The sequence below is a fragment of the Bacillus sp. D7-8 genome, from assembly GCF_052055895.1.
GTDB classification, from domain to species: Bacteria; Bacillota; Bacilli; order Bacillales; family Bacillaceae; genus Bacillus; species Bacillus velezensis.
The window spans coordinates 3,852,535-3,908,837 of sequence record NZ_CP179922.1 but is presented as its reverse complement, the minus strand read 5'-3'; the positions used below and the strand labels follow the sequence as shown (position 1 = coordinate 3,908,837).

At 43.6% G+C, this 56,303-nt stretch carries 62 protein-coding genes and 3 pseudogenes (2 of these 65 only partly in view); 43 read left to right on the top strand and 22 right to left on the bottom strand.

Annotation, left to right across the window (positions count from 1 at the left end; genetic code table 11):
- The 3 genes from noc to ACKTRM_RS19355 form a co-directional block, all read left to right on the top strand.
- Positions 1-49, top strand: partial view of a nucleoid occlusion protein gene (gene noc / locus ACKTRM_RS19365; protein WP_007409900.1) — the end only. It extends 803 nt beyond the left edge of the window; the window shows 49 of its 852 coding nt (coding positions 804-852); its start codon lies beyond the left edge, outside the window; the stop codon is at positions 47-49.
- Between the two features lie 298 nt (positions 50-347).
- The gene (gene soj / locus ACKTRM_RS19360) at positions 348-1,109 is read left to right on the top strand and encodes a sporulation initiation inhibitor protein Soj (RefSeq protein ID WP_007409899.1); all 762 of its coding nucleotides are present in this window, start codon (positions 348-350) and stop codon (positions 1,107-1,109) included.
- The gene (locus ACKTRM_RS19355) at positions 1,102-1,953 is read left to right on the top strand and encodes a ParB/RepB/Spo0J family partition protein (RefSeq protein ID WP_012118944.1); all 852 of its coding nucleotides are present in this window, start codon (positions 1,102-1,104) and stop codon (positions 1,951-1,953) included. Before soj ends, ACKTRM_RS19355 begins: the two co-directional genes overlap by 8 nt.
- Before the next feature lie 28 nt (positions 1,954-1,981).
- On the opposite strand, the gene yyaC is transcribed toward ACKTRM_RS19355, so the two are convergent.
- Together yyaC and ACKTRM_RS19345 are read right to left on the bottom strand one after the other, a co-directional pair.
- The gene (gene yyaC / locus ACKTRM_RS19350) at positions 1,982-2,596 is read right to left on the bottom strand and encodes a spore protease YyaC (protein WP_004392969.1); all 615 of its coding nucleotides are present in this window, start codon (positions 2,594-2,596) and stop codon (positions 1,982-1,984) included.
- A gap of 174 nt (positions 2,597-2,770) precedes the next feature.
- Positions 2,771-3,316 (bottom strand): GNAT family N-acetyltransferase, encoded by a 546-nt coding sequence (locus tag ACKTRM_RS19345; RefSeq protein WP_225367685.1) that lies wholly within the window; start codon positions 3,314-3,316, stop codon positions 2,771-2,773.
- Between the two features lie 101 nt (positions 3,317-3,417).
- On the opposite strand from ACKTRM_RS19345, the gene ACKTRM_RS19340 reads away from it, so the two are divergent.
- The 12 genes from ACKTRM_RS19340 to ACKTRM_RS19285 all read left to right on the top strand — a co-directional run bounded on the left by ACKTRM_RS19340 (position 3,418) and on the right by ACKTRM_RS19285 (position 12,769).
- Complete coding sequence (locus ACKTRM_RS19340; protein WP_088005468.1) at positions 3,418-4,443, top strand: YkvI family membrane protein; 1,026 nt, start codon at positions 3,418-3,420, stop codon at positions 4,441-4,443.
- A gap of 85 nt (positions 4,444-4,528) precedes the next feature.
- The gene (locus tag ACKTRM_RS19335; protein WP_012118942.1) at positions 4,529-4,735 is read left to right on the top strand and encodes a DUF951 domain-containing protein; all 207 of its coding nucleotides are present in this window, start codon (positions 4,529-4,531) and stop codon (positions 4,733-4,735) included.
- Positions 4,736-4,781: 46 nt separating this feature from the next.
- Complete coding sequence (locus ACKTRM_RS19330; protein ID WP_012118941.1) at positions 4,782-6,785, top strand: molybdopterin-dependent oxidoreductase; 2,004 nt, start codon at positions 4,782-4,784, stop codon at positions 6,783-6,785.
- Between the two features lie 125 nt (positions 6,786-6,910).
- Positions 6,911-8,011 (top strand): redox-regulated ATPase YchF, encoded by a 1,101-nt coding sequence (ychF, locus tag ACKTRM_RS19325; RefSeq protein WP_012118940.1) that lies wholly within the window; start codon positions 6,911-6,913, stop codon positions 8,009-8,011.
- A gap of 111 nt (positions 8,012-8,122) precedes the next feature.
- Positions 8,123-8,410, top strand: coding sequence for a 30S ribosomal protein S6 (gene rpsF / locus ACKTRM_RS19320; protein ID WP_004392977.1), 288 nt, complete (start codon positions 8,123-8,125; stop codon positions 8,408-8,410).
- A 39-nt stretch (positions 8,411-8,449) separates the two neighbouring features.
- Positions 8,450-8,968: a single-stranded DNA-binding protein SsbA gene (gene ssbA / locus ACKTRM_RS19315; protein ID WP_004392979.1), complete on the top strand. Its 519-nt coding sequence runs from the start codon at positions 8,450-8,452 to the stop codon at positions 8,966-8,968.
- A 43-nt stretch (positions 8,969-9,011) separates the two neighbouring features.
- A complete protein-coding gene (rpsR, locus tag ACKTRM_RS19310) occupies positions 9,012-9,251 on the top strand; it encodes a 30S ribosomal protein S18 (protein WP_004392983.1) in 240 nt (79 codons plus the stop codon).
- A 190-nt stretch (positions 9,252-9,441) separates the two neighbouring features.
- Positions 9,442-10,023 (top strand): bifunctional transcriptional activator/DNA repair enzyme AdaA, encoded by a 582-nt coding sequence (locus tag ACKTRM_RS19305; RefSeq protein WP_012118938.1) that lies wholly within the window; start codon positions 9,442-9,444, stop codon positions 10,021-10,023.
- Positions 10,020-10,577, top strand: coding sequence for a methylated-DNA--[protein]-cysteine S-methyltransferase (locus tag ACKTRM_RS19300; protein WP_012118937.1), 558 nt, complete (start codon positions 10,020-10,022; stop codon positions 10,575-10,577). The genes ACKTRM_RS19305 and ACKTRM_RS19300 overlap by 4 nt, the downstream gene beginning before the upstream one ends.
- Complete coding sequence (gene xth / locus ACKTRM_RS19295) at positions 10,574-11,332, top strand: exodeoxyribonuclease III (protein WP_012118936.1); 759 nt, start codon at positions 10,574-10,576, stop codon at positions 11,330-11,332. Before ACKTRM_RS19300 ends, xth begins: the two co-directional genes overlap by 4 nt.
- Before the next feature lie 62 nt (positions 11,333-11,394).
- The gene (locus tag ACKTRM_RS19290) at positions 11,395-12,333 is read left to right on the top strand and encodes a LacI family DNA-binding transcriptional regulator (RefSeq protein ID WP_012118935.1); all 939 of its coding nucleotides are present in this window, start codon (positions 11,395-11,397) and stop codon (positions 12,331-12,333) included.
- Positions 12,334-12,388: 55 nt separating this feature from the next.
- Positions 12,389-12,769, top strand: a complete 381-nt coding sequence (locus ACKTRM_RS19285; protein ID WP_012118934.1) for a VOC family protein — start codon at positions 12,389-12,391, stop codon at positions 12,767-12,769.
- Between the two features lie 32 nt (positions 12,770-12,801).
- Here ACKTRM_RS19285 and ACKTRM_RS19280 read toward each other — a convergent pair whose 3' ends face one another.
- Entirely contained in the window at positions 12,802-14,133 is a 1,332-nt protein-coding gene (locus tag ACKTRM_RS19280) for an MFS transporter (RefSeq protein ID WP_012118933.1), read from the bottom strand.
- A 214-nt stretch (positions 14,134-14,347) separates the two neighbouring features.
- On the opposite strand from ACKTRM_RS19280, the gene ACKTRM_RS19275 reads away from it, so the two are divergent.
- Positions 14,348-15,244, top strand: coding sequence for a CPBP family intramembrane glutamic endopeptidase (locus ACKTRM_RS19275; RefSeq protein ID WP_012118932.1), 897 nt, complete (start codon positions 14,348-14,350; stop codon positions 15,242-15,244).
- Here ACKTRM_RS19275 and ACKTRM_RS19270 read toward each other — a convergent pair.
- A complete protein-coding gene (locus ACKTRM_RS19270; protein WP_012118931.1) occupies positions 15,241-17,310 on the bottom strand; it encodes a thioredoxin domain-containing protein in 2,070 nt (689 codons plus the stop codon). The two genes, ACKTRM_RS19275 and ACKTRM_RS19270, sit on opposite strands and share 4 nt — an antisense overlap.
- Before the next feature lie 651 nt (positions 17,311-17,961).
- Positions 17,962-19,281 carry a serine/threonine-protein kinase gene (locus tag ACKTRM_RS19265; protein ID WP_012118930.1) on the bottom strand — a complete coding sequence of 440 codons (1,320 nt, stop codon included), beginning with the start codon at positions 19,279-19,281 and terminating at the stop codon, positions 17,962-17,964.
- Between the two features lie 255 nt (positions 19,282-19,536).
- On the opposite strand from ACKTRM_RS19265, the gene ACKTRM_RS19260 reads away from it, so the two are divergent.
- Positions 19,537-19,776: a RapH N-terminal domain-containing protein gene (locus ACKTRM_RS19260; RefSeq protein WP_041482234.1), complete on the top strand. Its 240-nt coding sequence runs from the start codon at positions 19,537-19,539 to the stop codon at positions 19,774-19,776.
- Between the two features lie 375 nt (positions 19,777-20,151).
- Here the strand turns inward: ACKTRM_RS19260 and ACKTRM_RS19255 are convergent, their stop codons facing one another.
- The 5 genes and pseudogenes from ACKTRM_RS19255 to ACKTRM_RS19235 form a co-directional block, all read right to left on the bottom strand.
- Positions 20,152-20,499, bottom strand: coding sequence for a hypothetical protein (locus ACKTRM_RS19255; RefSeq protein ID WP_041482283.1), 348 nt, complete (start codon positions 20,497-20,499; stop codon positions 20,152-20,154).
- 87 nt (positions 20,500-20,586) lie between these two features.
- The gene (locus tag ACKTRM_RS19250; protein ID WP_023357232.1) at positions 20,587-21,063 is read right to left on the bottom strand and encodes a hypothetical protein; all 477 of its coding nucleotides are present in this window, start codon (positions 21,061-21,063) and stop codon (positions 20,587-20,589) included.
- 170 nt (positions 21,064-21,233) lie between these two features.
- A pseudogene (locus tag ACKTRM_RS19245) lies at positions 21,234-21,401 on the bottom strand (DUF255 domain-containing protein); the annotation flags it as partial.
- Between the two features lie 243 nt (positions 21,402-21,644).
- Complete coding sequence (locus ACKTRM_RS19240) at positions 21,645-22,190, bottom strand: hypothetical protein (protein WP_012118926.1); 546 nt, start codon at positions 22,188-22,190, stop codon at positions 21,645-21,647.
- Between the two features lie 253 nt (positions 22,191-22,443).
- A complete protein-coding gene (locus ACKTRM_RS19235) occupies positions 22,444-23,229 on the bottom strand; it encodes a 3-hydroxybutyrate dehydrogenase (RefSeq protein ID WP_023357230.1) in 786 nt (261 codons plus the stop codon).
- A gap of 118 nt (positions 23,230-23,347) precedes the next feature.
- Here ACKTRM_RS19235 and ACKTRM_RS19230 point away from each other — a divergent pair, with 118 nt between their 5' ends.
- Together ACKTRM_RS19230 and ACKTRM_RS19225 are read left to right on the top strand one after the other, a co-directional pair.
- Positions 23,348-24,256 carry a LysR family transcriptional regulator gene (locus ACKTRM_RS19230; protein WP_007409883.1) on the top strand — a complete coding sequence of 303 codons (909 nt, stop codon included), beginning with the start codon at positions 23,348-23,350 and terminating at the stop codon, positions 24,254-24,256.
- A gap of 104 nt (positions 24,257-24,360) precedes the next feature.
- Entirely contained in the window at positions 24,361-24,762 is a 402-nt protein-coding gene (locus ACKTRM_RS19225) for a carboxymuconolactone decarboxylase family protein (protein ID WP_012118924.1), read from the top strand.
- Between the two features lie 181 nt (positions 24,763-24,943).
- Here ACKTRM_RS19225 and ACKTRM_RS19220 read toward each other — a convergent pair whose 3' ends face one another.
- Entirely contained in the window at positions 24,944-25,810 is an 867-nt protein-coding gene (locus ACKTRM_RS19220) for a DUF1259 domain-containing protein (protein ID WP_012118923.1), read from the bottom strand.
- 351 nt (positions 25,811-26,161) lie between these two features.
- On the bottom strand, positions 26,162-26,593 hold the full coding sequence (locus tag ACKTRM_RS19215) for a GNAT family N-acetyltransferase (protein WP_012118922.1): 432 nt from the start codon (positions 26,591-26,593) through the stop codon (positions 26,162-26,164).
- 120 nt (positions 26,594-26,713) lie between these two features.
- Between ACKTRM_RS19215 and ACKTRM_RS19210 the strand changes: the two genes are divergently transcribed.
- The 7 genes from ACKTRM_RS19210 (at position 26,714) to ACKTRM_RS19180 (ending at position 32,102) form a co-directional block, all read left to right on the top strand.
- Complete coding sequence (locus tag ACKTRM_RS19210) at positions 26,714-27,166, top strand: MarR family winged helix-turn-helix transcriptional regulator (protein WP_007409879.1); 453 nt, start codon at positions 26,714-26,716, stop codon at positions 27,164-27,166.
- 183 nt (positions 27,167-27,349) lie between these two features.
- On the top strand, positions 27,350-28,228 hold the full coding sequence (locus ACKTRM_RS19205; protein WP_012118921.1) for a YitT family protein: 879 nt from the start codon (positions 27,350-27,352) through the stop codon (positions 28,226-28,228).
- A gap of 138 nt (positions 28,229-28,366) precedes the next feature.
- Positions 28,367-28,801 (top strand): MarR family winged helix-turn-helix transcriptional regulator, encoded by a 435-nt coding sequence (locus tag ACKTRM_RS19200; protein WP_012118920.1) that lies wholly within the window; start codon positions 28,367-28,369, stop codon positions 28,799-28,801.
- 13 nt (positions 28,802-28,814) lie between these two features.
- A complete protein-coding gene (locus ACKTRM_RS19195; RefSeq protein ID WP_004393039.1) occupies positions 28,815-29,453 on the top strand; it encodes a nitroreductase family protein in 639 nt (212 codons plus the stop codon).
- Positions 29,454-29,483: 30 nt separating this feature from the next.
- Positions 29,484-29,852 (top strand): DUF1304 domain-containing protein, encoded by a 369-nt coding sequence (locus ACKTRM_RS19190; RefSeq protein WP_012118919.1) that lies wholly within the window; start codon positions 29,484-29,486, stop codon positions 29,850-29,852.
- Positions 29,853-30,008: 156 nt separating this feature from the next.
- Positions 30,009-30,899: a LysR family transcriptional regulator gene (locus ACKTRM_RS19185; RefSeq protein WP_012118918.1), complete on the top strand. Its 891-nt coding sequence runs from the start codon at positions 30,009-30,011 to the stop codon at positions 30,897-30,899.
- Positions 30,900-32,102 carry an MFS transporter gene (locus ACKTRM_RS19180; protein ID WP_012118917.1) on the top strand — a complete coding sequence of 401 codons (1,203 nt, stop codon included), beginning with the start codon at positions 30,900-30,902 and terminating at the stop codon, positions 32,100-32,102.
- 18 nt (positions 32,103-32,120) lie between these two features.
- On the opposite strand, the gene ACKTRM_RS19175 is transcribed toward ACKTRM_RS19180, so the two are convergent.
- On the bottom strand, positions 32,121-32,699 hold the full coding sequence (locus tag ACKTRM_RS19175; RefSeq protein WP_012118916.1) for a LysE family translocator: 579 nt from the start codon (positions 32,697-32,699) through the stop codon (positions 32,121-32,123).
- A 126-nt stretch (positions 32,700-32,825) separates the two neighbouring features.
- On the opposite strand from ACKTRM_RS19175, the gene ACKTRM_RS19170 reads away from it, so the two are divergent.
- The 3 genes and pseudogenes from ACKTRM_RS19170 (at position 32,826) to ACKTRM_RS19160 (ending at position 35,664) form a co-directional block, all read left to right on the top strand.
- Complete coding sequence (locus ACKTRM_RS19170; protein ID WP_012118915.1) at positions 32,826-33,704, top strand: LysR family transcriptional regulator; 879 nt, start codon at positions 32,826-32,828, stop codon at positions 33,702-33,704.
- 182 nt (positions 33,705-33,886) lie between these two features.
- A pseudogene (locus ACKTRM_RS19165) lies at positions 33,887-35,104 on the top strand (MFS transporter).
- Between the two features lie 50 nt (positions 35,105-35,154).
- The gene (locus ACKTRM_RS19160; RefSeq protein WP_012118912.1) at positions 35,155-35,664 is read left to right on the top strand and encodes a DinB family protein; all 510 of its coding nucleotides are present in this window, start codon (positions 35,155-35,157) and stop codon (positions 35,662-35,664) included.
- A gap of 77 nt (positions 35,665-35,741) precedes the next feature.
- On the opposite strand, the gene ACKTRM_RS19155 is transcribed toward ACKTRM_RS19160, so the two are convergent.
- The 5 genes from ACKTRM_RS19155 to ACKTRM_RS19135 form a co-directional block, all read right to left on the bottom strand.
- The gene (locus ACKTRM_RS19155) at positions 35,742-36,404 is read right to left on the bottom strand and encodes a GntR family transcriptional regulator (protein WP_012118911.1); all 663 of its coding nucleotides are present in this window, start codon (positions 36,402-36,404) and stop codon (positions 35,742-35,744) included.
- Between the two features lie 79 nt (positions 36,405-36,483).
- The gene (locus tag ACKTRM_RS19150) at positions 36,484-38,040 is read right to left on the bottom strand and encodes a glycoside hydrolase family 32 protein (RefSeq protein ID WP_123912822.1); all 1,557 of its coding nucleotides are present in this window, start codon (positions 38,038-38,040) and stop codon (positions 36,484-36,486) included.
- Between the two features lie 61 nt (positions 38,041-38,101).
- Positions 38,102-39,523, bottom strand: a complete 1,422-nt coding sequence (locus ACKTRM_RS19145) for a glycoside hydrolase family 68 protein (RefSeq protein ID WP_012118909.1) — start codon at positions 39,521-39,523, stop codon at positions 38,102-38,104.
- A gap of 347 nt (positions 39,524-39,870) precedes the next feature.
- Positions 39,871-40,788 carry a DMT family transporter gene (locus ACKTRM_RS19140; protein ID WP_012118908.1) on the bottom strand — a complete coding sequence of 306 codons (918 nt, stop codon included), beginning with the start codon at positions 40,786-40,788 and terminating at the stop codon, positions 39,871-39,873.
- A gap of 185 nt (positions 40,789-40,973) precedes the next feature.
- A complete protein-coding gene (locus ACKTRM_RS19135) occupies positions 40,974-41,903 on the bottom strand; it encodes a manganese-dependent inorganic pyrophosphatase (protein WP_004393053.1) in 930 nt (309 codons plus the stop codon).
- 206 nt (positions 41,904-42,109) lie between these two features.
- Between ACKTRM_RS19135 and ACKTRM_RS19130 the strand changes: the two genes are divergently transcribed.
- Positions 42,110-42,481 (top strand): winged helix-turn-helix transcriptional regulator, encoded by a 372-nt coding sequence (locus tag ACKTRM_RS19130; protein ID WP_007615010.1) that lies wholly within the window; start codon positions 42,110-42,112, stop codon positions 42,479-42,481.
- A gap of 36 nt (positions 42,482-42,517) precedes the next feature.
- Here ACKTRM_RS19130 and ACKTRM_RS19125 read toward each other — a convergent pair whose 3' ends face one another.
- Positions 42,518-43,003 carry a spore coat protein gene (locus ACKTRM_RS19125; RefSeq protein WP_007407913.1) on the bottom strand — a complete coding sequence of 162 codons (486 nt, stop codon included), beginning with the start codon at positions 43,001-43,003 and terminating at the stop codon, positions 42,518-42,520.
- A gap of 133 nt (positions 43,004-43,136) precedes the next feature.
- On the opposite strand from ACKTRM_RS19125, the gene ACKTRM_RS19120 reads away from it, so the two are divergent.
- The 10 genes from ACKTRM_RS19120 (at position 43,137) to ACKTRM_RS19075 (ending at position 53,246) form a co-directional block, all read left to right on the top strand.
- Positions 43,137-43,289 carry a hypothetical protein gene (locus tag ACKTRM_RS19120; RefSeq protein WP_004393059.1) on the top strand — a complete coding sequence of 51 codons (153 nt, stop codon included), beginning with the start codon at positions 43,137-43,139 and terminating at the stop codon, positions 43,287-43,289.
- 243 nt (positions 43,290-43,532) lie between these two features.
- Positions 43,533-44,468, top strand: coding sequence for a YybS family protein (locus ACKTRM_RS19115; RefSeq protein ID WP_012118907.1), 936 nt, complete (start codon positions 43,533-43,535; stop codon positions 44,466-44,468).
- Positions 44,469-44,498: 30 nt separating this feature from the next.
- Positions 44,499-46,478 (top strand): DHH family phosphoesterase, encoded by a 1,980-nt coding sequence (locus ACKTRM_RS19110; RefSeq protein ID WP_012118906.1) that lies wholly within the window; start codon positions 44,499-44,501, stop codon positions 46,476-46,478.
- A complete protein-coding gene (gene rplI, locus ACKTRM_RS19105) occupies positions 46,475-46,924 on the top strand; it encodes a 50S ribosomal protein L9 (protein ID WP_004393063.1) in 450 nt (149 codons plus the stop codon). Before ACKTRM_RS19110 ends, rplI begins: the two co-directional genes overlap by 4 nt.
- A gap of 143 nt (positions 46,925-47,067) precedes the next feature.
- Positions 47,068-47,631 carry a kinase gene (locus ACKTRM_RS19100; protein WP_041482281.1) on the top strand — a complete coding sequence of 188 codons (564 nt, stop codon included), beginning with the start codon at positions 47,068-47,070 and terminating at the stop codon, positions 47,629-47,631.
- Between the two features lie 87 nt (positions 47,632-47,718).
- The gene (locus tag ACKTRM_RS19095; protein ID WP_023357224.1) at positions 47,719-48,375 is read left to right on the top strand and encodes a PIG-L deacetylase family protein; all 657 of its coding nucleotides are present in this window, start codon (positions 47,719-47,721) and stop codon (positions 48,373-48,375) included.
- Positions 48,372-49,706: a glycosyltransferase family 4 protein gene (locus ACKTRM_RS19090; RefSeq protein WP_012118903.1), complete on the top strand. Its 1,335-nt coding sequence runs from the start codon at positions 48,372-48,374 to the stop codon at positions 49,704-49,706. The genes ACKTRM_RS19095 and ACKTRM_RS19090 overlap by 4 nt, the downstream gene beginning before the upstream one ends.
- Positions 49,696-50,883 (top strand): carboxylate--amine ligase, encoded by a 1,188-nt coding sequence (locus ACKTRM_RS19085; protein WP_012118902.1) that lies wholly within the window; start codon positions 49,696-49,698, stop codon positions 50,881-50,883. The genes ACKTRM_RS19090 and ACKTRM_RS19085 overlap by 11 nt, the downstream gene beginning before the upstream one ends.
- On the top strand, positions 50,876-51,931 hold the full coding sequence (locus ACKTRM_RS19080; protein WP_012118901.1) for a phosphotransferase: 1,056 nt from the start codon (positions 50,876-50,878) through the stop codon (positions 51,929-51,931). Before ACKTRM_RS19085 ends, ACKTRM_RS19080 begins: the two co-directional genes overlap by 8 nt.
- A 22-nt stretch (positions 51,932-51,953) precedes the next feature.
- A complete protein-coding gene (locus tag ACKTRM_RS19075; RefSeq protein ID WP_012118900.1) occupies positions 51,954-53,246 on the top strand; it encodes a glycosyltransferase family 4 protein in 1,293 nt (430 codons plus the stop codon).
- A 79-nt stretch (positions 53,247-53,325) separates the two neighbouring features.
- On the opposite strand, the pseudogene ACKTRM_RS19070 reads toward ACKTRM_RS19075, so the two are convergent.
- Both ACKTRM_RS19070 and ACKTRM_RS19065 read right to left on the bottom strand, forming a co-directional pair.
- Positions 53,326-53,577, bottom strand: a pseudogene (locus tag ACKTRM_RS19070) (hypothetical protein); the annotation flags it as partial.
- Positions 53,578-53,662: 85 nt separating this feature from the next.
- Complete coding sequence (locus ACKTRM_RS19065; RefSeq protein WP_007407902.1) at positions 53,663-53,806, bottom strand: YycC family protein; 144 nt, start codon at positions 53,804-53,806, stop codon at positions 53,663-53,665.
- A gap of 118 nt (positions 53,807-53,924) precedes the next feature.
- Between ACKTRM_RS19065 and ACKTRM_RS19060 the strand changes: the two genes are divergently transcribed.
- Positions 53,925-54,134: a hypothetical protein gene (locus ACKTRM_RS19060; RefSeq protein WP_012118898.1), complete on the top strand. Its 210-nt coding sequence runs from the start codon at positions 53,925-53,927 to the stop codon at positions 54,132-54,134.
- Between the two features lie 30 nt (positions 54,135-54,164).
- On the opposite strand, the gene ACKTRM_RS19055 is transcribed toward ACKTRM_RS19060, so the two are convergent.
- Positions 54,165-54,362 (bottom strand): DUF2188 domain-containing protein, encoded by a 198-nt coding sequence (locus ACKTRM_RS19055; protein ID WP_012118897.1) that lies wholly within the window; start codon positions 54,360-54,362, stop codon positions 54,165-54,167.
- 170 nt (positions 54,363-54,532) lie between these two features.
- On the opposite strand from ACKTRM_RS19055, the gene dnaB reads away from it, so the two are divergent.
- Both dnaB and ACKTRM_RS19045 read left to right on the top strand, forming a co-directional pair.
- Positions 54,533-55,897 carry a replicative DNA helicase gene (dnaB, locus tag ACKTRM_RS19050; RefSeq protein ID WP_004393100.1) on the top strand — a complete coding sequence of 455 codons (1,365 nt, stop codon included), beginning with the start codon at positions 54,533-54,535 and terminating at the stop codon, positions 55,895-55,897.
- Positions 55,898-56,013: 116 nt separating this feature from the next.
- On the top strand, positions 56,014-56,303 hold the 5' portion of the coding sequence (locus ACKTRM_RS19045) for a VOC family protein (RefSeq protein WP_041482233.1). The gene runs 124 nt beyond the window's last position; only the first 290 of its 414 coding nucleotides appear in the window; the start codon lies at positions 56,014-56,016; the stop codon falls past the right edge of the window.

The following is a 56,303-nucleotide window of genomic DNA, read 5'->3' as shown; positions in this document are numbered from 1 at the left end:
AGAAGAATTCGAAGAGTACATCCAGCTTACCATTCGGATACCTAAATAAAAACTCTCCTGATCAGCAGGGGAGTTTTTATTTTAATCAAAAAACTATTTTGAGATAATGATAGATTTATTGTGCACTATACATTATATATGTAAAATTTTATCTTTTTGTGTCGTGAATTGTCTTTTTACAGTCAAAAAAGTCACTTTATCGGAGAACTTATATTAGAAAGTGTCTTTTCCGTTTACATTTTTTTCACTTGCTGATAAACAAATTATGAAAAAAATAAAACGCTTTACTCTTTTTTTGATAAGATAGAAACAAGACAGTACATGTTCATGTGAAGGTAGGTGACATCGTGGGAAAAATCATAGCAATTACGAACCAAAAAGGCGGAGTCGGGAAGACGACGACTTCTGTTAATCTGGGGGCTTGCTTGGCTTACATAGGTAAAAGGGTTCTTCTTGTTGATATTGATCCGCAGGGCAATGCAACGAGCGGATTAGGGATTGAAAAAGCCGATGTGGATCATTGTGTGTACGACATTTTAGTAGATGATGCAGATGTTACAGATATTATTAAACCGACTTCAGTAGAGAACTTAGATGTCATTCCGGCCACGATCCAGCTTGCGGGAGCGGAAATCGAATTGGTTCCGACGATCTCACGGGAGGTCAGGCTGAAAAGAGCATTAGAATCAGTGAAACAAAATTACGATTACATGATTATTGATTGTCCTCCGTCTCTCGGGTTATTAACGATTAATGCGCTTACCGCTTCAGATTCAGTCGTTATCCCGGTTCAGTGCGAATACTACGCTCTTGAAGGATTGAGTCAATTATTAAATACAGTTCGGCTTGTGCAAAAACATTTAAATACCGACTTAATGATAGAAGGAGTGCTTCTGACGATGCTTGATGCCAGAACGAATCTCGGCATTCAAGTGATAGAAGAGGTAAAGAAATACTTTAGAGATAAAGTGTATCAAACCATTATCCCTCGAAATGTCCGTTTAAGTGAGGCGCCGAGTCACGGCAAGCCGATCATATTATACGATCCGCGTTCGAGAGGTGCGGAAGTATATTTAGATTTAGCAAAGGAAGTGGCAGCGAATGGCTAAAGGCGGGCTCGGAAAAGGGATTAACGCGTTGTTTAATCAGGTTGATTTGTCTGAAGAGACAGTGGAAGAGATTAAAATCAGTGATTTACGCCCCAATCCTTATCAGCCAAGAAAACAATTTGACGATGAGTCATTAGCTGAACTGAAGGAATCTATCATTCAGCATGGCATTCTTCAGCCCATTATCGTGAGAAAATCATTGAAGGGCTATGATATTGTAGCCGGCGAACGCCGTTACCGCGCCGCAAAACTTGCCGGTAAAGAGACAGTGCCGGCTATCGTGCGGGATTTATCTGAATCGCTGATGCGGGAAATCGCTCTTTTGGAAAACCTTCAGCGTGAAGACTTATCACCGCTTGAAGAGGCTCTGGCATATGACTCATTGCTGAAGCATTTGGATTTAACCCAGGAACAGCTCGCTAAACGGCTCGGGAAAAGCAGGCCTCATATTGCCAACCATTTAAGACTGCTGACGCTGCCGGAAAGCATCCAGAACCTCATTGCAGAAGGTACGTTATCCATGGGACACGGCAGAACCTTGCTTGGTTTGAAAAATAAAGACAAGCTTGAGCCGCTTGTGAAGAAAGTGGTTGAAGAACAGCTGAACGTCCGTCAGCTTGAGCAGCTGATTCAGCAGTTAAACAACAATGTTCCACGTGAAACAAAGAAAAAAGAACCTGTTCAAGATGTTGTGTTAAAAGAGCGGGAATCGTATTTGCAAAATTATTTCGGAACAACAGTAAATATAAAGAGACAAAAGAAAAAAGGGAAGATTGAGATTGAGTTTTTCTCAAATGAAGATCTTGAACGTATCCTAGAACTATTGTCTGAAAGAGAAGCGTAAAACCATCTTTTTAAAAAAAGATGGTTTTTTATATACGTCTTGTCAACTTATGAAACGGACTGAGCCGTTCCTGCCGGCCTTCTGATTTATCTGTCAGCTGTAACCCCTCTGCTAAAACATTTGCCATGCTCATAACAAGATGAAGCCTCGTATTCTGCAGGACAAAATACTCCATAAACCCGCTGACATTGACGATTCCATTGATATGGACGTCACCGATTTCAGGAAGATCTTTTTGAACACCTGCTCCGGGCTTCAGCGGCCCATCGCCGATTTGAAATGACCCTACGCTTTTGACGCGGCCTAAACAAGCATCAACCGCTATAATAAACGGATTTTTATGTAGATGTTGAATATCTTTCAGCTTGTCTTTCATATTGACGGCGTGAACAGGATCTGACAGCGTGCCGTAAACGTGCAATCTGCCTAAATTCATTTTTTCTAACTTTGTTCCTACGAGCGGACCTAATGAATCTCCGGTCGACCGATCTGTGCCGATACACACGGTGACTAACGGTCTGCCGGCTGCTTTACGTAAAGATGAAGTAAGGATCGCTTGTATTTGATTCGCAGCAGAAGAATCCGTATGAGATACATATTGTTTTGCCCGTTCTTGAGAAAAAAGCCCGCCTTTTCGATTCATAAGGTTCACTTCCTTGTCATGTCATACGAGTATTACATTGTTGTTTTTGGTGTTGTATGGTTGTTTACAGTATATCCAGCGCTTCCTTTTTTTATGCTTATGTCGTGATCAGCATGCCGGTTGTTTGAAAAGAGCGGGATAGAAAAAAGAACCCAGAGCGATTGTTCTCTAAGTTCATGAAAGAAATAATACCATTTGATTTACATCAACATATCGCTGATGATCTAATTTCAGCGCTCTTTTTTCTGTAGAGAAGAGGATAAATCCTAACTGAGTGTAGAGTTTTATTGCGGGTTCATTTGTTGAGGTAACAGAGAGATGGAGCTGTTCTGTGTCCTTCATCTTTTTTGCTCGGCTGATGGCTTCCGTCATTAAAGCTTTTCCCGCGCCTGACCCTCGGTGTTTGGGGGAAATATACATAGAACCGATAACCGCAATGTGTCTTAGTTTAAACAGCGGATGCTTGGAGATCTTGAGGATTCCTATCAGTCTGTCTATTTCAAAGGCGCCAAGCACGATGGCATTGTCGGCTTCAAGCCTGGCTTTAAATTTTTCGGACGGCCATTCTTTCTCCTCATCGTAGCTGACGGCAAATGCGTCCGGGTGATCTTTTAAAGCTTTGAGCCTGATATCGGAATAAGGCTGGGTATCATTTGCGGTTAAACGCCTGATGTACATGGTTTGAGCTCCTTGCATAAGTGAATTTTTCAGAATAGTCAATCGTCGTTATCATACCATATTTGTCCCTTTTGTATGAATGATTGCCGCTGTCACTCAATATAGTAGCAATATGCGGAGATTATCTGAAATTTTATGAGGTGATGAGGGTGTGGAGAGCCGGGATGAAGTGGATGCTGCTCATATTAAGCAGCCAGATTGGGGCTGGATATGCAAGCGGGCAGGAAATATGGCAGTTTTTCGGTGTCGAAAGCGGACTGGCTATTGTATTGTTTACAGTCATGTTTACGATTTCGGCTTATATTGTGTTGAAGATCAGCTATCGGGTTCAATCAACGCACTTTTTACCTGTGCTTGAGCATCTGATGGGGCCGGCTCTTGCTAAAGTCTATGATGTGCTTATTATGTTTTATTTGTTTTCAATGACGATGGTTATGATTGCCGGCGGCGGTGTGACGCTGCAAATGTACAAGCTGCCATTTTGGATCGGTATTTTTCTTCTTTGCATTGTGACTGTCGGTTTATTCTTTTGGGATATAAAAGGAATACTATCTCTGAATAGTATTTTGATACCGATTCTTGTAGCGGGGCTGTTATATGCATTGGTCTTTTTTCAGACAACCCATCATTACACGTGGACGATAGATTTGACCCGCCAGTATAATTGGCCGGCAAGCATTACCTTCACGTCCTTAAACATCCTTTCTGTTGTCGCTGTTCTTTCTTCAATCGGAAAAGATATGAAGGGACTGGGAGAAGCGAAAATCGCAAGCGTTGCAAGCGGGCTGATTTTCGGTATGATTTCATTTGTTTACAATGAAACGCTTGTACAGCTTTCAGGCAGTCTTACACAATATGAGATTCCTCTTTTCGCCGTCCTTGAAGGCGCTCCTTATCCGTTATTTCTTTGTATGGCCGCCGTGCTTTTTTTAGCCATCTATACGACAACCGTGACCGGTCTGTTCGGGCTGTCCAGCCGCATGCTTGCATTTGTGAAATTGCCGAGATGGACGCTCGTATCTCTTCTTTTAGCTGTGATGGTGCCTTTTACGACAATCGGTTTTTCAGATTTGATCGCGATTTTATATCCCATTTACGGGCTTTTAAGTCTTTATTTGCTGGTATGTCTTCTTCTTTACCCTATTTTAGGGAGATGGAAAAAAGTATAATGCTCATTTTGAGTGCGGCCGTTGCTCTTATCCTGTCTTTTTTTGTACAATAAATAAAGCAGTCTATGGAGAGAGGTGAAGGGTCTTGGCGGATAAAGACTTTGGCCTGAATGATATTGTTGAAATGAAGAAACCGCATCCTTGCGGTGAAAACAGGTGGAAAATCATTCGGATGGGAATGGATATTCGGATTAAATGCACGGGTTGTTCCCACAGTGTCATGATTCCGAGAAGAGATTTTGAGAGAAAGCTGAAAAAAGTACTCGTCAAGCATGAGGAGCCTGCATCATAAGGGCTGGCGCTCATGCTTTTTCATATAGAGGAGAGGAAGAGGCCCGATGAGCAAAGTGCATCAGTCAGCGTGCCCGCTGAATTGCTGGGACAGCTGCGGCTTTTTGGTGACAGTTGAGGATGGAAAGGTGACGAAAGTAGACGGAGACCCGAATCATCCCATTACGGAAGGGAAAATTTGCGGCCGTGGCAGAATGCTGGAGGCGAAAACGAATGCGCCGGAACGGCTTCGTTTTCCTTTAAAAAAGATAGACGGCGAATTTGTCCGCATTTCCTGGGAGCAGGCGTTAGATGAAATTGCTGAAAAAATGGCGGTGATTAAGGAGACGTTGGGCACTGCCGCAGTGCTGCACAGTCATGATTACGCCAATAACGGTCTTTTGAAGGCGCTCGACCAGCGTTTTTTCAATGGATACGGCGGTGTGACGGAGATTGCGGGCAGCATTTGCTGGGGTTCCGGCATTGAAGCGCAGCGCTGGGATTTCGGGCGTTCTTACGGGCATGGACCGCTTGATATTTATCACAGCAAGCATGTGATCGTATGGGGCAGAAACGTGTCCCGGACGAATATGCACCTCTATCATCATCTGCAGCAGGTGAAGAAAAAAGGAGCGACACTGACGGTCATTGATCCTATTTTTAACCCGACTGCCAAGCTTGCCGATCGGTATATATCCGTTAAACCCGGCATGGATGGCTGGCTTGCGGCGGGTGTTTTAAAAGTATTATGCCAAACCGGCAGAACCGATTCCGATTTCATTCAAAGGCATTCGGTCGGTTTTGAAGAAATAGAAAAGCTTCTGCAGACGATTTCTATTGAGGAGATCATTGAGAAAACAGAAACGTCTTTAGAAGTGATTGAATATCTTGCTGATTTATATGCTGACGGTCCCGCCTCCACTTTTATGGGTCTTGGGATGCAGAGATATAAAAACGGGGGCGGGACGATACGGTGGATTGACGCTTTAGCTGCGGCGAGCGGAAATGTCGGTATCAAAGGCGGCGGCGCAAACTTCGGAAATGTGCAAGTCGGTGAAAGCTTTGCAAAGGCTGAGCTCACCCGTCCTGATCTGAAGAAAAGTTCGAGAACGTTTTCGATGATGACTCAAGCCGAAGAGGCGCTGAATGCAGCCGATCCGCCGATTGAGATGATCATCGTGACGTGCGGCAATCCGCTGACACAGGTGCCGAATACAAAAAAAGTGAAGGAAGCATTTGAAAAAACACCGGTCACAGTGGCCATTGATTCTGTCATGACCGATACGGCGAAGCTCTGTGACTATGTGCTGCCGACGGCCGTTGTTTTCGAAGAGGAAGATATTTATTATTCCAGCATGTATCATCACTATGTTCAATATGGCAAGAAGCTTGCGGAACCGCAGGGAGAGGCAAAATCAGACCGCTGGATCTGGACGGAACTCGCAAAGCGTCTCGGATTCGGGGAGCTCTTTGATTACAGTACGGAAGATTTCTTAAAAATGGGGCTCTCTTCTTTGGAGAAAGAAGGAATCACCCTTGAGCAATTAAAGGAAAAAGGACATATGCCGCTTCCGGTCAAACAGGTTCCGTGGAGTGATTTTCAATTTTTAACCCCGAGCGGAAAATTTGAATTCGTCTCGTCACTGGCAGAAGAGAAAGGATACAGCGGCCTCCCTCAATTGGAAGTGCCGGAGGAGTCTGTTTATCATGACGCCGGACTGGCGGGGAAATATCCGTATACGCTGCTGTCCATTCACCCGCAGCGCTCCAATCATTCACAGCACGTGCCGTTTATTGAAAAGCTTCAGCAGATTCAGGTGGATCTGTCTCCGGATATCGCCGAGGAGCTTTCACTTCAAGACGGAGATACGGCAGAGGTATACAATGACCGCGGCCGTCTGCGCGGCAGGGTGAAAATCATGAAGCAGGCTCACCCGAAGACGGTGAATATAGATGAAGGCATGTGGGCGGCATTCGGAGGCTCCGTCAACATGCTCACAAAGGATTCAAATTCTGATAATGGAATGGGAAGTACGCTTTTTGACTGTCTGGTAGCGGTTAAAAAAGGATAATCTAAGGAGAGAGAGGGCGGGAAATGCTTTTTTCTCAGCTTGTCTTTTCCTATGAACCTCCTTATAATTGCTCTAGGTTACAATACGTTTATACGATGATGGTTTGATATAGAGGAGATGAAAGAATGGCTTTAACTGCTGGAATTGTCGGTTTGCCGAATGTCGGAAAATCGACGTTATTTAATGCAATTACCCAGGCTGGTGCCGAATCAGCCAACTACCCGTTCTGTACAATTGATCCGAACGTGGGAATCGTGGAAGTGCCGGATGAACGTCTGCAAAAGCTGACTGAATTGGTGAACCCGAAAAAAACGGTGCCGACTGCGTTTGAATTCACTGATATCGCGGGGATCGTAAAAGGCGCATCAAAAGGTGAAGGACTCGGAAATAAGTTTCTTTCTCATATCCGTCAGGTAGATGCGATCTGCCACGTTGTACGCGCATTCGCTGATGACAATATTACGCACGTGTCAGGGAAAGTCGATCCGATTGACGATATTGAAACGATCAATCTTGAATTGATTCTTGCCGACATGGAGACAGTCGAAAAACGCATCACGCGTGTAAGCAAGCTTGCTAAGCAAAAAGACAAAGAAGCGGTTTTTGAATTTGACATTCTGTCTAAATTAAAAGAAGCTTTCGAACAAGAAAAGCCTGCCCGTTCCGTTGAATTTACGGAAGAACAGCAAAAGCTTGTGAAGCAGCTTCATTTGCTTACGTCAAAACCCGTGCTTTATGTAGCAAATGTAAGCGAGGATGAAGTGGCTGATCCTTCAGATAATGGATATGTTGCGAAAATCCGGGAGTACGCCGCGGGTGAAAACGCCGAAGTTATCGTCGTCTGCGCGAAAATTGAGTCTGAAATTGCTGAATTGGAAGGCGAAGAAAAGCAAATGTTCCTTGAGGAGCTCGGCATCGAAGAATCAGGTCTTGATCAGCTGATTAAAGCGTCATACTCTCTTCTCGGCCTTGCGACATACTTTACGGCGGGCGAACAGGAAGTGCGCGCATGGACATTCAGAAAAGGCATGAAAGCTCCTGAGTGTGCGGGTATCATCCACACTGATTTTGAACGCGGCTTTATCCGCGCTGAAACGGTTGCTTATGAAGACCTTTTGGCAGGCGGCGGAATGTCCGGAGCGAAAGAAGCCGGAAAAGTGCGTCTGGAAGGTAAGGAATATGTAGTCCAAGACGGAGATGTCATTCATTTCCGATTTAATGTATAGGACACAGTTGTAAAGGGACAAGAGCTTTGGTATAATATAAACTTGTGAGTAATAGAATTATTGCTCCTTGCCCATTATAGGGCCGCTTAGACCAAAAGGAGGTGCAAACAGATGAAAAAGTACGAAGTTATGTACATTATCCGTCCGAACATTGACGAAGAGTCAAAGAAGGCAGTTATCGAGCGTTTCAACAACGTATTGACTTCTAACGGAGCGGAGATCACTGGAACAAAAGATTGGGGTAAACGTCGTCTTGCTTACGAAATCAACGATTTCCGTGACGGTTTCTACCAAATCTTAAACGTTCAGTCTGAAGCTGCAGCGGTTGCTGAATTCGACCGTTTAGCTAAGATCAGTGACGATATCATTCGCCACATCGTTGTTAAAGAAGAAGAATAAGCAATTTGAAATATATAATGTTAAAAGGTGGTCTTTCATATGCTTAACCGAGTTGTATTAGTCGGAAGACTGACAAAAGACCCAGAGCTTCGTTATACGCCAAGCGGTGCGGCTGTCGCCACGTTTACTCTTGCTGTGAATCGTACATTCACGAACCAGTCCGGAGAACGTGAAGCCGATTTCATTAATTGTGTCACTTGGAGAAGACAAGCCGAAAACGTTGCAAACTTTCTTAAAAAAGGAAGCCTTGCCGGCGTAGACGGCCGACTCCAGACAAGAAATTATGAAAACCAGCAGGGACAGCGTGTCTTCGTGACAGAAGTCCAAGCTGAAAGTGTTCAATTTCTTGAGCCTAAAAACAGCGGCGGTTCTGGATCAGGCGGATACAACGAAGGAAACAGCGGCGGAGGCCAATACTTTGGCGGAGGCCAAAATGATAATCCGTTCGGCGGAAATCAGAACAACCAGAGACGAAATCAAGGGAACAGCTTTAATGATGATCCATTTGCCAACGACGGCAAGCCGATTGACATCTCGGATGATGATCTTCCGTTCTAATAGATTATCGCTATATTCATAACGAGAAAGGTGGGAAATGACAATGGCAGGAGGACGCAGAGGCGGTCGTGCGAAACGCCGTAAGGTTTGTTACTTCACTTCTAACGGCATTACGCACATCGATTACAAAGATGTAGATCTTCTTAGAAAGTTTGTTTCTGAGCGTGGTAAAATTTTACCTCGCCGTGTAACTGGAACAAACGCGAAATACCAACGTAAATTGACTATCGCGATCAAACGCGCACGTCAAATGGCTTTACTTCCATACGTAACTGGCGAGTAAGCCGAAAAAAGAGCAAGAGCCTGCGGGCTCCTGCTCTTTTTTTATATCAGTCCCCCTCCATCCTGCCGAAATGTTTCACATGAAACATGGAAGTGCTCCTGACACCTATCTTTGTTATCTTGCTCCTCTATTCAAAAACGCGTACTTATGCAATGATTTTGTTTATACTGAAGAACAGGGGGTGGCTGAGATGGAGACAGACAGAAATATCCTGACTGATGAAAGGTGGAGCGCAATCATACACAATGATGCTTCTTATGACGGGGCATTTTATTATGCAGTAAAAACGACGGGGATTTTCTGTCGGCCTTCTTGTAAATCGAGAGTTCCGAATAAAGAAAACGTGCTGGTGTTTGATACGGCTGATGCAGCGCTCGAGAGACATTTTCGACCCTGTAAAAGGTGCCGGCCGAACGGTCTTCGTCTTCCTGATGAAGAATGGATTGCTCAAATCACTGAGTACATTGACCGCCATTATCACGAATCCCTGACTCTGAGCGTATTGGCCGAAATGTGTCACGGCAGCCCCTATCATTTACAGCGGACATTTAAAAAAATCAGGGGAATATCCCCGATTGCGTATATACAGAAAATAAGATTGTCGAAGGCGGAGCACCTTTTAAAGCATACTGATATGACAGTCATGGAGATCGCTCTGACTGTCGGAATTCCAAACACAGCGCATTTCGCGACCCTTTTTAAAAAGAGAACCGGGAGTTCGCCCACAGAATACAGAAAAACAGCCAAGATGGGACAGGGAGGTTCAATATGAGTAAAGAGCCTATGATCTATTGGACACTCTTCACACGGAATGATTGGAGCCTGTATACAGCCGCCACATCTAAGGGGCTTTGCTTTATAGGGTCAAATCATGGAAGCTTTGAAGAGCTTGAGCAGTGGGCAAAAAAATCACTGCCGCAATACCGATTGGCACGTGATGATGAAAAGCTGGCGCCTTACACGGTAGAGCTGTCCGAGTACATTGAAAATGGCAGATCAGCTTTTTCCGTGCCGTTGGATCTTTACGGGACAGAATTTCAGCTTGCTGTATGGAAAGCGCTTATGGACATACCGTACGGCGAGACATACTCCTATTCGGATATAGCAAAAATGATTCAGAAACCGGCAGCCGTAAGAGCCGTGGGCGCTGCGATTGGAAAAAATCCGGTATTGATTACGGTTCCGTGCCATCGCGTCATCGGAAAAAACGGGAAACTGACCGGATTCAGAGGCGGTTTAGAAATGAAAAAGCAGCTGCTGGCATTAGAGGGCGGAAACATTGAAACACTGGAATACCGGCTGAGCCGGACAGGAGGGATCACATGAAACTGATTTCTTGGAATGTAAACGGCTTGCGTGCCGTGATGAAAAAAATAGATATCAATACTTACGTTCAGGAAACGGCAGCGGATATTCTATGTCTGCAAGAAACAAAAGTACAGGACGGACAAGTATCATTACAGCCTGAAGGATATCACGCCTATTGGAACTATGCGGTGAAAAAAGGCTACTCAGGCACGGCTGTTTTTTCGAAAGAAAAGCCGCTGCACGTGCTCTATGGACTGGGGATTGACGACCATGATCAAGAAGGACGGGTGATCACGCTTGAATTTGAGCATGTGTTTGTCGTCAACTGTTATACGCCGAATGCCAAACGCGGATTAGAGCGAATTGATTACCGTCTTCAATGGGAAGCCGATTTTAAGGATTATCTGCAGAAGCTTGACCGGAAAAAGCCCGTGATCTTATGCGGCGATCTGAATGTCGCACACAGGGAGATAGACTTAAAAAATCCGAAAGCCAACCGGAAGAACGCCGGTTTCTCGGAGCAGGAGCGGGAAGCGTTCAGCGCCCTGCTGAACGCGGGATTTACCGACTCATTCCGCTATTTATATCCTGACCAGGAAGGCGCCTATTCCTGGTGGTCTTACAGGACGAACGCACGTGAGAAAAACATCGGTTGGCGGCTTGATTACGTCATTGTTTCAGACAGACTGAAGCAGCGGATCAGCCAAGCGGCCATTTGTGCCGATATCATGGGTTCTGACCATTGCCCTGTTGAAATGACAGTGGATTTATGATGAGATAGCAGTAAGAGAAATCCACTCTTGCTGCTTTTTTATCACTGAAAATGGAGGAGCACATGGCAAATATAAAAGAGATTGCGAAACTGGCGAATGTGTCGGTGGCCACCGTATCACGCGTATTAAACCGACACCCGTACGTATCTGAGGAGAAAAGGCGTCTTGTGAATCAAGTGATGAAGGAGCTGGATTATACCCCTAATCGAACCGCCATTGATCTGATTCGCGGAAAGACCAATACAATCGGCGTGATTTTGCCGTACAGCGACCATCCCTGCTTTGACAAAATTGTAAACGGTATCACGAAGGAAGCGTTTGCCCATGATTACGTGACAACCCTTCTCCCCACCAACTATGACCCCGCTATAGAGATGACCTATTTCGAACTGCTGAAAATGAAAAAGATTGACGGACTGATTGTCACGTCCCGCGCGAATGAATGGGAGACCGCCGTGCCTTACCTGGAATACGGTCCCATTGTCGCTTGTGAATATACACAGCATCAAGAGATTCCCTGCGCTTATAATGACAGGCAGGCAGCATACAGAGAAAGCTTTTTGTATTTGAAAAACCGCGGACATCAAGACGTTGCTTTTACATGTGTGCGGGAAGCGGAAAAAAGCCCGAGTACGGCCGACAAGGTAACCGCATATAAGGCGGTTTTCGGCTCTCTTGATGAAACCCGCATTCTGGTCGGATGCCATGATATGGACGACGGAAAGCGAGCGGGTGAGCACTTCTGGGGTTTCGACAAGGCGCCGACGGCCATCTATGCGCACAGTGATGACGTGGCTGCCGGCTTGTACCAGTTTGCGAAAGAACAGAAATGGGACGCGGAGATCATCGGCGAGGGAAATCTGAGCGTCAGCCGGGCATTGAATATTCCATCCCTGGAACTTCATTTGGAACGGGTCGGTAAGGAAGCATTTTTATTGTTTTTTCACGAAGAAACGGCTAAAAAACAAATTATGCATCAATTTCAGCGGAAAAAGTCTTGAGCTGAAATGGGTTTCATGCTTTATAAATAGATTGAGAAAAAAGGGAGGCGGACATATGCGAATTGAACATGCAGCGATATGGGTGAAAGATTTGGAGCGGATGAAAAAATTTTATGAGAAATACTTCGGCGCCAAGGCCAATGACCTTTATCATAATGAGAAAAAAGATTTCAAATCGTATTTTCTTTCATTTGACTCTGGATGCAGGCTGGAACTTATGAAAAAAGGCGGCATTGATGAAGTTCCGTCACAGAATATGACCGGATGGGCGCATCTCGCATTTTCTACAGGCAGCAAGGAGCGGGTGAATGAATTGACGGAGACGTTTAAAAATGATGGATTTCAGGTTGTAAGCGGCCCGCGCGTGACGGGTGACGGATATTATGAGAGCGTGATAGAGGATGGGGAAGGCAATTTGATAGAAATCACAGTGTAACAGTGCGGAGTGATTCCGCACTGTTTTATTGATTAAATTTGCTGTGCATTTGTTTTCGGGCCGAAGAGGATTAACAAAACGGAACATAGAAGCCAGCAGCCGCCGATGAACAAAAAGACGCTGATGTAGCCGAGCTTAACGGCAATAAATCCGACGAGCAGGGAGCCGAATATGTTGGAAAAACGGCCGAGCCCATACGCCAGCCCGCTCCCGGCCGAGCGATATTCCGTAGGATACGGTTCCGATGTGTAGGCGTATAGATTTGAGGTGAAGATCCGTTCCGTGACGTTAACGACAAACCCAAACACAATAATCATGAGGGGAATAAACGTCATGCCGTATAACAGTCCGGCAATGGCAGTCAGAAAGGCGCTTGCGGCCAGAATCCATTTCCTTTGGAACGTTTCGGATATCATGGAACCGAGCAATGCGCCAAGCGGCGCGCCGACAGAGTGAAGCACATTGTACCACAGCGTTTTTTCCATGGTGATGCCGTTGCTTTTCAGCAGGCTGGGCACCCATGAAGCAAAGCCGTAAAAGCCAAAGGTTTCAAGAATCCATACCGCTGACAGGATGATGGTGATCTTTAAATTCCTGCCCTGAAACAGCCCTAAGTAGCCTGCGTGCTTCACTGTATGTACTTCTGCCGCCTCTTTTGGCGCGGGAAGCGGGCCTTTTTCTTTCTCTGCACGTGCTTCAAGACGGTTCATAATGGCGTTTGCCTGATCATATGCGCCCCGATTTTCGTGCCAGCGCGGCGATTCCTCAAGCCGGCGGATAAAAAAGAAATAAATGAGACCGGCCGCCCCCCATACGAATACGAGCCGCCACCCCCATGAGCCTAAAGGAATGACAAAAGCGGAAACAACGTTTGTGACGGGAACGCCGATTAGTCCGATCATGGCGCAAAGGGAGATGTATTTTCCCCGTACAGAGGATGGAAAAAATTCCGCCAAATAGCTGTTCGTCACAATCATGGCGGCCGCGACGCCGAGACCGGTCAAGAAGCGGAAAATCATTAAGGACGGAATGTCCCATGCCAGCGCATTCAGAAAAGATGAGATCGAAAAGACAAGGACAAAACAATTCAGCGCTTTTTTCCTGCCGATCCGATCGGACAGCCTTCCGCCGATGGACGCGCCTAAAAACATGCCCAGGAAGGATGCGGCCGTGATGTCGGCAATGGTGGACAGCTTCACGCCCCAATGCTCAATCAGCGCCGGAGCCACGTTGCTGAGCGTAAACAGATCAGCGAGATCAAAAAAATAGATGATTCCGAGAGCGGTTAATACTTGATAATGCACACGTGAAATGGGGAGACGGTCTAATCGGTTCGCTACATTTGAGAATGTCTGATGTTTCATAAAAAACCCCCTGACTTTGCAATTGTAATCAGAAAATACTGTGAATTTATCTGACGAATACATTATAAAGGTCTTTTTTTGGCAAAAACAGAGTGTAAATAACCAGAGCCAAAGGAAACGGCATAGCGCTTTCTTCTTAAAATATATAACATTTCCTATATCTGTTTCTGTTTATATTGTAAAATGTTGAAGGAAAGGAAGTTGATGCATAAATATGAATACGTTTGTACGGCCCGCAGAGGGAAAAAATAGTGTATCGAGATATCTTCTTTCTCTGTTGGTCATTGTGGGTTTGTTCTTTTTCGGAAGCATACTGACCGTGTTTTATATGTTTCTCACGTCCGCTTTCAATCCTTCACTGACGATAAATTGGGATGAGGGGGCATTAAGTGACCCGCTGGCGGATATTTATTTACAGCATATCGTCTATTTCATAGCGATTCCGGGCATTTGGATAGCGGTTCGTTTCATTATGAAACGGCGGTTTTTATCCATCATCACACCAAATCAGTCGCTGAACTGGAAGAGGATTTTCTTTGGATTCGGCACATATGTTGTGCTGATGTTTGTCGCGGGGCTGATTGATTTTACAATTCATCCGGATCGTTTCATGCTTCAGGAATTCCATGCTTCACGTTTTCTGCTGCTGTTAGCGGCGGCCGTCTTGTTGGTGCCGATTCAAACCTCTGCGGAGGAATTTCTCTTTCGCGGTTTTCTGCTTCAGTTCGCCGGAAAATTGACGGCAAATGCGGCGGTTCTGACAGTCATTATCGGCGGATTATTCGGCGCACTTCATTTCGGAAATCCGGAGATGGATAATGGGGCTCTCTGGGCGGGAATCGGATATATCACCATCGGCATGATCTGGACCTTTATCACGATTAAAACGGGCAGTCTGGAGATGTCTCTTGGCGGTCACGCTGCCAATAATATGTTTTTATTTATCTTTCTCACAGAGGATCATTCGGTGTACGGCGGCATTCCGTCGATATTTACAACAGCAGCCGGCGGCTATGAAATATATGATTGCATATCGACTCTGGTGATCAATATCATCTTCGCATGGCTCGCATTCCGTTTTGTGAAAAAAGAAAAGCAGCAGGCCGCCTAGGCTCTGCTGCTGATTTGTAAGGTGTTCATCGCTTCATCAATATCCGTCGTCGGCCTCCGGCAGGCGAAATTCTCGCAAATGTAGACCGTTGTCCTCCCATCGATCATTTGATAACCCGCAGCAAAGTCAGAAATGCCGGCAAGCTCTTCCGGATGTTCTGCGGCGAGAATCGTATAGGCGGGAGTGAAATGCTCCTGAAGCGCCTCAATGAAACGTTTTCTGTCCGGGTCATCTTTCCTTCCGAAAACAACGATTTCTTTTTGGGGCATTGTATGTGCCAGTACGCTTTGCATGAAGAAAGCGTTGCTGCTCGGATAGGCCTCTATTTCCCGTTTGAACACGGAAAACATCGCTTCGGCTTTTTCAATCAGTGATATATCACCCGTCAGGCGGCCGAGACGAAGCAGCTGTACGGCAGCCGCGCTGTTTCCGGAAGGCACGGCCCCGTCATAAACCTCTTTTTCCCTGACAAGAAGGGTCTCAGCATCATTCCCCGTAAAGAAGAAACCTCCGTGCCGTTCATCCCAGAACAGCTCCAGCATGCTTGTACATAACGTTTTCGCTTTCTGCAGATAAGACGGATTAAAACCCGCTTCATACAGTTCAAGATAAGCCCAGATGAGAAAAGCATAATCATCGATAAACCCTTTGTTTTTCACTTCGCCCTCGCGATAGCGGACCATGACGCGCCCGTCCGGCATGAGGTGCCGCTCGAGAAAGCGGATCGCTGTTTCCGCCATGCTGAGAAAGTCAGGCTCGTGAAATACCTTTGCGGCTTTTGCCAGCCCGGTAATCATGAGCGCGTTCCATGAGGTCAGCACTTTGTCATCTGTATGCGGATAGCTTCTGTTTTCACGCGCTTCCAGCAATTTTGTTCTTGCCTCTTCAAGGCGTTCGGCCAGCTCATGTCCTGTGAGGCCGGTCTCTTCGAGGATGGCCTCACGCCGCGTGAAAATGAGGTGCGGGATGTTTTCGCCTTCAAAATTGCCTTGATCTGTGATGTTATACACCTTGCAGTAAAGCGGGCCGAGTTCATCACCGAGAAGATTCATGATTTCTTTTTTGGACCATATGTAATATTTCCCCTCACGGCCTTCGGTATCAGCGTCTAAAGCTGAGAAAAAGCTGCCGTCTTCATGCGTCATTTCCCGCTGAATAAACATTACGATCTGCATCGCAATCTGTTTGTAGCGCTCATTACCCGTGACTTGGTAGGCTTCTGTATATGCGGTCAGGAGAAGGGCGTTGTCATACAGCATTTTCTCAAAATGCGGCACGAGCCATTCATTATCAGTCGAGTAGCGGGCAAAGCCGTACCCGATGTGGTCAAAAATTCCGCCGTTCGCCATGCCGTCGAGTGTCTTGGTTACGCCGGCCAAAGCCTGTTCCTTGCCCGTATAGCTGTAGTAGCGAAGCAGAAACATGAGCATATGCGGCATCGGAAATTTCGGAGCCTGGCCGAACCCGCCGTACACTGTATCAAACCCGCCGGCCAGCTGGCGATACGTGTCATGAACCGCCTGTTCGCCAAGCATGCCCTCGGTCGGGTGAACCTTGACTTCAAGATGAGCGGCGGCGTTTTCGGCGATATCCTCGACATGCTGCCGGTCATTCGCAAACGTTTCGGACAGATGTTCAAGCACATCGATAAAGCCCGGACGGTTAAATTTGCTCGTCTTCGGAAAATATGTCCCCGCATAAAACGGCTTCTGATCTGGGGTGACGAACACGTTCAGCGGCCACCCGCCCTGCCCCGTCATCAGCTGGCAGATTCTCATATACACGGAATCCACATCAGGCCGCTCCTCACGATCAACCTTGATGGCTATGAATTTATCGTTTAGCATACCGGCGATCTCTTCGTCCTCAAAGGACTCGTGAGCCATTACGTGGCACCAGTGACACGTCGAATAGCCGATGCTGACAAGAACCGGCTTGTTTTCGCGTTTTGCTTTTTCGAAGGCTTCTTTTCCCCAAGGATGCCAGTTTACGGGGTTGTGGGCGTGTTGGAGCAGATAGGGGGACTTCTCCGTGATTAAGCTGTTGGGCTTACTATTATTTGGCATTGGATCACCTTCTTTCAGTTTTTTAATTTGTTGATTTAATCTTACTTTACCTTAATGAGACTTAGTTTATTCCTATTAAGTATCTTGATTGGACGGATTCTGTGTAACCTTCTGATGTCTCAGCAAAATCGTTAGGAGTAGTCGGAGAATATATTTTAAAATCATTTGGCTTCAAATCAGAGCTCAGTTTTGAATCTTTGATCAAGTCTTTTCTTATTTCAACGAATACTTCCCCAAGTGCCTTTAGTTTTTGTTCATCTGTTGAACTATTCTTAACACTTTTTAAAAAGTTGTAGAGTTTATATATCACTTGATCAGGACAATACAACCAGCATAAGTTAACTTGATCTATAAAAACTGATTTTAGTTCTGGATTTTCGGAATTAACATAAAAACCTTTAATACTTTTTACTAGCTCAGCATAACGCTCTTCTTTTCTATGTATGCTTCCTGATTTCTTTTGCTTCTCTCATTTAAATACCAAGTAAATAACCGCCAAAAATCGTTAATAAAGCAACGAATAAAGGTGAGTATGTTGCTATAAAATCTTTCAGAATAAATCACTCCTATTTCGCTATTGCCTATATAAACTTTGTTTATTTTTAATCATCTTCTAATATTTATCGGTTAAATACTCATTTTTACATCCCTTTATAAATTTGACTGAAGATTTATTACTGCACGTCTAATTGAATCAGACTTTATCAGTCTAGTTTTTATTGTTTTTAGTTTTTGAAACGCTCTACCAGTTTGAAGCATGTAATAAGCCATATGATCTGCCATCGATTCCTCATCTATTTTATTTCCCTCAATCATGGATATAATTCTATCTTGGATTGCCCATCTATCTTCTATTGCAGCCCAATCCCAGAGAAGCTCTAGAGCTTCTTTACGTATGGAACTATACAAATAACTTCCATAATAAAAGTTCTCAGCAAAAACTCCAATTTTACGATCTTCACTAAATGGCCATCCTATGCTAGGCATTTTTTTTAATCGTTCCCTAAATAGCTTAATAAAAGATAATGCAGCATCCTCTCCTATTTGTTCGACATAATCGTAAATTACGTTCATATTTTTAAGTGTATCCATTGCAGGTGCAATAAAATCAAACCAATCATGTTCAATTATATTGCATTTCATAGCTATTTCATGAAATTCATTCCAAGAAACTTTTGGATTTGATGATATTAATTCTCCTAATGTTCGGTTTAATTTATCATCCTGGCCTAAAATAATTTGTATTTGTTTTGCCTTTTCATATTCTTCTTTAAAATCTATGGCATCTTTAAATCTTTGCTCAGGCTGATAAGAAGAAGACCGTTTTATGAGTGTTTCAAACCTATCAACTGAAGTAATTACATATGGAGGTTCATTTCCAGTCAAAATAAAATATAATAGCTTTCCTAGTGAATATACATCACTTTTTTTTGTTGCATTTGATAACTTTTCGGACTGTTCGGGCGCAACATATACAGCTGTTCCGTGACCAGCTATAGATGATTTTCCACCTAGTGATTTGGCTTCGTAATCTTTTCCTAAGCCAAAGTCAGCTATCCAAACTGTAAAATTGTCGGTGATTAATATATTGTTAGGGGATAAATCTCTGTGTAGTACATCTTTAGAATGAGCAAAAGCAAGAGCTTCAACTATTTGATCAAATAAACTGAACCTAATATTGTCAGTTAATTCAATAGAAGACTCTAACATAAACTCTTTTAAATTACATCTAGCTCTTTTCATAACATATGCATATTCTTGCTTATCTTCGTTAATTCTTTCTTCTACCAAAGGAACAATATTAGGGTGTCCACTAAGTTTTTTTAACATTTCTACTTCTTTTTTGAATCGATGAGTATAATGTTCATCGTCTTTATACTGTTCAAGAATTCTTTTGACAGCTACTTCATCTCCTTTTTCGTTTATTTCAGCTTTGACTTCTGCAAAAGCCCCTGATCCTATTTTATCCATGAAAGCTTCTCCTTTTTATGTGGTGATTTCTTATAGTTGATTATATCATGCAATCTTGTATATCTTTGGGAAAGCATTTTTGCTGTTTTGAGGGATATTTTTGTCAAGAAATGAAAGTATTAATCTTAACGCAAAAAAAACGCAAAGCGATAGTTTAAATGTACCTTTTTGCATTAAATGTAGATTACTTTTTGATCTGACATGGTGCAATTAATGTGAAAAATCGAACAACTTTGTAAATCTGTAGGGTGAGATTTGCTTGAATCATATATCTATAAAAAAGAAAGGATTCCATATGAAGTTTTAATATCTAAGTTGAATACATGGTATACAACCATAAGGAAAAACATGATTGATGAAACCAAAAAGAAGAAGTCAAAAATTGAATCTCTATTAGAAGAAGTCGAAATGAAGCAAGAGGTCCTCCTATATTATCAACTTTTAGATTTTAGACATGAACTAATGCTAATTTATTTGAGATCAAAAGACGTTTAAGAAGTTAGGAATACTTACGAAATTTTTTAAAAAAAGAAAGAAGGCAGTGTTTTAAAAAAATGCATTAGTATTATTTCTTCTTTTTTATGGGCATGTACGAATTCAGAAGAAAAGAACTTGTTTCTGCAATAAACCGCGTTTAGTTTGTCTGAAACCAAATTATCAGATATATCTGCTCTAATAGGCGTGGCACTAATAACATGTTACTGAATGTAAAAAAATCCATTGTCGGGAGATTAACAGAATGAAAACAGCAGACTTCTTCAGAAATCTGCTGTTTTCTTATCACAATATCAAGATCGCCATATAAATACAATTTGCAAAAAGGCAAATCAAAACTAAACTTAGATGTTTCTTTTTTATCTAACGTACTTACTATTCTTGAGATAAATAATTAAAATCCGTTTCTTTAAATTTAGGGAGTTTTTTGTCGATTTTTAAAGTGGACAATAACTCTTGAACATACTCTCGAATTGCAAGCATGTCAAATGGGAAATCGAAATCAAACTCCTCTTTAACAGTTAAAGTGTCCATTACATATGAACAATTATATTTCATACCCAAAAGATCATCATTAAAACTTAGTACATCTTGATATGACGAATCAGATAACTCGAAATGGGAGATTAAAAATATTTTTACATTATTACCTTCTTCAGAATCTAGCGATCTTTCATCAATGAATAACAAAAAAGCAGTTCTGTCATCATCGTTTAATTCCACTTGAAAGAATTCAAAATCTCTTAATCTCAATAAACGTTTAAATCTCGTGTTTAAAGTTCTCATATTCCTTTATCTCCGTTTCTTAATTTAAGCTACTATCGCTTTCCATTGAAACATAGTAAGGGATTTAAATGCAATGCCTAATGCCATAGCTAATACAATAAGAGGTGTAGGATCAATTACCATCTGCCACCAGCTTTTTTTATGTACTTGTTTTCGAGCTTCAGAAAGTTGATTTTCTTTTTTCTTATACTTTTTCCATTGAGAAGTACTCTTTAATTTCTTGACTGCTGATTTAGGTGCTTTTGATAAGTGACTTCCATCATGGCTTGTTCCATCCATATTTTCACTGGCAATTTCTTTTTTTCCATTATATACATGTACATGCCATTTACCAGTCTTTTTATCATGAGGCTCATCAAATCTAGCTTTATAACCTTTTCCTAAGTTTACCCATTCTCCACCAGCAGCGTGTGCTGACTGGCTCATTGAAGTTGAGAAAACAGCAAAGCTAAATACAATCGTCATCATAATAACTAATGACTTACTTAAAAATTTTAACAATGCAAACATCTCCTTAATCATGTAATCACTCAAAATTATACAAAAAAGAGAGATGTATTTTATTGATTATTGAGGAATTTAATCTAAAATTAAGGTAATATTACCTAAAAATATAGGATTTATTACCCTTTGTAGAGATTTTCCTGTTTTGAGAACAAATTATGACACTAGTGACACGTCAAATAGCCGATATTGACAAGAACCGGCTTGTTTTCGCGTTTTGCTTTTTGAAAGACTTCTTCTCCCCAAGGGAACCATTTCACAGGGTTGTGGGCGTGTTGGAGTAGATAGGGGGACTTCTCCGTGATTAAACTGTTGGGTTTACTATTATTTGGCATGGACTCACCTGCTTTCATTCGCATTTTGTTGATATAGATTTACTGTACCATAATGCTGTTTAGTTAATATTTCTTGTTTTTTTTAAAAGATGGAAAGGAGTGGTTGGTAACATGCTCTCATGAAGAAGAAAGTTATATCGATACTGAAGATGATAAAGAAATACAAAGAATATTGAGCATACAAGGATTAAAAGTGCATTTTGAAAAATGGGATTAAAATTATTCAATTGGGATTTTTCTCATTTATTTCTTGACTAATACATATTGTTTATCTTCCAAATAGAATATATGACTAAGGTGATGTATATCTTTAAATTTTATATGTTTTCCAAATTGTAAAGTATTTAAATTGATAACGACATCCATACTTTCACCTTTATCTTCATCTTCATATCCATCTAAGCAGGAATATATCTCAATTGATTCACCTTTTGACAAGTGTTTTTCAATGAAAAGAAAAAGTGATTTAATAGATTTACGTTGGCCAGGTGTATTGTTGGCGTGTAAGTACCCTTGTAATTCATATATATAAGGATGTGTGAATTTGTTTCTGACTGCTTCATATCCAGGATCTAAATGAACAATATCAATTCCGTACGCATCTTCTTCTGTGTCATAAACCTTTACAAGTGAATTTTCGCTGTTCTTTCGATTTTTTTTAACTTGAGAGCGTTTGTTGACATCAATTCCTTTTATTTTTAGTTCAGAAATGGGCTTAAGTGTAGGATTTCTGCCATACTCACCAATAGGAAGTTCTTTGTCAGCCCCAATAAAATGATGTAAAGTCAATTGATTTCCTCCTTTATCTTATACAACTAAAAATACTCAATCTGACTCCGATAAGGTGAATTTCAATGCTTGCCTGTCTTGTTAATATACCAAATATCAAAGATTAACCTCTGCTTTCCTTGAGGAACATTGGCTTGGTCTTATATAAATCCCTTTATATGTTGTATTCTTTTTATTTTTCATTTGGAAATTAGAAAAAAAAGCGCCATTATCATTGTGTTTTTCTACAGATGAAGAATAGCGCTTTTTCAGATCATTGGGCCGTATAACCGCCGTCCATTACGACTGCCTGCCCTGTAACGCCTTTCGCTTTGTCACTGGCGAGGAATACTGCGTAATCAGCGATTTCTTGCACGGCTAACAAACGTTTTTGAGGAACCAAGGGGTAAATGACTTCTTCAAACACCTTTTCTTTAGAAATGCCTCTAGTCTCTGCAATATCTTTTAACTGGTTTTGCACCAATGGAGTGTCGATATATCCCGGACACAAGGCGTTGACGGTAATTCCGTATTCCGCTCCTTCCAATGCTGATACTTTAGTTAAACCGATCAAACCGTGTTTGGCGCTGCAATAAGCCGCTTTCCCTGCAAAACCGATTAAACCATTTATGGAAGCCATATTGATGATGCGGCCAAATTTTTGTTTTTTCATCAAAGGGAATACTCTTTTTGTCGCACTAAAAGGAGCAGTAAGCATTAATTTCAGCATAAATTCAAACTTATCAGTCGGGAAGTTTTCTATATCCGACACATGCTGAATCCCCGCATTGTTTACCAGAATATCCAATCGTCCATAGGTTTCAAGTGTCTTAGAGACACTTTTTTCTACTTGTTCTTCGTTTGTTACATCACAAACCGCAGAGAGGACTTCGTATCCTTGTTCCGTAAGTTCCTCAGCTGCATGTTGCACGGCTTTTTCGTTCAAATCGGAAATCACAACTTTTGCGCCTTCTTTAGCGAATTCACGTGCAATTTCTAAACCAATTCCACTCGCCGCGCCTGTAACAAGAGCAACTTTACTTTCCAATAATTTACTCATAGTAACCCCTCCAGGATTCATTTTGGTCTCCTAAAAGTTTACACCCAGCAGTTGTATAAGTAAAATGAATAAAAAGAATATAATGTATTCGTTAAACTTATGGAATGGAGGTCATACGATGGATATACGCCAAATCACTTACTTTCTTGAAGTTGCTAAATCCAACAGTTTTACTAAGGCATCAGAAAATTTACATTTGTCACAGCCTGCCTTAAGTAAGATGGTGAAAAGTTTGGAAGAGGAATTAAAGGTTGAGCTCATTGATCGATCAGCTAGACAAATCGCTTTGACAGATGCGGGCGAAATTGTATTTGAGCAAGGTCAAATGATTATGAAGTCAATAGATGACTTGTCGACGAACTTATACGATCTTTTACATTTAAAAAAAGGAAAAGTGAAAATTGGAATACCGCCGCTTATCGGTGTCTTATTTTTTCCTAAAATCATTAGAGGATTTAAACAATTGTATCCTGATGTGAACATCAAGCTGATAGAACATGGGGGTAACAAGGTGAAACAGGAGGTTGAAGATGGGGTACTGGATCTTGGCGTGGTTATTGAACCAGTGGACGAAGAGCAGTTTGATATCATTCCATTGCTTAATGAAGAACTGATGCTCTTCGTTCATTCCGCTCACCCGCTTGTTCATAAAGAGATTGTGGAAATGCAAGACTTGAAAAATGAACCTTTCATCCTATTTAGTGAAGACTTTTCTCTTCACGATCGGATTATTCAAGAGTGTATTAGAGCCGGTTTTCGTCCAAATATCGTTTATGAAAGTTCTCAATGGGATTTTATCAGCGAAATGATTGGAGAAGAACTAGGTATTTCCATTTTTCCTCAGTCTATAGTGAAAAAGACTGATCAAAGTTTAGTTAAGGCAATTTCCATTGTCAATCCATCAATTCCTTGGAAAGTGGCGATTATTTTAAAAAAAGGTAAATATGTTTCACACGCAGTACGCGAATTTATCCGGTATATTTCATTTTTTTGTAAGAGTAATTACGCAGATCAAGATAACTCATGAAAAAAATGAATGGTTTTTATAGTTTTTATGTATTTTACGGTTAGAGAGGGCTGCGATATATTATCTTATGTCAGAAAATAAGTACCTTTCAGGAGGAAATTCAAATGGATCAAAGCCGTTACCAACAAGGTTTAGACAAATTAATGGAGTACACTTTAACAAGCGATGATAAAATCTCTACGCATTTAAAGATTTCTGAAGACTTGAAAGATATCGCCCCAGATGTAAGTAGGTACATGATAGAATTTGCTTATGGAGATATATATTCACGGCCGGGATTAACCAATCAACAACGTGCGCTTGTTACCATTTCATCCCTTGTAACGCAAGGAACCGAGCCGCAGCTTGAACTTCATATCAATACAGGGCTTACATCCGGATTAACACCGACTGAGATTGTAGAGAGTATCACCCAATTGGTTCCTTATACAGGATTCCCGCGTGTACTTAATGCTCTTTCAGTGGCTAAGAAGGTGTTTGCACAACGACATGTAGAAAACCATTGAGAAATAAAGAGCTTGTATGGAATGCGGGATGAATTAGTATAAACTCATCAATAGAATATACACAAAACGACAGCCTATAAGGCTGTTTTTTAACATTAAAATGTCTGACCTCTTTTTTGTTTTTCGGTTGATCATATGTAAAAGCGATTATATTAATCGCTTTTTGATACTTCGAAACATGCTAAGCTTTGACCTCTTTATCAGTAAGCACTTTTAAAGCATCTCTCACTTTTAAGGCGAAGTTGACAGGTTTATCAATCGCTTCGAAATGAATATACATCAGTCTCGGTTTATCAAACAGCCAGTGATTGTGAAGTGACGTTACAATCAGATCATGTTTCCGAAGAACGCTGATAAATGGATTGATTTCTTTTTGCAGAATGACAGTTTCTCCGCTGCAAAGAGCACGGCCGTCTTTTGTCATTGATTCAAATGAAAACATTTGCGGAATGAGCAAGAATGATCTTCCGGGCCGTCCCAGTACAACCGGTTTTATATTCGTTCGTGATCTCATTACTGTACAAATTCCATTTTCAAACGTATGCATGGTTCCGCCTAGAATATCGTTAAATTCGTCACAAAGACCATGCCGTTCAATCATTTCCCCGTCAGTTTTTGGTACCGCACGCACAGTTTTAGTAGTTAGAACTCTCAGGGCCTCTCTCACTTTTCTTGCAAAATTGAGAGGTTTATCAATTGATTCAAAATGCATAAACATCAGACGCGGTTTATCAAACAGCCAATGGTTATGAACGGCAGTTACGATGATACCGAATTTGCGCAGCTCACTCATTAACGGGTTCACTTCTTCTTGCAGTAAAACAGTCTCACCTAAACATAAAGCTCTGCCTTCCCGGTCCATGCTTTCAAATGAAAAGGCCTGAGGAATAAAAGGAAATGCCTCGGCTCTTCTTCCGAGTACCACCGGATGAATGTTGCTTCGAAATCTTGTCGCCGTACATACGCCATTTACGACACTGGGCGTTGAATTGAGAATTCTAGCAAATTCTTTGCAGAGCCGTGATGGCTCCATACTCGTTTCTTCCACTTCATATCTCCTCCTGGAATCTATTTATAACGTACTTAGTATTAAAGATATGTGAAGATAGAAAAAATGTAACGCGTCAGCAGTCCATATTAGAGAGAATCAGCCTTCCTTGTATAATTTGAGATTTTCTTCCCTTTTTATAATCTCTTTAACTGTTAATTTTTAATAGATTTTTGCTTAAATTAGTAGTTTTATTCCAGCTTTGATTTTTTTGTGGCGGTCATTTGTGACAAGCACCGGCTGAGCACACATACCTTTTAGTTGTGAGTTTCAGAATATGAAAAAAAGCCTTTATACAAGGCTTTCGGTAAATAATTCATACAGCCGTTTGGCTGCTCATTCAGTGACAGCTCACAGCTCTTTTGTCATCAAGACATGCGGGATGCCGTCTTCCATAAATTCCGGTGAATCTGTCTGATAGCCCAGTTTGTGATAAAAGCCTTCCGCATGTGTTTGTCCATGCAGTTTACATTGGGTGATGCCTTTTTCTTTTACCATGTTTTCTAATTCGCTTATGATGACTTTGCCCAACCCGTATTTGCGGTAAGGCTTCAGGATGCAGATTCGTTCGAGCTTGCCTGTATGGTTTACAATGCGGACGCGTCCTGTGCCGGCAGGCTGATTTTCATGAAAAACCAAGACATGCCCGCACTGATCCTCAAGCGTATCGAACTGATCAAATTCATCGGCTTCAGGTACTTGCTGTTCCTCAATGAATACTGCTTTTCTAATCTCAAGCGCTGCTTGCAAATCAATTTCCGTTGTTATTCTTTTTATCTTCATAATCAACCAATCCTTTTCACATGTTAGTCTGGACTGCACGGCTTGCTTGTGGTCTTATAGAAGTAACGATAAAACAATTATATTGCATATGCAACAAAAACATGAAGGGTTTGAAAAGATATGACTGATATTTTGCGGGAAATCGGCATGATCGCACGGGCACTGGATTCCATCAGCAATATTGAATTTAAAGAATTAGACCTAACAAAAGGGCAGTATCTCTACCTTGTGCGTATATGTGAAAACCCGGGAGTGATACAGGAAAAAGTGGCGGAAATGATTAAAGTCGACCGAACAACAGCGGCGAGGGCAATCAAAAAACTGGAAATACAGGGGTTTATTGAAAAGCGTCCTGATGATCAAAATAAAAAAATAAAAAAACTGTTTCCGACTGAAAAAGGGAGAAAGGTTTATCCGTTATTGCAAAGAGAAGGAGAGCATTCTGCGGAGGTGGCCCTGTCCGGCTTTACATCTGAGGAAAAAGAAACCATTTTCAGCCTTCTTCAGCGGGTGAGAAAAAATATAGAACATGATTGGGAATTTGTGAAGAAGGGGAATAAAAGAGATTATTAATGGTCATTAATTCCTTTTAGTGAATGATTGCGTTGTGAATGATTAAAGTCATAAATGGATACGTTATCTGTGACATCTCCTTCCTCGGTTCCTGCTTCAACATAGCCGATAGGCTTATTTTTAACGAAAAGTATCAATTATGGTATATTTAAATAAGAAAAAATAATTGAAGCGGGGAATGATATGAGTACAATCGAAAAACAAAGACGTAAGAAATTCAGAGTGAAATCAATCGTACGGGCCATCATGGTCATCATCGGCGGAATTATTGCCGCGTATGGACTGGAAACCGTATTGATTCCGAATAGTGTATCTGACGGCGGTGTAACCGGACTCAGCATTGTCGGTTCACAGCTGTTTCATTTGCCTCTTGGGATCTTAATTGCGGTGATCAATATACCGTTTGTCTGGTTAGGATATAAGCAAATCGGGAAAGGTTTTGCGTTTCTATCAATTATCGGTATTGTCTCACTTGCCGCGGGCACGAGTTTTTTCCACCACACACCGGCTATCATCGAGGGAGACACCCTGTTAATCACCGTTGTCGGCGGGATTATTCTCGGCTTTGGAATGGGATTGGCATTGCGCAACGGCGGCGCATTAGATGGAATTGATATGCTGGCTGTGCTTCTGTCACGGAAATTGCCGTTTGGCACGAGCGACCTCATTTTATTTTTAAACATGTTTGTGTTTATTTTTGTTTCTTTTGTATTCGGGCTGCAAGGCGCATTGCTTTCCGTCATTGCTTACTACATTGCGTCTAAGGTCATTCATGTGGTTGAGGAAGGCTTAAGCGGTTCTAAAACATTTCAGATTATCACCAATGAGCCTGCATTAATGGTAGAGACCATTCGTGAAGAATTGGGCCGGAGCGCTACTTATAAAGAAGCATACGGCGGTTTTTCTCATGAAAAATTCCAAGAAATCACATGTGTCATCAACCGTTTGGAAGAAACCAAACTGAAAGAAATTATTAATGACATTGATAAACAAGCCTTTGTGACGGTATATGATGTCGCAGAAGTAAAAGGCAGTAATTTCAGAAAAGTCCATAATCATTAAGAAGCGAGCTGCCGTTAATCGGTAGCTTTTTTTAAAAAAGGAGAAAAAACTTGCAAAAATAGAATGGCAGCTGTATATTATTGATATGTCAAACGTTGACTAGTCAATTAATTGCGCAAAAGAAAGTGGGGATGGGTTTTGACAGCATGTTGTTCAGAGGAAGGCGAGATTTTATATCAGCTCCAATCACTGCATAAAGTGATCGGCACGAAGTTTGAAGCGTGCACCGGAATCAGCCAATCCCGCCTTGAGCTTCTCGCCGTGCTTTTTTACGTCGATGAGATCAGCCAAAGCGATCTTCAGAAAAAGGTGAATATTGATGGCGCAGCCGTGACAAGACACTTGAAACAGCTTGAAGCCAAAGAAATGGTCGCAAGAAGGCGGAAGCCCGAGGACAACCGAATTATACTTGTCCGGCTTACTGAACAGGGGCGGGAGAGAATCGAGGCTTCCAAAAAGGAGAAGGAGCGTTTCATAAAGGAAATGCTTGCCGGTGTCAGCGAGGAAGAACGCAGTATGTTAAAAAACGTATTGTCACAGATGCAGAATAATATAGAAAATATGAAAGCATAGGAGTGTTTTACACATGAAAACAGAACTGAAAACAAACGACTTTATGGACATTATGAAAGGCCGCCGTTCCATTCGGAATTACGATCCGGCTGTTAAAATCAGCAAAGAAGAAATGACTCAAATCCTGGAAGAAGCAACGACAGCGCCGTCTTCAGTCAACGCGCAGCCGTGGCGTTTTCTCGTCATTGACAGCCCTGAAGGAAAAGAAAAACTCGCGCCGCTTGCCAGCTTTAACCAAACACAAGTCAGCACATCATCTGCGGTGATCGCGGTTTTCGCAGATATGAACAGTGATGACTATTTAGAAGAAATTTATTCAAAAGCGGTCGAACTGGGCTACATGCCGCAGGAAGTAAAAGACAGACAAATCGCTGCGTTGACGGCGCATTTTGAAAAACTGCCGGAGCAAGTGAACCGTGAAACGATTCTGATTGACGGAGGACTCGTTTCCATGCAGCTGATGCTTACGGCACGCGCGCACGGCTATGACACAAACCCGATCGGCGGCTACGATAAAGAAAAGATTGCCGAGGTTTTCGGAATGGATAAAGAGCGTTATGTACCGGTCATGCTGTTATCAATCGGAAAAGCGGCAGACGAAGGATATGCTTCCTACCGTCTTCCTATCGAAACAATCGCACAATGGAAATAAGGTTGAAGTGAAGCTGAGGGGAGAGGGACAGTGGAGATTATTGCAGCTGTTTTCGTCGGAATTGTAGCTTTAGAACATGTATTTATCATGATACTTGAAATGTTTTTTATCAATTCGAAGGCAGCTAAGCGGTCCTTCAAATTGCCGAAGCATTTAGAAGGTGATCGGAATGTAGCGGTCATGTTTGCAAATCAGGGTCTGTATAATGGATTTCTGGCTGCCGGCCTCATTTGGGGGCTGATCCTCGGAGCTGATTCGATTGGCCATATGATTCAAATGTTTTTCGTCATCTGCGTGGTCATCGCGGCCATTTTCGGAGGCTTTACTTCAAACAAATCAATTATCGTAAAACAAGGACTTCCGGCTGTTTTAGCGCTTATTTTTCTTTTATTGGCGTAGCAGATGGAAAGAGGGCTTCCGGAAAGGAAGCCCTCTTTTTTTATTCTGTTTTGAAAATCATTCCTTATATGCATCAGTTTCATGCAAACTAACAATTAGAAGTTATAGATCGGGTAACGTATGATAAGTGAAAATAACAAATCGCGGAGGCAATCAATGGATTGGCATCAGATTAATTATTTTCAGACAGTGGCGCAAGTGCAGCATATTACACAGGCAGCAAAACAGCTGTCCATATCTCAGCCCGCTCTCAGCCGTTCGATTTCAAAGCTTGAAGACGAGCTGGGCGTTCAGCTTTTTGATCGCAAAGGCAGGAATATTTATTTGAATCGGTACGGGAAAATGTTTTTGCATCGTGTGGAACAATCTATCAGACAAATTGAAATCGGTAAGCAGGAAGTGTGGAATGAAATACATCCCAACAGCGGCACAATTTTATTGTCTTTTTTGCCGTCGCTTGGCATGAGTATGGTTCCGGATGTGATCAGCTCGTTTCAACACATGTATCCTCATGTCAATTTTCAGTTGACCCAAGCATCAAATCAGCAGATTATCGAGCAATTAACGTCAAGAGAAGTGGACATCGCATTGACTTCGCTTCGTGATGAAAACGATGATGTGATCTGCCAGCCGCTTTTAACAGAAGAGTTATATTTAGCCGTTTCTGCTGAACATCCGCTCGCCTCATATGATGAAATTGATTTGAAAATGGCGGAGCATGAACCGTTTATCTCTTTTAAAGATACAAATGTTCTTCACGGCATGATTAAAGAGTTGTGTGAAAAAGCGGGATTTTCACCGGATGTCGTATTTGAGGGAGAAGATATTGTGACAGCTTCCGGGTTAGTCGGCGCTAAACTGGGGGTGTCTCTTATCCCTGACTTGCACGTTTTTGATAAAACAAAGGTCAAACTTCTCAGTGTCACCAATCCGATCTGTGAAAGAGAGATTGGTTTGGCTTGGAGGAAAGACGGCTATTTATCGCCGGCAGCGGAGAATTTTATAGCGTTTATTCAAACCCGGCTTAACAGAAAAGGGGGAAGATAAATGACTTACATTCGCCGCGGCACACTTCAATTCAAAAAGGTAAACTTCGCTTTGTTTGCTGGCGGATTTTGCACGTTTGCCATCCTTTGGGGAACGCAGCCGCTGCTGCCTGATATCGCAAACGATTTTCACCTGTCACCGGCGGTTTCAAGCTTAAGCCAATCAGCGGCAACGATTGCTTTAGCCATCAGTCTGGTATTCGCCGGTTTTTTATCAGAAATGTACGGGCGGAAGCAGATAATGGGCGTGTCATTATTTGCTGCATCCATCCTAGCCGTTCTCACAGGGTTTGTTTCGGACTTTCAGCTGCTCGTCGTTTGCAGGGCGCTGCAGGGAGCCGCATTAGCGGGGCTTCCCGCCGCGGCAATGGCTTATTTAGCTGAAGAAATCGAGCCGGACAGCTTAGGAATGGCAATGGGGCTTTATATCAGCGGAAACTCGATTGGCGGCATGACGGGACGCATCATCAGCGGCTTTCTGACGGATTCCTTCAGCTGGCATTCGGCTTTGCTGACGATCGGCCTCATCAGTTTGCTGGCAAGCATTATCTTCTGGACGATCCTTCCTGTCTCTTCTCATTTTACGCCCCGGACATATAAAAGAAACGACATTTTTACCTCATTTTACCGTCAATACAGGATGCCCGGTTTCGGCTGCCTTTTGATCATCGGTTTTTTATTGGAAGCCGGCTTTGTATCTTTATATAACTATATCGGTTTTCAATTGATGAAGCCGCCTTATTCACTAAGCCAAACGGCAGTCGGGTTTATTTTTCTCGTATACCTTGTCGGAACGTTCAGTTCAACGTGGATGGGCATGTTAGCAGACAAATACGGCAAAAGAAAAATCCTGCCATTCTCATTGGTGATTGTCATGATTGGTGTCTGCATTACTTTATCTGCTGATATAGGGATCATGATTTTAGGAGTTGCGATTTTCACATTCGGCTTTTTTGCGGGCCATTCGATCTCCAGCAGCTGGGTTGGCGAACTGGCCGTACGCGATAAGGCACAGGCCGCGGCCTTATATTTGTTTTCCTATTATGTGGGAGGGAGCATCGGGGGGACTGCAAGCGGCGCTTTCTATCACCAATTCGGCTGGGGCGGCATTGCCGTCATGATCACGGCGCTTTCTGCCGTTTCAGCAGCCGTTTCAGTCTGGCTGGGATTATTGACGAAACGAAAAAAAGATAAACACCAATAGGCGTTTATCTTTTTTGAATTACAGATAAATGCTTACCGCAGAATAGATGAGCAGCAGACACATCACGATGCGAAACGCTTTATCGTGTTTCTCAAAGAGATGTTTAAAAACAGATCCGAACGCCGACCACAGCAGTAAAGCCGCCCAGCCCAGGAGAATAGCCGACGCGAGCCAGAACGCAATCAATGGATACGTGTGCTGAAATGGCAATATAAAGGCGCTCATTAAGGTTAAAAAGAATAAAATACTCTTTATATTGATCATTTGAAACAGAAATCCCGATAGAAAAGACGATCGGGTTTTTTCAGAATCGCCTTTTGATGTTTTGGGCAGCGAAATCTGCCAAGCCAAATAGAGCAAATAGACGGCTCCGGCAATTTTAAAGTAAGGTTCCACGACGGGAATCCAATGATAGACACTCATGGTAAACAGACCGCTGAGAATGCCGAGCACTGCAAATCCCGTCAGGATTCCGCCGTTAAAACGCCATGAACCGATAAAGCCGGCTCTGCGCGCTTCATTCATCATTAAAATATTGCTCGGCCCGGGCGTAATAGATGTCATCAGGACATAAGAAAGAAAAGCTATGATACTCATTAAATCACCTTCATTTGCTAATGTGATGGAACCGTTTTTTATTGTATGATAAGAATAGTTATAAATAAAATTGAAAAATAAAATCGCATTATTGATTTTTTCGATACAACTTAGAGGTGAATTCATATGGAGATCAGACATCTTATTACATTTCAGGCCATTGTAGATAAGGGAAGCTATACAGGGGCCGCGGCGAAGCTGGGATACACGCAGTCGACGATTACGACTCATATTCAGGCGCTTGAACAGGAGATCGGCGGCGCATTATTTACGTACGAAAAAAGGCGTCTGAAACTGACGCCTTTAGGGAGAGAGCTGATACCGTTAGCCGAGGATTTACTTTCCGCCCATGACAAGATCAAAAATATGCAAAGCATTCACGAGGTGAAGGGCGTTTTAAAAATTGCGGCGCCGGAGTCTTTGACCATTTCCAGACTGGGGCCGATTATCAGAGAATATTCCATGAAGTATCCGAACGTCAATATCATATTGAGCAACGGAACATGCGGGCAGAATCAGGTGGAATTAGTAAGCGGCCGTGTGGATATTGCATTTATGGTGTATCCGGAGATACAAATGGAAAAATGCATACATCATTCTTTATTGGAGGAACGCATCGTCCTCGTGGCGGGCAGTGACGCACCGGAACATTTTGACGACTATCAACAAAGCGGCAAGCACTTTTTTATTACAAATGAAGAAGGATGCAGCTATCGGACTATGTTTGAACGATTTCTCGTCAAGTATGATATCAGTCATTTACAAACAATGGAATTGTGGAGTATAGAAGCCATTAAGCAGACGGTGATGAGCGGACTCGGTTTCTCCGTTTTACCTTATATTACGGTAAAAGAAGAAGTAAAAGCGGGGAAGCTGAAAATTCTTCAGCAGTCTGAGCCGTTCGAGCGGCTTTATTCTCATATGCTGGTCAAAAAGAAAAAATGGCAGCTTCCGGCCGCCGAGGCTTTTGTGTCGCTTGTTCTTGAGTCGTTTGGTGATAAATAATGTTTAGGTTAATTTGAAAGCCGATGCCTGCGCGCATCGGCTTTTGTTTTTGTCCGGAATCTTAATGACATTTTCGATGTCAGCCAGCTGTTTTTGACTCCATACCTACCTTTTTTTAAAAAAAGAGAGCCGATCAGCAAATATGGTATGATTTACATAATCAGGGAGTGGGGTTGCAAAGGATGAATATGAAGAGAGCGTATTACGCTATTTTATACAGCCAGACCGCTATCAACTTGGGGTTCTCACTTTATACGATGGCTGTCATCTTGTTTTTGTTTACAAAAACCGGTTCGACGGCGATGGCCTCTCTTATGACGTTCGTCAGCATTGTATGTCGCGTATTGGGCAGCGCCGTTTTGCCGCTGGTCACCGGCCGGTTCACGTTTCGGTCTTTGTTAATCGGTTCTCAATTGATACAGATCACACTGTTAGTCTATTTGTTTTTTGTCATCTAAACCGGTTCATCCGCATTCTTTTTTCTGATGTTTTGTCTGATCGGAGGCATTTCTTTTTGCAACGGATGGTTTGCTCCGATAAAAAGCGCGCTGATTGGGGAAATCATTCCTCCCGATCGAAGGGCGAAAGCGAACGGTTTATTATCTGCGGCGGATCAGACCGTTCAGTTTGCGGGGTGGTCTCTCGGCGGCGTCATCATAGCGTTTTTGGGAGAGAGCGATACAATGATCGTCACTGTCATGTTATTGGTTTCTTCGGTTTTGGGCATCATTCTGTTTCTTCAAGTACGCATGTGTGCGCCGGCAGCAGTCAGGGAACGTTTCCTTTTTGCAGATGCGGCAAGCGGCTGGGTGTATTTATTTCAGCAAAAACAGCTGAGGGTTCTCATTGTGATGGATGTGATCGAATCGTGGGCAGGCATGATATGGATCGGTTCTGTGTCCTTAACTTATGTGCATGACGTTCTTCATAAAGGAGAGGCTTGGTGGGGGTATGTCAACGGAGTCTATTATGCAGGGACGATGATCGGCGGACTGATCATCTATAAGTTATCCGGTAAGTTTCAGCATCATCTCATTCCGCTTATGCTGACGGGAGCCTTGGCATATGGAATGTTCACGTTTATTTATGGGTTGATCACAAGCGCCGTTACGGCCCTTTTTCTGGTGCTGTGTATGGGGCCGGCTTGTGTATTACGAGATCTCACGCAGGAAACATTACTCCAAAACATCACGACCGAAAAGACACGGGTCAATATATTAGCGGCGAGATCAGCTTTAGTTCAGTTCATTTTTATGTTTTCCATTATCGGAACGGGGGTCATCTCGGATGTATTCGGCGTGCGGTTTATTTATATTGGCGCAGGTCTCCTCTTATTAATTTCGGCTTTTATCGGATTTTCTCAGCTGCGAATGAAGAAGATGGTACAAAGCCGCATGTAGTGTAGTATAATGAGGAACGTACGTTCTGTATCGAGAGAGGAGAGGGTAATGTGGGACATCTGGCACTGCAATTGTATGATTATCATCTTTGGGCAAATCAGCAAATATTCACCCGGCTTAAAGAGCTTCCGGAGGATGTGTACCGTAAGGAGATTCAAAGTGTCTTTCCGTCGATAGCCGGTGTATTGACTCATGTGTATCTGTCGGATAAGGGGTGGTTTGATGTGTTCTCCGGAGAGCGTCTGGAGGATACGCTGAAATCAGCTGAACAGCAAAAAGAGGACATCTTGTCTAAAGAGATAGAAGAGCTGGAAGATATGTTTTTGGAATTATCAGACCGATATCAATTATTTTTGCAAAAGGAAGAAAATATCAGTCTCCCCCTTGAAATAGAGCATCCGTCAGGTGACATCATGAAAACCGCAGCAGCCGATATGATCCTCCATGTTGTGAACCACGGAACGTATCATCGCGGGAATATAACAGCCATGCTCAGACAGATGGGGTATGCTTCTGTGCCGACGGATTACGGTATGTATTTATATATAAACAAAAAGTAAACAAGACAGCCAACGCGGCTGTCTTGTGATATCCGTAAAAAAGCCAAATCATATGAGTGATTTGGCTTTTTCATTTGCTATGCCATGTTCTGCAGCCGTTCTAAACTGTTTTTCCAATTCGCTTCAAGCGCTGTAAAAGCAGCGGCGGCATCTTGCTGTTCTAATGCGTGAATGATATCAGAGTGTTCATTATATGATCTGTTTAAAGCGCCGTTTTCACTGAAATAGCGGATTTCCATTCTCTGAATTTTGACTTTCAGGCTTACAAGCAATTTGTGAAGTTCGGCATTGTCCGCAAGCAGAATGATGCGATGGTGAAATGCATTGTCCGCTTCCAGGATGGCCAGTTTATCGCCGTCTTTCATTGTTTGAAGAAGATCTTCATTCAGCTGTTTCAATTCCTGAATCACGGCATCGTCCACATGCGGGAGAGCTTGCTGCAATGCCAGTTTTTCAAGCGTCCAGACGATGGAATACAAGTTTTCCGCTTCTTTTAACTCAATCGGAGCGACAAGCGTCCATCTGTTCGCTTTTGTTATCACCAAGCCGTCATCTTCCAGCCGCAATAAGGCTTCCCGTATCGGGGTGCGGCTGATTCCCAATGTTTCCGACAAATCCTTGTCCTTTAACTTTGTTTCCGGTTTGAGCTTGCCCGTTATGATCCAGTTTCTGAGTGTGCGATACACTTCGTCCCGCATGATGGTTCTTTTCAGCACAGGTTCTTTGTTTTGATTATCCAATGGAACACCTCATGAATCGTAGTATACATATTTGCATTTTACCACAGTCCGGGCGCTGGTTAGAAATGAAGAGGGACGTCTAAGAATGAATCGAACCGAGATGCTTCATCTCAATATGCTGAAAGTCAGCGGAGCCGCCTTCAGAAAAGAGCGTGATTCCCTGATCTTCGTGTTTTGGGAACACTTCATTTGTCAAAACGGTTTTTCCGTCGTCTGCAAATACTTCAATACTTGTTTTGTCTACGAGAATTTTCAGATGGACGCGCCCTTTGTTTCCGTCAAATGGGGCTTTGCTTTCGGCGTATGCACCGGTTTTATCAGGCTGGTCTGTAAACGATCTGTTCACATAGGCATAGCCGTCTTCTGCCGAAATACCGACATCAATATGCCGACTTTGGTCTGCTGATTCTCTGAGTCTGACGCCTGCATTTTTGATATCTGACCAAGCGATATCCATATCAAGCTGATATGTATCACCTTTGATCGGCAGTGTCTCTGAACCGTTCACCTGTTTGTGTTCTATGCTGTCAGTTGAAGAGGTTAATTGGTTCAATGCTTCAACCGGCTCTGACACAAGGCTGTATGTGCCGCCGTCCTGCTGCTGAAGGCGGATTTCACGGACGATAGAATCCGTGCCGTTAAAGCCGTTTTTTAGTGTCGGTGTTTCATTCGGATAATCCCAATTGTTCATCCATGCCAGCGCATAGCGTTTTGTCAGAGGATCTTCGCTATTACCGTCCTCAAATGTGACGCCGCCGTACCAGTCAAAGCCGTAATCGAGCCATTGCGGTTCTTCTTGATCGGCGGTAAATTCCTTCCCGTCAAAGTTTCCGGTCCAATACGCGTACGTATTCGGTTTGCCTGCGGGTTTGCCGTTTGCGCTTGCGCCCAGAACCCACTTGGCTGTTCCGTCATCTGCACGCATCATATAAAGGTCGGGGCATTCGACGAGGCCGATCTGCTGAGTGATAAAACCGCCCGTGTATTTCCAATTTTTTAAATCGGGTGATTCATAAAAACCGATTTTTTCGCCTTCGGCCATGGCCATCACCCATTTGTCATCCTGTTCATCCCAGATCACTTTCGGGTCCCGGAAATCCTTAGTTCCCGGATTTTTCATCACGGGCTGATCACTATAGGAAGTAAACGTTTTTCCTTTGTCCGTGCTGTACCATAAATATTGTTCCTGGGCTTTTGTTTTGGCTGTCGGCTGCGTCGTGACGGCGACCAGCGCGTTTTTGCCGAAGCCCGCGGTGTTGTGTTTATCAATGACGACAGAACCGGACCATATATCGCCGTTTTCGTTGGTGTATTTCGGAATAGCCGTGCCTTCGTCCGTCCAGTGCACCAAGTCCTCTGATACGGCGTGCCGCCATTCTGTACCGTTGCCGTTCGGGTAATCCCGATTATAAAGATAGTAGTAATGATATTTCCCCTCGAAAAAAATGGGCTTTTGAGGGTCGTTTTTCCATTTGTCCGGGGTCGTAAAATGATACGCCGCACGGTAATCTTTCTTATGCTCCGTGTTTGTGTCAGAGGAATTGTGGCTTTTGTTCGGCAGTAAGCCGACAAACAGGAACGCACCCAAAAAGATCAATATTACAACGGGCCATTTTCGTGCCATGATTGAGTTCACCATCTTGTTGAGAAATAAAAGAAAATGCCAATGAAGTATCGGCATTTTCTTTTTGTTGTTATTAGTTGTTAACCGTAAGCTGTCCTTGTTCAAGGATGCTGTTTTTAACAACGGATGTTTTCTTGCCTTTGATGTTCATTAAGAAGCTTGGCGCAAATGTTGCCTTTTTATCCTCAAAGAAGCCTCTGTTTGTCATGTAGCTTGTGATCACGACATTGTTGCCTTTGGCTTGCGGCACTGCGAAGTGAGAGTAAGTGAACGTTACATCGTTAGGGTCAAGACCCATTTGCAGTACAAGACCAGTTTTGTTCAGCGGCTTGTAAGGACCTGTTAAAGAGTTTGATACATAACCAAGCATGTAAATATCGTTTGAGTTAATACCGTCGATCGTCATTTTTGAACCGCGTGAATCAGTGAACAGGTACCATTTGCCGTTCATTTTGAAAACATTCGCGCGCTCGATTTCATCTGTTACCGTATTTGAAGTAATCAGCGGCTTCATGACTTTTTTCAATGTGTAATCATCGTTTAACTCTACCATACCGAGGGCGCCATTCGCTAATTCAGCATCGCGTTTTTTAGCACTTTGCTGAAGCTTCTGACTTTCTTTACGGAAGAAGTTTGTGCTGCCGCCGTAGTACGCTTTGTTAAATAAAGATTCTTCGCCTTGGTATCCGTTATCTGTTCCAGTGTTGGCTTCGAATACAAGGTATTTATGGCCTTTGTCTTCAACGTAGTGAGGGTCTCTCAGCGTATGGTTGTCGCCGGATGTATAGTTCCCTTCATCGATAAACTGCTGAACGTTTTGATATGTTTTTCCGTCACCGTCAAAAATCGTTTTATGATCTTCCACTCCGTTGATCTTGAGCGTGTCATCAGATTTTGACACATTTACCTGCGCCGTTGTCAGGCTTTGTTTGCCGTAATGTGTACCGGAAAAGTCAGTGTAGAATAAACGGATTTTTCCGTCAGATGTAAAGGTTGCAGAACCGGACCATTCTTGTGTCTGTTCTTTCAGGATTTCATCGTTGGCGTCGAACTTATCGCTGTCTTTAAAGACACGGCCCGCGTTTTTCCAGCTGTCGATCGAGTTGTCGCCGACTTTTTGATAAAACATGTAGATGGATGTGTCATCAGCGTCTTTCGGGCTTCCAGCAAGAGCAAACACGACGTGATAGCCGTTGTATTCAGCTACTGTTCCGTCAGCGTTTTGGAGCGGCCAGCTGTCCCACACATCCAGTCCTTTTGCGGACTCGATATTTTTAATTGTTGATTGGTCGAATTGAGGCACTTGGTATTTTTCACTTTGCTGCTGTTTAGGGATCTGCAGCATATCATGGCGTGTGATGTGAGAGACGCCGTACGTTTCTTTGTAAGGTTTTTGGGTATTTTCTTTCGCGAAGGCTTGAGTCGCTCCCCCTGCCAGAAGTGCAGTCGTGAAAGTTAGAACTGTGGCTCGTTTTGCAAATTTTTTGATGTTCATGTTCATGTCTCCTTTTGTATGTACCTTTTTTTGCGATCTGCCGATTCGATCCTCCTGCATTCATGGATGGCAGGTTTGTTACAGAAAAAAAGACCTAAAATATGTATGGGGTGACGCCAAAGAATACACTTTGCCCTTAACACATTTTAGGTCTTGCCTGCTTTATCAGTAACAATCCTGCATGATTTACTTGTCGACATCATTCTATTAGACTCTGATTCTATTGACAACTGGTCTATTTTCCTCTTTTGGATGATAGTAAAATGAAAAAAGGCCTTTTAATATATGGGTAATTGAGACTAAGGGGTGCTCTGGGCCTAGGAAAAAACCTCTCTAAAAAAGAGAGGTTATTTTTTCTTGATAGATAATAAAGCGATGGTGGCTAAAATCAGAAAAGTACCCAGCCATTCTGATATTCCGAAGGGAACATGCAGCCAGATAACAGCTAAAAAAGCTGCCGACAGCGGCTCTGCACAGGCGAGCAGGCTGGTTTCAGAGGCACTCAGATATTTCAGGCTTTCCAAGTAGCAATAAAAAGCGATGAGCGTTCCGAAAATGATGATAAACACAATCGCGGCATATGCAGGAAAGGACCACTCGCCTTCAAATTTCCAGGGCGGGCGGATCAAGCTGAGGGCGGCTCCGCCGATCAGCATGCCCCATCCGACAATAATGGCCGATCCCCATTTCTTCAGCAGACGATGCGGCTGAAGGGTGTAAAACGCCAGTGCAAACGCCGAACTGATGCCCCAAAAGACGGCCAGACCGGATATGGACAGGCTTCCGACATTACCGTGCGTGACCAAAATGAATGTGCCGGCAACCGCCAATAAGACGGCCAGAAGCTCTTTTGCTGAAGGAATTCTCTTTGCGCGAATCGCTAAAAAGCATGTAATGATCGCTGGCCCTAAATACTGAAGAACGGTAGCAGCGGCCGCGTTGCCGTACTCAATTGCCGCGAAGTAGGTGTATTGAACGCCTAACATTCCGAAAATCCCGAATAAAAGAAGGGGAATTCTGTCCCGTCTGTCTTTCCAAACAGCCCATATCCGTCCTTTTTCTTTGCGGTACGCGATGCCGAGCAGAAGCGCCCCTGACACCAGAAGGCGCACTGAAGTCAGCCATTCTGTATTAAAATGGCGGTGCTGGAACAGATACTGGGCAACCGTTCCCGAGACCCCCCATAAGATAGCTCCTGTCAGCACAAGCCAAATGCCTGTTGTTCGTGAATAAGAAAGAGCAGCGTGTTTTTCCAGGATAGACACCCCCGATTCTAATGTTGTGATAGCAACTTACAATAATTAGGAAAATGAACATCTTTCATGTGATATATTATATATTGTATATTAAATCCCGTCAAAATGATTTTCTGAGGAAAGCGCTTACGAAACGGCCGTCTGATGAATGAGCAATAAAAAAAACACCCCGGCGGGTTTCCGGGGTGTGTTGGTTATTCTGCAATCGCGTCTGTTAAAACAGGAACGACTTGTTTCTTTCTGGATACGACGCCTTTTAAAAGAGCCGTGTTGTTTTCTAAAGTCACGTTGAATGCTTTTTCCACTTTTGACGCTTGATCACCGATGGCAAGCGCAAGGGAATCGTTTTCCAGAATATCCGTAATCACGAGAAGGAACAGGTCAAGGTTCTTCTCAGCAATTACTTTTGAAAGAGCCGCTTCTAATTCCGGCTGCCGCTTTTTAACATCTTCAATATCAACTGTGTTGACTTGGGCGATTTCGACTTTTTTGCTGCCGAGCGTGAACTCTTTCGCATCAAGAGAAATCAGTTCTTCCACAGTTTTTTTGCTTAAGTCGGCGCCCGCTTTCAGCATGTTTAAGCCGTACTCTTCCGCATCTACGCCGGCAATTTCAGCAAGCTCTTTTGCCGCTGCGATATCTTGCTCCGTGCAAGTCGGAGATTTAAATAACAGAGAGTCGGAAATGATTGCTGACAGCATGAGGCCCGCAATTTCTTTCTCGATTTTCACGTTATTTTCTTTGTACATTTTGTTTAAGATCGTAGCCGTACAGCCGACCGGCTCAGCACGGTAGTAAAGAGGTTCCGCTGTTTCGAAGTTGGCGATACGGTGGTGGTCGATAACTTCAAGAACCTGAACGTCTTCGATATCCTTGATGCTTTGCTGGCGTTCATTGTGGTCAACAAGGATGACGCCGTTTACTTCGTTTGCGGCTGTTTCCACCAAACGCGGGCTTTCCTGCTTGAAATAATCAAGCGCGTATTGTGTTTCGCCGTTGACTTGTCCGAGGCGGACGGGCTCAGCATTGAAGCCGAGTTTATTTTTTAGATCAGCGTAGGCAATGGCAGAGCAAATGGTATCTGTGTCTGGGTTTTGATGTCCGAAAATAAGAATTTTTTCCATAATAACTCCTTGTCCTTTTTTGTAGTGTAAACAATCTTTTTATAGTTTAACACGTCTTGAGGAGGGTGTAATCTTCAAAACCTTAAAAATTGATGTGAAAAAGAAGCATTTTTGTTGAGAGGTGGAGAGGATTGCGAGTAAAATACTGGGTAAGTCAGATGCTAATCAGCATATAGTATCAAAAAAGGTACTATGGAGGATGAAAAATGAACATATATCCGAATAAAGAAGGTTGTCCGGTTGAACTGACGCTTTCCGTTATCGGCGGAAAGTGGAAGGGTATTTTGTTTTATCATATGATCGGCGGAAAAAAGCGGTTTAATGAGTTTCGGCGCATTTGCCCCAGCATTACGCAGCGTATGCTGACGCTTCAGCTTCGCGAGCTTGAGGCGGACGGCATCGTGCATCGCGAGGTATATCAGCAGGTGCCTCCAAAGGTGGAGTATTCTCTTACCGAATTCGGCAGGTCGCTGGAACCGATCGTTTTGCAAATGAAGAAATGGGGAGATGCCAACCGGGAGTTTCTCGAGGCATACCGGGAAAAAACGTCTCCTCAAGATCAGTCCGCTCAAAAATAAGAAGCAGCAAAGGATTAAATTCCTTGCTGCTTTTTTTTATTTCATCGCGATGGCTTTTCTGGCGTTGCGCACATCATTCTTCAGCAATTCGCTCAGGTTGTAAGCCGGATATTGACCCCGTTCTTCCATATACTCAAAGACCATTTGATGCCACTTGATGGCCGCGTTTAAGTGCTTGACGAAGACGTGTCTTAATTGAGGTGTGGCCGTCTCTGTAATGGCTCCGGCATAATTGCGGACAGATGTTTTGGCCAGGATCAGCAGGCCGCCGCTGTAAAAGGAGGAATCAGCGCGCTCTTCTGTTTCATCCTCACGAAAGGCGGGAGCTTCAGGGAAGAAAGGAAGCAGTTCACGCAGATTTTGTTCCAGCGAATGGATGGAAAATCTGTAAAGCTGTTTTAATCTGGCATCGCTTACGTCCCGCTCTGTTCTTTTTAATTTCACAAGTCCGTTTGCCTGGAAAGCCACTAACTCATGCAGTTCTAACGTTTCATGCCATGCTAATGTTCTCCGCTCAGTCATGGTGTAAGAATCTCCTTTATCCTTCATTTTCACTTTCAGCATATGCCCCGGCCCCGATGTTGTTCCTGATGTTTTGAAGTTTCCAGAAAGGGAAACTCAATGTAAAGGAAATACGAAATAGAGGTGAAACTATATGTGGGACATGATAAAGAACTTCTTCCTTTTCAGCAGCGGGGTTTTGCAGGCGACCACTCTCTTACTTATCGTTATCGTCTTGTTATATGTACGAAAAACCAAAAAGAAAAACAGAGATACTTCTGGTTTCATGGATGATCAGGATCACTGATACAACGGGCATTCTTTCACTGGGATGTCCGTTTGTCTGTTTTCATGTTTCACATGGAACATTGCGGCTGTCCGTGCTCATTTTACTTGCGATTTCGACTTATGTTAAAATATATACGTGTATTTTGGAGAGTTTATGGAAAATTCAGGTCTTGAAAGAGACATTGCGGCGTCAAAAGAGCAGTCGTCTAAGCTGCTCTTTTCTATTCGTATGTTCGAATGATACAAGGTTTGAGGTGAGTAAGTGAAAAATACAAGGGCTCTAATAGAAGGCGCCATTTTGATCAGTATTTTTGCAATCATTTCCCTTTTGGTCGTGTACCTCCCTTTACTGGGGGCAATTCTTCTCTTTGCTTTGCCGCTGCCGATCATTCTTTACACCATTCGGCACGGTCTGAAGTCCGGGGTATGGATGGGGCTTGCCAGCCTTCCTGTCAGCTTTATTGTAGGTTCGTTTACCGGGCTTACAGGCGCTTTTACGGCGGCCTGTACGGGAATCGCCATGGGATATTATTTTAAAAAGAAACAGCCCGGCTATGCGGTTGCTGCCGGCGCTATGGCGTATGTGTTGTGCGGCGTCGTTTTTTTTGTGGTCAGCATCGTGTTTCTTAATATGAATGTGGTTGATACCACCATGTCCCAGCTTCGGGAGTCGCTGTCTTTAGCAGAAACCATGTCAAAACAGCTCGGTTACGGAGACCAGTTCGGGAAGCAGATCAAGCTGATGGAAAGTCAGCTGAGCACGGTTCAATATCTTTTTCCGACAGTGCTCGTATTGACCGGCATCGTTTTTTCTTTCCTCAGTTATGCTATGGCAAGGCCGCTTTTACGGCGATTTTCCCCTGATCTTCCGAAGATGAAGCCTTTTAGAGAGCTCAAACTCCCGCAAAGCGTTGTCATTCTGTATTTTATTGTGACGATATTAGGGTTTCTGCCTTTAGAAAAAGGGCATATGCTGTATTCGGTTTCATTGAATGGGGGATTTATTCTCAGCTTGCTGATTTGTATTCAAGGATTAGCGTTTATTTTTTTCTATTGCCGCGAAATGGAGATGCCGAAAGCCGTTCCTGTATTAGCAATTGTGCTGGGGGTGCTTTTTCCGCTTATCTTGTCCGTGTATCTCCTCTTAGGCATCATTGACATAGGCTTTAACATAAGAAATAAGGTGACGCGAAATTGAGTGTGACTTACAGGTGGGGAGTTGATAGAAATGCCTAGTTTTTATGAAAAACCGTTGTTTCGGTATCCCATCTATGCATTGATTGCATTGTCAATCATCATAATTCTCATCAGCATTTACTTTAACTGGCTGATAGGAGCCATCGGCGTTGTGCTGCTCGCCGTGATCTTGTTTTTCATTAAGCGTGCGGATTCTCTGATCAGAAAAGAAATTGACGATTATATCTCCACGTTATCGTATAGATTGAAAAAAGTAGGCGAAGAGGCATTAATGGAAATGCCTATCGGGATTATGCTGTTTAATGATCAATATTACATTGAGTGGGCGAATCCGTTTTTGTCTTCCTGTTTTAATGAAAGCACGCTCGTCGGACGGTCGCTGTATGACACATGCGAGGCCGTCGTGCCGCTGATCAAGCAGGAGGTCGATTCGGAAACGATCACCTTGAATGAGCGGAAGTTTAAAGTAGTGATTAAAAGAGATGAGCGCCTGCTTTATTTCTTTGATGTGACAGAACAGATTCAGATTGAAAAGCAGTACGAAAATGAGAGAACCGTGCTGGCATATATCTTCTTAGATAACTATGATGACGTCACACAGGGGCTGGATGACCAAACGAGAAGTACGATGAACAGCCAGGTCACCTCATTATTAAATGCGTGGGCGCAGGAGTACGGCATTTTCCTGAAACGGACGTCCTCGGAGCGGTTTATCGCGGTGTTAAATGAACACATTTTAACGGAGCTTGAAAACGCGAAATTTTCGATTTTGGATGAAATCCGAGAAAAAACATCCGTTCACACTGTATCTTTGACCCTCAGCATCGGGATCGGCGCATCGGTTTCTTCCTTGAAGGAGCTTGGAGATCTGGCGCAGTCCAGCCTCGATTTGGCTCTCGGCCGCGGAGGCGACCAAGTGGCGATCAAAATGCCGAACGGCAAGGTGAAATTTTACGGCGGCAAAACGAATCCGATGGAGAAGCGCACAAGGGTGCGCGCCCGGGTGATTTCTCACGCGCTCAAGGAAATTGTCTCAGAAAGCAGCAATGTCATTATTATGGGGCACAAATTTCCTGATATGGACGCAGTCGGAGCCGCAATCGGAATATTGAAGGTGGCGCAGGCCAACGGCAAAGACGGCTACATCGTCATTGATCCGAACCAGATCGGATCAAGCGTTCAGCGTCTGATTGAAGAAATTAAAAAATATGAAGAGCTGTGGTCGCGGTTCATCACGCCGGAAGAGGCGATGGAAATTTCAAATGACGACACGCTGCTTGTCGTCGTTGATACACATAAACCGTCCCTTGTGATGGAAGAGCGTCTCGTGAACAAAATCGAGCACATCGTTGTGATTGACCACCACCGCAGAGGCGAGGAATTTATTAAAGACCCGCTGCTCGTTTATATGGAGCCATACGCTTCATCCACCGCAGAACTCGTGACGGAGCTGCTTGAATACCAGCCGAAGCGGCTCAAAATCAATATGATTGAAGCGACGGCCCTGTTAGCTGGTATAATAGTGGATACGAAGAGTTTTTCCCTTCGCACGGGCTCGCGGACGTTCGACGCCGCTTCTTATTTGAGAGCGAAAGGCGCAGATACGGTTCTGGTGCAGAAAGTTCTCAAAGAATCCGTCGGTTCTTATATCAAGCGGGCGAAACTGATCCAGCATACGTCTCTTTATAAAGAACATATCGCGATTGCTTCTCTTCCTGAGAACGAAGAGGAGTACTTTGACCAGGTGCTGATTGCGCAGGCGGCTGATTCCCTCTTATCGATGAGTGAAGTGGAAGCTTCATTTGCGGTAGCCAGACGGGATGAGCATACGGTGTGCATCAGTGCGAGATCGCTGGGCGAGGTCAATGTGCAGATTATTATGGAGGCGCTGGATGGCGGAGGGCATTTAACCAATGCGGCAACCCAGTTATCGGGCATTTCTGTCTCAGAAGCGCTCGTCCGGCTGAAGGAAGCCATTGATGAATATTTTGAAGGAGGCGTTCAGAGATGAAGGTTATTTTCTTACAAGATGTAAAAGGTAAAGGAAAAAAAGGCGAAATGAAAAACGTAGCAGACGGTTATGCACATAACTTTCTCATTAAAAAAGGCCTCGCTGTCGAAGCAAATGCGACAAACATCAGCGCATTGAAAGGACAGAAAGAAAAAGAGAAAAAAGAAGCGATTGCCGAGCTTGAAAGAGCGAAAGATTTGAAAGAAACGCTTGAACAGCTGACTGTTGAGCTGAGTGCCAAATCCGGTGAAGGCGGCCGTCTATTCGGATCTGTCACAAGCAAACAGATTGCAGAAGCGCTGCAAAAAACGCATAAGATTAAAGTGGATAAACGGAAACTGGAGCTCCAAGACGGTATCCGCACACTGGGATATACAAACGTTCCTGTAAAGCTGCACCCTGAAGTTCAGGCTGTGCTGAAGGTTCACGTAAAAGAAGAAGCGTAATACACAATGAAAAACCCGCCGATCCGGCGGGTTTTTTTTTCATGTCTGCAGACGGCGCAGCGCAAGAAAATGATGAGGTTGTTTCATTTCCTATCATTACCATATTGCATATTATATTACATCATAACGAAGGATGTGTCGGTATGAAACGATTTTTTTCTGAAACATATTTTCATAATCCGGAGAATAAAAAGGCACTGGAGCACTATCCGCTGATCGGAGACGGAAAAGACGGGGAAGTCTATCGTTTGACATACAACAAATGCGTAAAATATTTCTTTGATCAAGAGACATGTAAGAAGGAATTGGCAGCTTTAAAGACCGGACAAGGTTCCCCGGTGATTCCAAGACTGTATGAATACGGAGATCGTTATATTGTGATGGAATACGTCCAAGGCACCTCTCTTGCCCGCCATATCAAAAAAGAAAAATCCCTGTCCGTCAAACTGACTGCTGATATTTTAAATATGCTGGATGAATTAAAGAAAATCGGTTTTACCAGATGGGATGCCGAAATCAGGCACATTCTGATCAATGAATACGGCAATCTTAAAGTCATCGACCATAAAAGAGCTTTTTCCGCCATTACCCGGTTTCCCGTAAAACTATTAAAAGGACTGGACAAATACGGCTTGGCGGATGAGTTTTTGAACACTATAAAAAAATTAAATCCGTCACGTTACCTGGAATGGCAGCCGCACATGTAAGTTTCTGAAAATCCGCACATGTAAGTTTCCTTTTTTTAGGGTCGTCATATGATATTTGTAACATTTGTTTGGTGGAGTGTGGAAAAAATGGCAGAATACATTATGGTTATCGGCGCTCATCCCGATGATGAACTATTGGGATCAGCGGGCACCATAAAACGGCTGATCAATGAAGGATATAAAGTGATTTCCGTTATTACGGCATTAGGAAGAAAAGAAGAAGCTCATCATATTAAACAATTAGGCGAACGCGCGAATCAAGAGCTTGGAATTGAGAAAGTCATCTTTTTGGAGCACACGAATTTAGAGCTGGAATGTATCCCTCTTCATAAGCTTGTCAAAGAATTAGAGCAGCTCATTCGCGTCTATCAGCCTGATAAAATCTTTACACATCATTACGGCGATATCAATATGGACCACCAGAGAACATTCCAAGCAGTTTTAACAGCCGCCAGACCGCTTCCGAATCAAAAGCCTATCGAACTGCTTACGTTTGAAACGCTATCTTCAAGCGAGTGGGAGAGAAATACGGCTGATAAACTCTTCAAGCCCAATTATTTCGTCAATATCACAGACACAATGGATGCCAAACTCGCGGCGCTTCACCACTATGACGTAGAAATGAGGGATTACCCTCATCCCCGTTCATATGAAGGCGTAAAGCATTTAGGAAAAGTCAGAGGGATGACGGCGGGTGTGGAATACGCAGAAGCTTTTGAAATCGTGCGGAGGATCTGGAAATGAACAAGACATTTTCCGTCCCCTATCCGTATATGATCCAGACGCTTGACAGCTACTACGGGGTCAAAACGCGCCCGCAAAAACAGAAAGCCATAAAGACACAGATGAAACATGCAGATCAAATTCCGCCGGTATACAGGAAAAAAAAGAAGTTATCCATTTTGATTGCCACGTTTTGGGACTACCCGCACACGGGCGGTTTATCAAACTATATTAAAACGCTTAGTGAAGGCCTGAAAAAGAGAGGTCATAAGGTGGATGTCATATCCCCTAATCTGTTTCCGTCCGCACAGGTAAAAGAACTGCGGACGGCTGTTGTTCCGAAATTAAAAGATTTCTTTAAAGACAGATATGGGGATTATAACGATCATATTTTGAAAAATAATCGGCTGATGTTTATATACGAGCAAATGCTTCAAAAGATTCATTTGGAAAGATATGATGTGTTCCACGCTCAAGATTTATTTACAGCCAATATGTTAGGCAGGTTCAATCAAATCTATAAAAAACCTTTATTTTTCACACCGCATGGCATGTTTACTTTCAACAGACTTAAATTTCACATCTTTAAAAAAGGCTCGGTAGAAGAGATTTATTATAAAACATTAGAGATGAAAGCCATTGAATACGCAGATCGCCTGATTATTATCAGCGATACGTTCCGCAGCCCCCTCATGAAGCTCGGAGCCGAACAGGAAGACATGACAACGGTGATCACAGGAATCGATTACGATGCAAAAACAGGCGGGAAAAGAAAAACCCCGTTACCGAAAAATAAGATCATCATCTCGTGTATTGCAAGATTAGGCCCGAGAAAAGGTCACAAATATTTACTGGACGCCCTTTCGAGAATTCCATCTGATGTACTTGAGCATGTTGAAGTGCTGATCGCGGGCGACGGAGAGATGAGGAGCGCCTTAGAGGAACAGGCTCGAAAACTGAATCTATCTATGGTTTCCTTTTTAGGAAAAAGAGATGATGTTCCCGCTATTTTGAATATGACGGACATATTCGTACTGCCGACCATTAATGATAGTCTGCCTATTTCGATTATTGAAGCGATGTTCAGCGGCTCGGCTATCATCGCGACCGATTGCGGGGGTATTCCGGATCTGATCCGCCATAACAAAACGGGGCTTATTGTCGAGCCGGGAAATGCAAAGGTTCTTGCCCGGGCTTTAGCGTTTTTTATCACTAACAAATCTGCGCGGAAGATAGCTGCTTCAAACGCAAAGGCCTACGCGGAGAAATATTTAAGCAGTGAGACGATGATAAAAAATATCGAATCGATTTATCAAAATACCAACAGCTCGGAGGGAGATCATGAAACATGAACATGCAGCCGTTGTACTTGATTTCAGTGCAAACGGGATTGGGATCATTCGCAGCCTGGCCCGAAGAGGAATCGATGTTTACGCGTTTGACACGGAGGGACCTTATCGTATCGGAAAATCAAGATTGGCAGATTGCGGGATATGTCCCAGCCCTTTAACACAAGAGGAAGAACTGCTGACATTTCTGACTGATTTCGGGAAGCGATTCCAAGCAAAGCCGGTTCTGTACGCAGGATCTGATGATTATGCGGGATTTATATCTAAATTCCGCGAGACATTAGCCGGTTTTTTTTTATTTTTGCTCCCGAGCCACTCTCTGTTAGAAACGGTCTTAGATAAAAGCAAAGCATATGAATTAGCGGTCAAGCATAACATCCCCTGCCCGAAAACCTTTTTTCCGAACAATCAGGATGAGCTGGAAGAGGCCATCGCCAATATTGACTTCCCGTGTATTTTAAAACCGGTGGCCGGCCATGAATACAGAAAAAAAGTAAACAAAAAAGCAATTGTAATGAAGGATGCCGCACAATTGCGCAAGGAGTTCAGCTCCTACAGAGAAAATGGAGAACTGCTCGTGCAGGAGATCATCCCCGGAGACAACCAGTGTTTTTATAAAGTCGCCACTTTTTATGATGACCAAATGAAATTAACGGGCTTATTCTCTCTGCAAAAGAACCATCAATTCCCTGCAGATTTTGGCGCGGGGGCCCACGTCGTCAGCAAACGGCTTCCTGATTTAATCGAGAAGACCCTGCCGTTTTTTGAAGCGATTCAGCTGAAAGGAGTAGGCATGGCGGAATTTAAAAAGGATCCCCGGGACAATGTTTACAAGTTTATCGAAATTAATCCGCGCTTTTGGCTCAGCCATAGCCTGACAGAACCGGCAGGCGTTCATTTCGTTTACATGTACTATCTGTATTTGACCGGACAACATGTAAAGCCCCAGCTCGAACAAAAAGAAGGAATCAACTGGATTTATGAGGTGCGTTACTTCTTAACGTTTTTGAAGAAACGAAAAAGAAGAGAAATGACGTTCCGGGATTTTTGGAAAGGGTGTAAAGGAAAAAAAGAGTACGCCCTTTTTGCTTGGAATGACCCGATGCCATTTATCAGAAACACTTGGTCCCATCTCAAAAACAGCTGGAAACGGAAGCGGAAGGAAGATCGGCATGTATGAAAAGGATCTTTTGTATGGCGCATTTCAAAAACTGAGAATTGACGAAAAACTGTCGTATTCGTTCGGTGAAAGGGCCGCGGTGAATCCGGATGACATCACGTGCCTGAAATCGACGGACAGAAGCGCCATTTATAAACTGTTTGTAAAGAAAAAATCCGGCACTGTTCCGCTGATATTGAAAGTATATAAATCTTCCCGTGAAAAAAATAAGGTCGAGATTAATATATACGGGAAAGCCCGTTCCGTTTTAGGGGATTTGCTGCCGGATATCTATCTTATAGAAGAAAGTGACCATGAAACGTGGATATTTATGGAGTTTGTCAGCCAGATCAGGGGACAGCTTACATTTCACCCGAAGCATTTCAAGTATATTATTCCGTCTGTCGCAGAACTGCACAGCCGCACCTTTGAAAACAAGAATATTACTGACGGTAAATGGCGGTCGTGGCTGCCGGTATACGAATCGGAAACCATGCGAAAAGGGCGTAAAAAGCAGATCAAAAAGACAGCGGAATTATTGGATAGGGCTCTTAAAGATGAGCGCACAAAAGATATCGTGAAGCCTCATTATCGGCAAATCACAAACTTGCTTGAGCAGGAGGAGCCGGATTTTTTCCCTGAATTGATACAAAACGGCTCAGCCATCACACACGGTGATCTTCATATGCAGAATATCTGCACCCACGATGCGTCCGGACATGAACCGTGGAATATTCAATTCATCGATTGGGAATCCGCAAAATACGCGCCGGTTTGGTTTGACATGACAGTGCTGGTTGAAATTCTGCTTGGTTTCAGAAAAGATTGGAGCCGGCACGCAGAAGATATTCGGACGTATTGCGTAAAAGTGTATACGAAAGAAATGAAAAAGCGGGGCATTCATTTTCAGACCCCTCCTATGACGCTTTATAAAATGGCTTATTTGCAGAGAACACTTGAGAAAGGGCTTCATACCCAATTGCGGAGAATCTTCGACAATCGGGGAGGGGAACTGCTGCCGTATCATGTTGACAAAGTGTCAAAATGGGGACGGGAATTAGGATTATAAGTTTGAGAGAGGGGGAGCGGATGTGAAAGAAGAGATCGGCAAGCCGAACGGTCTGGTGCCTCCAGCCTTATTGCGCGTCATGGATCAATTTTACGGGATCGAACATCAAGGTGAGCCAGAGATGCTGTATTCGTTCTGTGCGGAAGGAAAAAGCTCCCCCAAACGAAAAAAGCCATTGCGTATTCTGTACGCAACCTTTCTCCGTTACCCGAATGTCGGAGGGTTGGCGAGTTATATCACGTCAATTAAGACGGGTTTTGAGCGCATCGGTCATCAGGCGGATGTCATCTCGCCGCTCCAAATGCCGCCAACTTTTTTTCAGGAAGATATCCCGCGGGCCGCTGACGAGATCAGAGCGTTTCTTGTTGGCAGATACGGCGCCGCAAATGAAAAGTTTGTGAAGAATCTCAGCTATTTACATGTCTTTCAAAGATTTTTGAAGGAGATAGACTTAGAACAATATGACCTGTTTCACGCGCAGGATTTATTTGCGGTATTTTTGCTGGGATACTTTAATCAAACGTATCAGCGTCCTCTTTTTTTCACGCCGCACGGACATTTTACGAAAAGCCGGATGAAGTTTCATAAAATCCAAAAGGGTTCAATAGAAGAGGCATATTTCAGTGAAATAGAAAGGCAGGGTATCCGGGCTTCGGATAAAATCATTACAATCAGCGACTCCTTTCACGAGCCCTTGCTGGAGTACGGAGCGAAGGAGACTCAGCTGACGACTGTTCATACCGGCATTCACATTCAGGATGCCCCTGAGCCAAAACGTGCTGAAAAGCTCGTGATTGCGTGTGTTTCCCGTCTGACCGAGCGAAAAGGACATGATGTGCTGCTGGACGCTCTCGCACACATCCGGCATCATTTATCCGGAGTCGACATATGGATCATCGGAGACGGAAACATGAGAGGGTTTCTGGAAGAAAAGAAACGGAAACTGGGCCTCTCAAATGTGTTTTTCCTCGGAAAACGACGTGATGTGCCGGCGCTTTTGGCTGAATCATCTATATTTGTCCTGCCGACATTGAATGATAATTTCCCTATAGCGATCATTGAAGCGATGTTCTCAGGTCAAGCCATTGTCGCAACTGACTGCGGAGGAATCCCTGAGATGATCCGGCATGAGGCCACAGGGCTTATTTGCCAGCCCGGCAACAGCCGCGAACTTGCTGATGCTCTCGTAATGCTGATTACGGATCAGTCTCTCAGGGAACGGCTTGGAAAAGAAGCGCGCTCCTATGCCGGCCGGCATCTGCGTCAGGAACTGATGGTTTCAAAAATAGAAAGTATTTATCAATCATTTTTCTGAATGATATCGGCGCCGCATGGCAGGTGCTTCAAGAGCAAAATAAAGAGGCCGGTGTTTAACTATCCAGCCTCTTTCCGAGCTATTTTTTCATCACATACAGAGTCTGCTGACTTTGTCCGCCCGGGCCGCCTGTCATTCCTTGCCGGGCTGAGCTTGTTTTTTCGGTGCTGTATGGGTCAGCTGAGATTTTTGTGCCGTTCTTTTTCATCCATGAGACAAGCTTTGTGTTGCCTGAATTGTTTCCGGATAATATGAAATGTTTCACTTTTCCTTCGTCAACAAGTTTTTTCAGCTGTGAGACGGTTAAAATCGGATCGGTTCCGTTCAAAGAATGTTTTGCCAAAATTTCCTCGCGAAAAAAAGAGGCGGAAAGCCATCGCTTCCGCCTCCCGCACATATATATGAGAGAGCAGCCTTTATTTGTGATCGTTCTCTTTTTGGACTTCAGCTAATTTGGCAAGCAGAATGTGCTGAGGCATGTGCATGATTCTCTCAAGCGGCATATTCAGTGATTCTGCGAGCTTTTGCGCCGTTTCGGCGGAAATTTGCAGCGGTTTCATGTGATCACTCCTTCCGTTTCTTTATTGTACTAAAATCAGAAATCTATCGTAAGAGGATATGACAAAGGAATGGAGGTTTGAAAAGCGGGGCTTTATAACAGAATGGGGGAGGTTTTTTATGCAATCGCCATTGATGTTATTACAGCTGAAGCTGGCTGATTATCAGAAAAAAGCCGCAGAACTGCGGACAATTGACGAATTTATCATACTGAAACAGACATTGCAGGATATGATGAAAGTATTCGCCGCCTGTGAAGAATGGGAGCTGTATCAAAAAACGGCCGATCTCATGGCGCAGACGGTGCTGCACATCCGTTTCATCGATTAAGAAAAGCCCTCGCTCGGGCGAAGGCTTTTCTTAAAAGGACCGTTCTTCTTCAATGTTTTTATGCTGATCATAAATGACAAGCTTAGACGGGCTGTTATCTTTAGCCGTCTGCTCCGCTTTCTCAATCGCCGCGTCCTTTGATGTATAAAGAGCCGTCGGCGCCACATTTTCCACCTTCACAAACCATCCGTCCGCATCAACACTGGGTGTTACTGCATATGTTTTCATCCTTCTTACCTCCTGGTTTCGATTTATTTATTTGTTTCCCGGCATTCGGAATGGCGAAACACGCAGCCGCTGTTTGACAAATACAGGGAAAGTGATGTTTTTCTATTCTTTTTCTTGAGAAATGGTAAAATGGAGTTTGGATATTTTTTAAGGAGAGGACGGTGCTTAGCATGACAGACCTTCTGAATGATCGGCTGCCGCCGCAAAACATAGAAGCTGAGCAGGCCGTGTTAGGTGCTGTTTTTTTACAGCCGTCTGCGTTAACACTGGCTTCTGAAGTGTTGATTCCGGATGATTTCTACAGAATGTCACACCAAAAAATTTACAATGCCATGCTCGTGCTCGGAGACCGCGGTGAACCGGTTGATTTGGTCACGGTAACGTCAGAGCTTGCGAATACCGATTTGCTAGAAGAGGTGGGAGGCGTCTCTTACCTGACGGACATCGCGAATTCCGTTCCGACAGCGGCTAATATAGAATATTACGCGAAAATCGTTGAGGAAAAATCGATTCTCCGCCGTTTAATCAGAACGGCGACCTCGATCGCTCAAGACGGGTATACGCGCGAGGATGAAGTTGAAGATTTATTAAGCGATGCGGAAAAAACAATTATGGAGGTCGCGCAGCGAAAAAATTCGGGCGCCTTCCAAAATATCAAAGACGTGCTTGTGCAAACATATGACAACATTGAGCAGCTTCACAACCGGAAAGGCGATATTACCGGGATTCCGACTGGTTTTATTGAGCTTGACCGGATGACGGCGGGTTTTCAGCGGAATGATTTGATCATTGTCGCGGCCCGTCCGTCTGTGGGGAAAACGGCGTTCGCCTTAAATATTGCGCAAAACGTGGCCACCAAAACGGATGAGAGCGTCGCGATATTCAGTCTTGAGATGGGTGCCGAGCAGCTTGTCATGCGTATGCTCTGCGCTGAAGGGAATATTAATGCCCAAAATCTCAGAACGGGAAATCTGACGGAAGAAGATTGGGGCAAGCTGACGATGGCGATGGGAAGTCTGTCAAACAGCGGTATCTTTATAGATGACACCCCCGGCATCCGCGTCAGCGAAATCCGTTCAAAATGCCGCAGGCTGAAGCAGGAAAACGGATTGGGCATGATTTTAATTGACTACCTGCAGCTCATTCAGGGAAGCGGCCGTTCAAGCGACAACCGCCAGCAAGAGGTATCGGAAATTTCACGGGCGCTAAAAGCGCTGGCGCGGGAGCTTGAAGTCCCGGTCATCGCCCTGTCTCAGCTCTCCCGGGGTGTTGAGCAGCGGCAGGATAAACGTCCGATGATGTCAGATATCCGTGAGTCGGGAAGTATTGAGCAGGATGCCGACATCGTCGCCTTCCTGTATCGTGATGATTACTATGATAAAGAATCCGAAAACAAAAACATCATCGAAATCATTATTGCCAAACAGCGTAACGGCCCGGTGGGCACCGTCTCACTGGCTTTTGTGAAAGAATACAATAAGTTCGTAAACCTGGAAAGGCGCTTTGATGACGGCGGTGTTCCGGCAGGTGCGTAAAGCCTCAAGCAATGTCTTGAGGCTTTTTTCATCCGAAAGAATGAGAGAATGCCGTCCGTTCGGCAGACGAAAAAAAGAAAGCGCTTTTATATAATGGCATTAAGGGAGGGATGATGATGGCAATTGAATTTCCGCAATTTCAAGCGGCGCAAATCCGGATTGCCCGGCCGACCGGACAGCTCAAAGAAATCATCAGGTTTTATGAAGAGGGCCTCGGGCTGAAGAGGGTCGGCAGTTTTTCCGGACATGAGGGCTACAGCGGCGTCATGTTCGGCCTGCCCCATACGCAATATCACTTAGAATTCACCGAAGAAACCGGCGCGTCTCAGCCGGCGCCCGTTCCGCACGGCGACAGCCTGCTTGTCTTTTACATCCAGGATCAACAGGAGGTCATCCGCATCAGCAC

Excerpts from the sequence above, each read along its gene's own strand:
- ychF (WP_012118940.1), top strand. The coding sequence starts at position 6,911 with ATGGCTTTAACTGCTGGAATTGTCGGTTTGCCGAATGTCGGAAAATCG.
- ACKTRM_RS19300 (WP_012118937.1), top strand. The coding sequence starts at position 10,020 with ATGAGTAAAGAGCCTATGATCTATTGGACACTCTTCACACGGAATGAT.
- ACKTRM_RS19090 (WP_012118903.1), top strand. The coding sequence starts at position 48,372 with ATGAACAAGACATTTTCCGTCCCCTATCCGTATATGATCCAGACGCTT.
- ssbA (WP_004392979.1), top strand. The coding sequence starts at position 8,450 with ATGCTTAACCGAGTTGTATTAGTCGGAAGACTGACAAAAGACCCAGAG.
- rplI (WP_004393063.1), top strand. The coding sequence starts at position 46,475 with ATGAAGGTTATTTTCTTACAAGATGTAAAAGGTAAAGGAAAAAAAGGC.
- ACKTRM_RS19355 (WP_012118944.1), top strand. The coding sequence starts at position 1,102 with ATGGCTAAAGGCGGGCTCGGAAAAGGGATTAACGCGTTGTTTAATCAG.
- ACKTRM_RS19100 (WP_041482281.1), top strand. The coding sequence starts at position 47,068 with ATGAAACGATTTTTTTCTGAAACATATTTTCATAATCCGGAGAATAAA.
- ACKTRM_RS19175 (WP_012118916.1), bottom strand. The coding sequence starts at position 32,699 with ATGAGTATCATAGCTTTTCTTTCTTATGTCCTGATGACATCTATTACG.
- dnaB (WP_004393100.1), top strand. The coding sequence starts at position 54,533 with ATGACAGACCTTCTGAATGATCGGCTGCCGCCGCAAAACATAGAAGCT.
- ACKTRM_RS19095 (WP_023357224.1), top strand. The coding sequence starts at position 47,719 with ATGGCAGAATACATTATGGTTATCGGCGCTCATCCCGATGATGAACTA.
- ACKTRM_RS19170 (WP_012118915.1), top strand. The coding sequence starts at position 32,826 with ATGGAGATCAGACATCTTATTACATTTCAGGCCATTGTAGATAAGGGA.
- ACKTRM_RS19330 (WP_012118941.1), top strand. The coding sequence starts at position 4,782 with ATGAGCAAAGTGCATCAGTCAGCGTGCCCGCTGAATTGCTGGGACAGC.
- ACKTRM_RS19290 (WP_012118935.1), top strand. The coding sequence starts at position 11,395 with ATGGCAAATATAAAAGAGATTGCGAAACTGGCGAATGTGTCGGTGGCC.
- yyaC (WP_004392969.1), bottom strand. The coding sequence starts at position 2,596 with ATGAATCGAAAAGGCGGGCTTTTTTCTCAAGAACGGGCAAAACAATAT.
- ACKTRM_RS19120 (WP_004393059.1), top strand. The coding sequence starts at position 43,137 with ATGTGGGACATGATAAAGAACTTCTTCCTTTTCAGCAGCGGGGTTTTG.
- ACKTRM_RS19210 (WP_007409879.1), top strand. The coding sequence starts at position 26,714 with ATGACTGATATTTTGCGGGAAATCGGCATGATCGCACGGGCACTGGAT.
- ACKTRM_RS19180 (WP_012118917.1), top strand. The coding sequence starts at position 30,900 with ATGACTTACATTCGCCGCGGCACACTTCAATTCAAAAAGGTAAACTTC.
- ACKTRM_RS19235 (WP_023357230.1), bottom strand. The coding sequence starts at position 23,229 with ATGAGTAAATTATTGGAAAGTAAAGTTGCTCTTGTTACAGGCGCGGCG.
- rpsF (WP_004392977.1), top strand. The coding sequence starts at position 8,123 with ATGAAAAAGTACGAAGTTATGTACATTATCCGTCCGAACATTGACGAA.
- ACKTRM_RS19145 (WP_012118909.1), bottom strand. The coding sequence starts at position 39,523 with ATGAACATCAAAAAATTTGCAAAACGAGCCACAGTTCTAACTTTCACG.
- ACKTRM_RS19270 (WP_012118931.1), bottom strand. The coding sequence starts at position 17,310 with ATGCCAAATAATAGTAAGCCCAACAGCTTAATCACGGAGAAGTCCCCC.
- ACKTRM_RS19185 (WP_012118918.1), top strand. The coding sequence starts at position 30,009 with ATGGATTGGCATCAGATTAATTATTTTCAGACAGTGGCGCAAGTGCAG.
- ACKTRM_RS19110 (WP_012118906.1), top strand. The coding sequence starts at position 44,499 with ATGCCTAGTTTTTATGAAAAACCGTTGTTTCGGTATCCCATCTATGCA.
- ACKTRM_RS19125 (WP_007407913.1), bottom strand. The coding sequence starts at position 43,003 with ATGACTGAGCGGAGAACATTAGCATGGCATGAAACGTTAGAACTGCAT.
- ACKTRM_RS19305 (WP_012118938.1), top strand. The coding sequence starts at position 9,442 with ATGGAGACAGACAGAAATATCCTGACTGATGAAAGGTGGAGCGCAATC.
- ACKTRM_RS19085 (WP_012118902.1), top strand. The coding sequence starts at position 49,696 with ATGAAACATGAACATGCAGCCGTTGTACTTGATTTCAGTGCAAACGGG.
- ACKTRM_RS19060 (WP_012118898.1), top strand. The coding sequence starts at position 53,925 with ATGCAATCGCCATTGATGTTATTACAGCTGAAGCTGGCTGATTATCAG.
- rpsR (WP_004392983.1), top strand. The coding sequence starts at position 9,012 with ATGGCAGGAGGACGCAGAGGCGGTCGTGCGAAACGCCGTAAGGTTTGT.
- ACKTRM_RS19205 (WP_012118921.1), top strand. The coding sequence starts at position 27,350 with ATGAGTACAATCGAAAAACAAAGACGTAAGAAATTCAGAGTGAAATCA.
- ACKTRM_RS19285 (WP_012118934.1), top strand. The coding sequence starts at position 12,389 with ATGCGAATTGAACATGCAGCGATATGGGTGAAAGATTTGGAGCGGATG.
- ACKTRM_RS19280 (WP_012118933.1), bottom strand. The coding sequence starts at position 14,133 with ATGAAACATCAGACATTCTCAAATGTAGCGAACCGATTAGACCGTCTC.
- ACKTRM_RS19195 (WP_004393039.1), top strand. The coding sequence starts at position 28,815 with ATGAAAACAGAACTGAAAACAAACGACTTTATGGACATTATGAAAGGC.
- ACKTRM_RS19275 (WP_012118932.1), top strand. The coding sequence starts at position 14,348 with ATGAATACGTTTGTACGGCCCGCAGAGGGAAAAAATAGTGTATCGAGA.
- ACKTRM_RS19080 (WP_012118901.1), top strand. The coding sequence starts at position 50,876 with ATGTATGAAAAGGATCTTTTGTATGGCGCATTTCAAAAACTGAGAATT.
- ACKTRM_RS19340 (WP_088005468.1), top strand. The coding sequence starts at position 3,418 with ATGAGGGTGTGGAGAGCCGGGATGAAGTGGATGCTGCTCATATTAAGC.
- ACKTRM_RS19130 (WP_007615010.1), top strand. The coding sequence starts at position 42,110 with ATGAACATATATCCGAATAAAGAAGGTTGTCCGGTTGAACTGACGCTT.
- ACKTRM_RS19265 (WP_012118930.1), bottom strand. The coding sequence starts at position 19,281 with ATGGATAAAATAGGATCAGGGGCTTTTGCAGAAGTCAAAGCTGAAATA.
- ACKTRM_RS19230 (WP_007409883.1), top strand. The coding sequence starts at position 23,348 with ATGGATATACGCCAAATCACTTACTTTCTTGAAGTTGCTAAATCCAAC.
- ACKTRM_RS19225 (WP_012118924.1), top strand. The coding sequence starts at position 24,361 with ATGGATCAAAGCCGTTACCAACAAGGTTTAGACAAATTAATGGAGTAC.
- ACKTRM_RS19065 (WP_007407902.1), bottom strand. The coding sequence starts at position 53,806 with ATGAAACCGCTGCAAATTTCCGCCGAAACGGCGCAAAAGCTCGCAGAA.
- ACKTRM_RS19135 (WP_004393053.1), bottom strand. The coding sequence starts at position 41,903 with ATGGAAAAAATTCTTATTTTCGGACATCAAAACCCAGACACAGATACC.
- xth (WP_012118936.1), top strand. The coding sequence starts at position 10,574 with ATGAAACTGATTTCTTGGAATGTAAACGGCTTGCGTGCCGTGATGAAA.
- ACKTRM_RS19055 (WP_012118897.1), bottom strand. The coding sequence starts at position 54,362 with ATGAAAACATATGCAGTAACACCCAGTGTTGATGCGGACGGATGGTTT.
- ACKTRM_RS19215 (WP_012118922.1), bottom strand. The coding sequence starts at position 26,593 with ATGAAGATAAAAAGAATAACAACGGAAATTGATTTGCAAGCAGCGCTT.